This is a genomic window from Bradyrhizobium sp. JR3.5 (assembly GCF_054057015.1).
Map to the genome: position 1 here is coordinate 2,626,718 of NZ_JBSRYV010000002.1, position 57,400 is coordinate 2,684,117.

The following is a 57,400-nucleotide window of genomic DNA, read 5'->3' on the forward strand; positions in this document are numbered from 1 at the left end:
AGAAGCCCGCGCCGTAGCCGACCCAGGCATTCGGCGTGGCCGAAGCCGAATAGACCGCCCAGCCCTCCGGCAGAATGCGCTTGTCGCCGGCCATCCCGTCATTGAGGTAGAGCTGGCCGAGACGCGCCCAGTCGCGTGCGCTCGCCATCATCGCGCCCGATCCTTCCGGCGTACCCGCAGCATCGAACTGCATCACGACATTGCGCATGCCGAGCGGACCGAAGAGCTTCTCACGCGCGAAGCGGATGACGTCCGCCGCCTGCCCGCCGGCGGCGTTGCGGATCAGATGCGAGAGGATGAGGTAGTTGCCGTCATGATAATTCCAGACCTGGCCAGGCACGCTCTCCAGCGGAGCGCTCTCGGCGAAGGCGGCCATATCGGATTCCATGAACTTCATGCGGTTGACCGGCTCGAGCACGGACGCCAGCGACGCCTGCAGCGAGCTGCCGAGCGCAAGCCCTGCGGTGTGGCGCAGCAGCTCGTCGACCGTGATCGCGTGGCGCGGATCGTCTGGATTCCGCCAGGCAGCGATCGGGACCGGCTGGTCGCGCGTCAGCCTGCCTTCGCGGACGAGGACTCCGATCAGGGTCGAGACCGCCGACTTGCTCATGGAGAAGCCGAGTAGCGGCGTCTCGATGCCGATGCCGTCGGCGTAGCGTTCGGCGACGATACGACCGTCCTTCATCACGACAACAGCGCGGGTGTGGCGGAACGGCGGCTCCGCCGGCTCGGCAAAAGGCACGGTCGAGCGCGGCCCCAAGCTGCGGGCTTTGTGGCGCGACGAGCGCAGGACCTGCGATCTCGGGCAGCGATGCGGCTTGCGGTTTCGAGGGCGGAGGCGCGGTATCGGCGAGCACCACGCCGTGGTCGAGCGTGCAACCGAACCCCTCGCGATAGACCGCGTGGCTGCGGCCAAGCCCGAACAGCGTCACGGTGACGTCTTTCCGACCAAGGTCGACCTCGGTGTCCATCGCCCAGGTGATCAGGCCGGCTCCCGGCATCGCGTCGGTGGTCTCGGCCAAGTTTCGCTTCGGGTCGAGCCCGCTGACGAAGGTTTCCGAGCAAACGACGTCGGCGACAAAGCCGGTCGCGACCTTGGGCACATCGCGGGCCCGGGCGGCAGACAGCGCCAGCGCACCGAAAGCGGTGGTGGCAATGAGAATGAAGGCGAGCTTTCGACGAGTCACGGTATCCTCCGGCACGGCGCATGGGGCGCGTGGCCGGGATCAGGCCGGAGCGGACGCGCAAGCGCTCGCCGGATTTGGAATCGGGCTGGCCGAGAACTCGGTGCGGCCCCGCCGATTCTGGAATTATACAATGATTACAAAGGGTCCAACCGCGGGCTCGTGTCGCCTCTCCTGCTTGCGGGAGAGGGAGAAGAGTCACACCGCGCTCGCTTTCCGCTTCCGATACTCCGTCGGCGTCACACCGGTCGTCGCCTTGAAGGCGCGGTTGAAGGGGCCGAGCGATTGGAAGCCGGCGTCCATCGCGATGGTGATGACGGGAACTGCGGACTGCGAGGGATCGGCGAGCGCGGCCTTGGCCTCCTCGATCCGGTGATTGTTGAGGAAGACATTGAAATTGCGGTAGCCGAGCCGCTGGTTGATCAGCCGCCGGAGACGATATTCGGGGATCTTCAGCCGGGTTGCCAGCGTGCCGATCGTGACGTTGTCGTGGCGATAGATGCGCTCGTCCGCCATCAGCCGCATCAGGGCATCGACCAGTCTCTGGTCCCGGCCGCCTCCTCGACCGCAGCCGGCTTCGTCAGCACGACGGCCTCCGCCGGCACCGTGAACAGGTCGGCACCGTCGACGCGCATCATCGCCCAGGTGATTGCGGCCACGATGGCGGTGAGCACGGCCGCGTTCAGCAAATTGGCCCATTCCACGGTCACGCGGCTGCCGGCATAGGCGATCTGAAGCAGCGCGTTCATGCCGCCGTACAGCGCAGATGCGGCGACGATGAAGACGCGGACACGGCGGCGGCGCTCGACCAGATCTGCCGACCACGATCCGATGGTTTGCGCCACCGCGAGCGCAACGAAGGCGAGCGTGAGCGAATTGACCATGATGATCGCGATCCGCGCGTGACCGGCGGGTGCGATCCACATGCAATTGACGAAGCTGTAGGCCACGACCGCAGCCCAGATCAGGCCGTGCCACCAGCGCAGCTGAAACGCGTCATCGAACAGCGCGCGCGTGAACAGCCAGAACACCACGATATCGCCGGTCGAGAGCGCGATCAGTGGCGCATGCCAGTCCGAGACCGGCGGCCCGGCACCCATCGACGCGGTCACCGCATGCGCGGCCGAGCCGAGCGCGAAGGCGATCGCGAGCCGCCCGGCCAGCACCTTGCGGAAATCTGCGAACATTGAGGCCGCAAGCACCATCAGCAGCGTCACGGTGGCGGTGCGCAGACACAGTTCGGTCGCGGCAAAGGTCATCGGTCGGTTTGCTTCGGGCTCGAAACGGCAACGGCTCGAACATCGGCCGTCACGCCGGCTTTTTCAAGAACCATCGCACGGCCAGCGGCTGCGCTGCGTGACCCAGATATCGACGACATCGCCCTCGAGCTTGCCCGGGCCCTCATTGACAGCACCCAGCCGCCGCGCCACGGCCTGCGAGGCGACGTTGGCGGGATCGATGCAATGGATGATGCGGTCGACGGTGAAGTTCGCGAACACAAAGTCGATCGCGGCACGCGCCGCCTCCACCGCATAACCCTTGCCGCGATACTCCTTGGCGATGCCCCAGCCGACTTCGAGGTCCGGCCATTCAGGCGGACAATACGGCCCGACGCGGCCGATGTAGCGGGACGAGGATTTCTCCTCGACCGCGAACATGCCGAAGCCGTGCAGCGCCCAATGGCCGGAGATGACCGCCGCATTGCGCCAGCCCTTCAGCTCCGACGCGACCGGCTGATGATCCGGCGTGATGAAGCGCGCCGTCTCGGGATCGGACAGCATCCGCGTGTTGTCAGCGATGTCGGACGCGCGCCACGGCCGCAGGATGAGACGCGACGTCTCGATCACGGGCCCATCGACCTGCAACAGCTTTGCGCCCGGCTTGATCAGAGAAACCATGGTTGGCTCCGGTTTCCAAATTTATGCTGTTATCACGCGCGTGCACACGCCAGAAGTACTTCGTCGTCCCTGCGAAAGAGCAGGGAGCATAGCCACCGATATCAGTTGGTGCGGAGGGTGCGGCCACAGCCTTCGCAACGTAAGCATTCGTGGTTATGAGTCCGGCTCGCGCGGAGCCTGTCATCGGGGCGGCGCTTCGCGCCGACCCGTTGGCTTGGCCGGGACGACAGATAGAGAGTATGATCCGGCAAAACTGCAAGGAGTCCGACATGAGCTGGCAGCCTTCAACCGATCCCGAACTCGGCGATCCCAAGACCTGCGACGCGCTGGACCTGATCATCGTGCCGCGCACCCGCGATCTCGGCGACGGTTTTGCCGTGCGTCGCGCACTGCCGCATGGCAAGCGGCAGATGGTCGGGCCCTTCATCTTCTTCGATCATTTCGGTCCGGTGCAATACCTCGCCGGCAAGGGCATGGATGTGCGGCCGCATCCGCATATCGGGCTCGCCACCGTCACTTATCTATTCGACGGCAGCATCATGCACCGCGACAGCGAGGGCAACATCCAGGAGATTCAGCCCGGCGCGATGAATTTGATGACCGCGGGCCGCGGCATCGCGCATTCCGAGCGCACGCCCGACGTGCAGCGCCGCGACGGCCAGAAGATGCTCGGGCTACAGAGCTGGATCGCGCTGCCGGCCGGCAAGGAGGAGATCGCGCCTTCGTTCCAGCACTATGGCGCGGGCGACCTACCGATGATCTCGGAGCGCGATTTTACCGCGCGCGTCATCGCAGGTTCAGCGTTCGGCATCAGCTCGCCGGTCAGCATGGTCTCGCCGTGGTTCTACACTGAAGTGACCGCGCAGGCCGGCACCTCGGTGCCGCTCGACCCCGATCACGAGGAGCGCGCGATCTATCTCGTCGACGGCGAGGTCGAGATCGCGGGCGACCGCCACGAGGGCCCGCGGCTCCTGATCTTCCGGCCCGGCGACCGCATCACCGTGAAGACGCTGCGGCCGACCCGCATGATGTTTTTGGGCGGCGATGCCCTGGAAGGGCCGCGCCACATCTGGTGGAATTTCGTCTCGTCGTCGAAGGAGCGGATCGAGCAGGCCAAACAGGACTGGAAAACCGGGCGTTTCTCGCAGGTTCCGCACGAACACGAGTTCATTCCGCTGCCGGAGTGAGCTATTTCCTGTGATAATCTCTCACGCCCGCACGCCTCGTGTGCGGGCGCTCGTGTTCGCAAAGCCACCCGGAAAGACCCCGCCCATGACCGCAATGCTATCCAGCGATTTGCCGCTGCCCCGGATCGGCCGCGGCAAGGTGCGCGATATCTACGCCGTCGGCGACGATCGCGTGCTGCTGCTCACCACCGACCGCATCTCGGCATTCGACGTGGTGATGGCGGAAACCATTCCGATGAAGGGCGCAGTGCTGACCCAGATCAGCGCCTGGTGGTTCCGGCAGCTCGAAGGCACTGTGCCGCACCACATGATCAGCGCCGATGCCGACGAGATCATCCGCGCAGTGCCTGCATTGAAGGATCATCGCGCCGACATCCTCGGACGCGCGATGCTGTGCAAGCGCACCACCGTATTCCCAATCGAATGCGTGATCCGCGGCTACATCTCCGGCTCGGCCTGGAAGGAATACACGCCGCTGAAGGCACGCTCGCCGGCGAGAAGCTGGCAGCAGGCCTGGTCGAGAGCCAAAAGCTCGAGCCCGCGATCTTCAGCCCGGCGACCAAGGCCGAGGCCGGCCATGACGAGAACATCACGGTTAAGCGGGTGCGCGAGATCGTCGGCGCGGACGTTGCCGCGACGCTCGAGAAGATGGCGCGCGATGTCTACGCTTACGGCGAACAAACCAGCCGCGCCCGTGGCATCATCATCGCCGACACCAAGTTCGAATTCGGCCGCGACAAAGACGGACGCATCATCCTGATCGACGAGGTGATGACGCCGGACTCGTCGCGGTTCTGGGCGGTCGATGCCTACAAGCCCGGCCAGCCGCAGCCGAGCTTCGACAAGCAGCCGCTGCGCGACTATCTCGACGTCGAACGCCACGCCGGCCGCTGGAACGGCGAAGCCCCGCCGCCGCCGCTGCCCGCCAGCGTGGTGGATGCGACCAGCAAGCGGTATCTCGAAGCGTATCGCCGCGTGACGGGCAGCGAGCTGAAGATCTAGCTTCCGTCAGCAGCGCCGTATTCTTCCTCCGTCATTGCGAGCGAAGCGAAGCAATCCACCTCGCCGCGTGTGGAAGGATGGATTGCTTCGTCGCTTCCGCTCCTTGCAATGACGAGCAGAGCGGGCTGAAGTGAATCCAATTCACCCCGGTTGAAGACATACCTTTTGTCGTCGCGTCAGCCTCCCTGCACTCTCCGCCTAAACGGAGAGTGCACGATGCGGCAATTGACTTATATCGGCGGCAACAAGGTCGAATGGTGGGACGTTCCCCCACCCAAGCTCCAGGATGACCGCGACGCGCTGGTGCAGCCGCTCGCGGTGACGCGCTGCGATCTCGATCTTGCGATCGTGCACGGCCGATCGGGCCTCGCCGGTCCGTTTGCGCTCGGACATGAGACCGCGGGCCGCATCGTCGACATCGGCGGCGCGGTGAGGAATTTTGCGCCCGGCGATCTCGTCATCGTACCGTTCCAGATCAGTTGCGGGGCCTGCGACCGCTGCCGGCGCGGCCACACCAATGCCTGCATGGCGGTGCCGTTTCGTTCGTCCTACGGGCTGAAGCCGGTCTGCGGCGTGGAATATGGCGGCGGCCTCTCCGACCTCATCCGCGTACCGTTTGCCGATCACATGCTGGTCCGCCAGCCGAACGGTCATGCCCTGTCGCAAACCGCAGGACTGGCCGACGGCGCGACCGACGGGTTCAGCGCGGTGGCGCGCTGGCTCACGCAACGGCCCGGCGCCGATGTCCTCGTGATCGGCGGCTTCGCGCAATCGCTCGCGTTGTTCGCGGTGCAGGCGGCGGCGGCGCGCGGCGCGGGCCGCGTCGTCTATCTCGACGACCACGCGCCGCGCCTCGCCAAGGCGAAGTCGCTCGGTGCCGACATCATCGAAGCCCCTAGCGGCCTGTCGATGGAGCCGCCCGGCCTGTTCCCGATCGTGATCGATGCAGCCGCGACCGACGCCAGCATGCTGCTCGCATTCCGCGCGACGGAACCGAACGGCATCTGCCAGCGCATGTATGGCGACTTCGCCGAGACCACGCCGGTGCCGCTGCGGCATATGTATGGAGTCGGGATCACGCTGAAGGTCAGCCGCGTCAATGTTCGCGCCGAACTGCCCGACTGCGTCGCGCATGTGACGGCAGGACATTACCATCCAGAACATGTCATCACCCGCCGCGTCCGTTTCGAGGATGCGCATGAGGCGATCGGGGATCCGACCATCCGCGTCGCCTTCGTTCGTGATGGCATTGCCTGACGGGCAACGTTACGCTCGCGCCAAGCAACAAGCCCAGGGAGCGACCCATGTCCGATGCCGATACCGTGCTCGTCGAGCGCGATGGTCCTGTCACCATCATCTCCATCAACCGTCCGCACAACCGCAACGCCGTCGATGGCGCCACCGCGCGAAAACTGTATGACGCGTTTCTGGCCTTCGACGCCGACGCGAGCGCATCGGTTGCAGTGTTCACCGGGACCGGTGGCTATTTCTGCGCCGGCGCCGACCTGAAGGCGGTGGCAGCAGGCGATCCCGAGAAGAAGCGCGAGATCGGCGGCCACAACACGATCGCGCCGATGGGGCCAAGCCGGCTGCGGCTGTCGAAGCCGGTGATCGCCGCGATCGAGGGCTTTGCGGTCGCCGGCGGCATGGAGCTCGCGCTGTGGGCCGACATGCGCGTCGTCGCCGAGGACGCCACCTTCGGCGTGTTCTGCCGCCGCTTTGGCGTGCCGCTGATCGACCTCGGCACCATCCGCCTGCCGCGGCTGATCGGCCATTCCCAGGCGATCGATCTGATCCTCACAGGACGTCCGGTCGCAGGCCCCGAGGCGCTTCGCATGGGGCTCGCGAACCGCTTGGTGCCGAAGGGCGAGACGCGCGCGCACGCCATTGTGCTCGCCAGGGACATCGCGAAATTCCCGCAGAACTGCCTGCGCGCCGATCGGCTGTCGGCGTTGCGGCAATGGGACCTCGACGAGGAAGAGGCGATCCGGAACGAGATGCGCGGCGGGCTCGAGGTGATCGCTTCAGGCGAGACGCTATCCGGCGCGGCGCGCTTCGCCTCGGGTATCGGCCGCCACGGCGCGTTCGGCAATGAGGGCGGCAATGGGTAGTCCCACAGCGCCAGCCTTTGCGCTCCTGCTGCCGACGTGCTGAGCTGTCGCACCATTCCGAAAGCAAAACCATGCCCGCACAATCGATCGCAACCGAGCTGGAGAACTTCACGACATCCGATTTCCGCCTGGAGAACGGCAGCGTGCTGGGCGAAGTCACCGTCGCGTACCGCACCGTCGGTACGCTGGCGCCCAACCGCGACAATGTCGTGCTGATCACCCACGGCAACACCAGCGGGCCGCAGATGATCGATCCCGGCGGATCGACCGGCGAAGGCAGCTGGAATGAGATTGTCGGCCCCGGCAAGGCTGTCGACACCAACCGCTACTTCGCGATCTGTCCGAACATGCTGGGCATCGTCCTACGGCTCGACCAATGCGGCGAGTATCGACCCGCGGACCGGCCGGCGTTACGGGCCGCGCTTCCCGGACATCACCGTCAGCGACATCGTCGCCACCCAGCGCGCGATGCTCGATGATCTCGGGATCGACAAGCTCGTTGCGATCGTCGGTCCATCCTATGGCGGTTTCCAGGCGCTGCAATGGGCGGTGAACTATCCCGACGCCATGCGCGGCATTGCTGCTGTCGTCACCGCGCCGCTGGTGCCGCGCGAGCGCGCCGAAGGCAATGTCGCGCGCCTGATGGCGGTGCTGTCGCAGGATCCGAACTGGAACGGCGGCGACTATTACGATCACGGCGGCGTGCTCGAAAGCATGATCCAGATCCGCACCGCGACGCTGAAGAGCTACGGCATCGAGACGCGGCTACGCGACACGATGACCGACCCGGCGGAGATCGAGACCGCGATCCGCGCCGAGGCGGCGGAATGGGCCAGGGGGTTCGACGCCAATTCGCTGCTGACTCTGGCCAAGGCGCTGCGCGGCTTCGACGTCACGGCGCAGTTCGGACAGATCAAGGCCAAGGTGCTCTATGTCCTGTCGCGGACCGACAAGCTGTTCCCGCCGGAGCTTGCACCGCAGGTGATGCCGGCACTGAAGGCCGCCGGCGTCGACGCCGATTATTTTTTGCTCGACAGCGACTACGGCCATTCGGCATCGGGCCGCGACGCGCACAAATGGGCGCCGCGGTTGCGCGCGTTCATGGAGAGCCTCGGCTAGAGCGTTTTCGAGCGAAGTGGACACCGATTCGCGTGAAGAAAACGCGTCAAACAAGAGTCTAGAGCTTCGGTTCTGATTCAATCAGAACCGAAATTGCTCTAGAGCAAGCCGCTCGCGGTCGCTTCGAGCTGACCCATCAGCGCCTTGTCGTCATAGCGCGCCAGCGAAAGGCTGCGGGCGAATGCGGGTGTGGGCGCGCCGACCACGGCGCGGGCGCAGAGATCGCCGGTGGCGCAGGCACCCATCGTGCCGTAACCCGACAGCGCGGTGGCGAGGAAGACGCCCGGCGTCTTCGCCGCGCCGATCAACGGCCAGTTTTCCTTCGTCATCGGGTAGTAGCCACCGTAATGCACGTGGTCGCGCGGCAGCGCGCCGAGATACTGCGCGAGCCGCGGCTGCAGCCGGCTCGCCGCGCGCAGCACGACTTCGGGGAAATATGGATTGAGCTCCGGCTCGCGCACCGGCGCCGTGGTCTGCTCGGCATTGAAGGCCCAGCCGAGCTTGATCCATTCGCCATGGTCGCCGCCATCAGGCCGGCAATGAATGCTCCCCGGCATCGGCGCCAGCAGGCGCGCGAATTCAGGCGCCGCGGACAGCGCCTCGCGCTCATCGTCGGACCAGGCCAGCGTCTGGTCGTCGAGATCGATCGCAAACGGCATTTTACGATCGACCGCGCGGTTGCGATCGGCGAACGCGATCTTCTGCTGCAGCACATTGACGATCGGAAGCGCTTCGCCATGCATCGCCGCGACATGCGCGGCGAACGGGCCCGCGGCATTGACGATGATGTCCGCCTTGATGGTCTGCCTCGCGCCATCGGCCAGCACGTCGACGGCGAAGCGATCGGTCTTCGCGATGCCGACCACCTTGGCTTGCTGGAATTGCGCGCCCAGCGGCCGCATCGTCTCCAGCATGTACTGGCCGAGCTGCTGACCACTGATGTCGCCTGCCCTGCGGATATGCAGCGCAGTCGAAACCTCCTTGTCGAAGGTCGGGTAATGTGCCGCAATCAGATCGCGGCCGAGCAGAACGTCGACGCCGTCAGGCGCGCTCTGCCAGTCCGCCGAATGCGGCGGCACATAGCCGCGGCCCGATCCTTCATGCAGGCGGATCAACGTTGCAGCTTGCTCGCCGTAGCCAGCGTAGAGCTGCTGCAGCAATTCCTCAGGTTTCTCCTCGCGCGTGACCAGCAGATATCCGCGCCGCGTCATGTGGATGCGGTTGTCGCTGCGGCGCGCGATCTCTTCCATCAGGTCGGTAGAGTGATTGGTGAAGTCCGCCATCGTCGGATGCGGCCACCAGTTGCGGTAGTTCTCGCCTGATTGCGCCGAGGTCAGCGCCATCGGCTGGCCTTCGTCGACGATCAGCAGACGCGAACGCTTGTGCTGGACGGCGAGGTAGTAGGCTGTGGCGATGCCGACGATGCCCGCACCGATCACCAGGATTTCGACGTCATTGGTCTTCACGCGGTGTCTCCCAAAGGCCCGCAGTGGGGCCTGCGATGATTTGAATTGTCCCAGCGATCAGATCGGACGTTCCGGGCCCGCATCGCGCAACGCCTGGCGTTGCGCCGAGCGCAGCGTCTTCTGCGTCTCCTCGATGTGATCGCGCAGCAGGCGGACGGCCTTCTTGACCTCGCCGTCGCGGCAGAGTTCGAGCAGCCGATAGTGCTCGCGCTGCGGACGCTCCTTGCCGGTCGCCTGCGACACCAGCGCCCGCGTGAAGCGGCCGACGTGGCCGTAGTTCGCCTCGATCATGCTGAGCAGGCGCGGACGATTGCACGGCGCGTAGAGCGTGGCGTGGAATTTCCAGTTGAAGGCGCCCCATTGCGCCGGATCAGGTTCGGCGTCGTAGGCACAGAGGATTTTCGTTGCCGCCTCGAGATCGATCTCGCCCATCGCGGGGATCGCCAATCGCAACGCGTGGCATTCGAGTGCGATGCGGATCTCGAGCAGCTCGATCACCTCATCGATCGACAGGTCGGAGACGACAGCGCCGCGGTTGGGCAGGAAGGTCACAAAACCCTCGGCCTCGAGCTGGCGCAGCGCCTCGCGCACCGGGATGCGGCTGGTGCCGAACCGGGCAGCGAGCTCGTCCTGACGGAGCTGCAGTCCGGGCGCGAGCTCGCCGGAACTGATCGCGGCCCGCAGTGCCTCGCGCACGGCGTCCGGAGCGGAACCGTGAGGTCCGGCCCCTCGATGGCTGGCGGCGGTCGCAGGTTCCATCCGGCTTCTCTCTCTCTCGCTGGTGAGCCAAGCCAAGATATCCGACTTGGTCATGATTGTATAAAATTAGATTGCTGATTATGCAATCCAATGTATAAAATCTTGAGCTATCGTATCCAATTCTGCCGGCGTCCGCGAGAACCCTCATGAACAAAGCATTCAAGCGATTGATCTACCTAGCCTTTCTTGCGACGATGGCACCCGTCCCGGCGCAGGCCCAATCGCCCGGCGGGACACTGGCCAAGATCCGCGATACCGGCGAAATCCGGCTCGGGCACCGCGACGTCTCGGTCCCGTTCTCCTATCTCGACGACAACCAGAAGCCGGTCGGCTTCGCGATGGACCTCTGCGCGCGGATCGTCGAGGCGGTGAAGAGCGAGCTCAAGCTGCCGGCGCTGCAGACCAGGCTGCAGCCGATCCAGCTCTCCACCCAGATACCGCTGATCGAGAACGGCACCATCGACATTGTCTGTGGTCCCGCAACCAACACGCTGGAGCGGCAGAAAGTCGTCGCCTTCAGCACCACGATCTTCGTGTCGAGCATCCGCGCGGTGGTGCAGAAGGACGCCCCGATCAAGACCTTCGAGGACCTCGGCGGCAGGCCGGTCTCGCTGACTTCGGGATCAACTTCGATCGGCCTGTTGAGCGCGCGCGCCCAGGCGAAGAACTTTCAGACCAAGAACATCCTGACCCCGGATCATGCCGCGTCGTTCCTCGCGCTGACCACCGGGCGCAGCGACGCCTTCGTGATGGACGACATCCTGCTCGCGAGCCTGATCGCGGGCAGCCCCAATCCGTCCGATTGGCGCATCATCGACGACAGCCTGCGCACCGAGCCCTACGGGCTGATCATCCGCAAGGGCGATCCGGAATTCAAGGCGCTGGTCGACCGGACGCTGGCTGCCATGATGAAGAGCAACGAATTCCAGGAGCTCTACGCGAAATGGTTCACGCGGCCGATTCCGCCGAAGAATGTGAACCTGAATTTCCCGATGACGGCACCGCTGAAGGGACGCGGTCGCCAATCCGAACGACAAGGGCGTCTGACAGGCGCGGCGGTTCGGGTCGGCCCGCAGCGACGACGGCCACTCGGCATCCGGCCCGACGCGGACATGGTAGCCGCAGTCTTGGCGGCTTTCATGGGGCCAGCCTCGGCCGGAGCCCATTATGATAATTTCGAAACGTTCCGAAGTCGATTCCCTTGCGCTGGATCAACGCGAGGCCACCTCGGCTGACGCATGCTTGTTTGAGAAACATGAGGTGTTCGTGGGCGTCGTGATCGCCCCGCCCTTCGAAGTCTGGAACGCGCATGAAAGCAATGCCATTTGCGGCCCTGCTGGTCGCCATGTCGGTCGCGGCGACGATCCCGACCAGTTGGGCCGAGTCGCTCCCCGCTGCGAGCAACTCCGAGCGATATGTCCCGCAGCTCGCCAACATCATGACCGCCGCGCAACTTCAGCATCTCAAGCTGTGGTCCGCCGGAACGGCCCGAAACTGGCCGCTTGCGGCCTTATGAGCTGCAACAAATCAAGGAAAGCCTCGTCGAGGCAGCGCTGCTTTACAGGGGGATTCCAGTCTCCAACATCACAACGCTCGCCTCGACCATCTCCGTTATCTCGGAGGCCATCGACCGCAAGGACCCGGACAGGTTCGTGAAGGAGTTCGGCGAGCTGACCAAGGGCTGCAACAGCTGTCACCAATCGATGGACCGCGCCTTCATCGTGCTGCGCACACCTGCCGAGCAGCCGTTTTCGAACCAGGCGTTCCAGCCGAAGGGCAAGCCTTAGCCATCGGCCAACGCGTGATTGCGGAGAACTACATCAAATCTCACGCGACCAGCGTGAAAGACATCATGACGCGCGACGTGGTGACGACGTTTCCGGACACGCCCTTGCATGATATCGCGGGAATGTTCGAAGAGAGCCACATCAACCGCGTTCCGATCGTCAGCGAGGGCGGCGATCTGGTCGGCATCGTTACCCGCGCCAACATCATCCAGGCAATCGCAGGCGCGCGGCCAAGACTCGAGGTCAGCGTCCCGGATGCCACGATCCGCACCCGGCTGCTCGACGAGCTGAAGAAACAGCCGTGGGCGCACGCTCACAGGCTGAACGTGACCGTAAGTCACGGCGTCGTCGATCTCTGGGGCTTTGCCGAATCCGATACCGCCCGGCGAGCCATCAGGGTCGCAGCCGAAAGCATGGCCGGCGTGACCACCGTCAATGATCACATGATGGTGGAGCTCACCGTTTACTGATGGCGAGTTCGGCTGTGAGGTGAGCACCCGCCATCCGGCAACCGCCGGATGGCGGGGCGGGCCCGCTAGACGCCGGCCATCATCACGTATTTGATCTCGACATATTCATCCATGCCGTGGCGCGAACCTTCGCGGCCGAGGCCGCTTTCCTTGACGCCGCCGAACGGTGCGACCTCGGTCGTGATCAGGCCGGAGTTGACGCCGACCATGCCCGACTCCAGCGCTTCGGCGACACGCCAGACGCGGCCGATGTCACGCGAATAGAAGTAGGAGGCGAGACCGAACGGCGAGGCGTTGCACATCGCGATCACATCGGCCTCGTCCTTGAAGCGGATCACCGGCGCGAGCGGGCCGAAGGTTTCCTCCTGCGCGACGAGCGCGTCGGGTCTCACGTCCGACAGCACGGTCGGCTCGAAGAAGCTGCGGCCCAGCGCCGAGCGCTTGCCGCCGGTCACGACCTTGGCGCCGCCCTTCACCGCGTCGGCGATGTGCCGCTCGACCTTTTCGATCGCCTTCATGTTGATCAGCGGTCCCTGGGTCACGCCGGCCTCCGTGCCGTCGCCGATCTTCATCTCGGCGACCTTCTTCGACAACTTCTCGACGAACTGGTCGTAGATCTTGTCCTGCGCGTAGAGACGGTTGGCGCAGACGCAGGTCTGGCCCATGTTGCGATACTTGGAGACGATAGCGCCTTCGACCGCGGCGTCGATGTCGGCATCGTCGAACACCACGAACGGCGCATTGCCGCCGAGCTCGAGGCCGAGCTTCTTCACGCCGACCGATGCTTGCCGGTACAGGATCTTGCCGACATTGGTCGAACCCGTGAAGCCGACGAAGCGCACCGCCGGATGCTCGCACAGCACCTTGCCGATCGGCGGCGCATCACCGGTGACGATGTTGAGCACGCCCTTCGGCACGCCAGCCTTTTCGGCCAGCACAGCCAGCGCGAGCGCGGACAGCGGCGTCTCGTTGGCGGGCTTCAGCACGACGGTACAGCCGGCGGCCAGCGCCGGCGACACTTTTCGCGTGATCATCGAGTTCGGGAAATTCCACGGCGTGATGGCGCCGCAGACGCCGATAGGCTGCCGGATCGCGAGCAGGCGGGCATCCGGACGCTGGGTCGGGATCGTCTCGCCGTAGACGCGGCGCGCTTCCTCCGCGAAGAACTCGACATAGGCCGCGCCGATATCGACTTCGCCGAGCGCCTCCGCCAGCGGCTTGCCCTGCTCGGAGGTCAGGATCAGCGCGAGATCCTCGCGGTTGGCGATGATCAGGTCGAACCATTTGCGTAAGGTGTTGGAGCGCTGCTTGGCGGTCAGCTTGGCCCAGGACGGGAACGCGCGCTGGGCGGCTTCGACGGCCCTGGTCGCATCGTCGGCGCCGAGCTGCGGAATCCTGATCAGCTCGATGCCGGTTGCGGGATTGTTGACCGCGAACTCTGGCGTGCCGACCCAGGCGCCGTCGATGTAGCAGCGGTCGCGCAGCAGCGACGGGTCCTTCAGGCGGCTTTGCAGGGAGGATGCTGCGGATTGCGTAGCGCGTGCGGCAACGGGCGGGGTCATGGCGTTACTCCTGGAATTTCTTTGGGGGTATTCGCGGCCTATATAAGCGGAAAGCCGCGGCGATGCACCGGCGCTGGGCGCGACCCTGCTTCAAGCAATATTGAGGGCTGGCGCGCAGTTCCTACATACGCCGGCGCTTAGAGCGCGCCGCCCGACATATAGGTTTCGCGGCGGCCGATCATGCGCTCGGCCGCGGCCTTGGCATCCGCCTTGGTCGAGGTCGCGCAGGTCCGGTATTCGAGGTCGGCTTGCGCCCGCGCATCGCGGCGGCCGAACCAGGATTTTGTGCCCGTCTGCAGCAGCGCCAGCGCCTGCGCGACATTGTCGACCGCCTCGAACGAGTGCAGGGCACCGGTACCCGTGTAACGAACTTCGTAGAGACCCGGGCTGATCGGCGCTTCGATATTCTCGCCGCGGCCCGGCCGCGGATAGCGCTTCCATTCACTCCATGTCGAAATCATTGCTGCGTCCCCCGCAACCCCAAATATGACGATGGTTTTCGTCAAATCATCCGTTTGTGCCGCACCGATTGTGCAGCGATCTGAATGCGTTATTGCAAATAAACAGGTACGAAAATCAATCTGTCGATCACGTTACCGTGGCCCTCCCTGCCGGTCACCCGGACTTGCCCAAAGTCCAACGCAAAATCTGGGCGCGTGGTGAACGCCCGCTAAGCGAGACCGTTCCTGCTACCCCGGCTTTCACGACATCGCGACATCATCGCATCGCGCCTGCCTTGCGGGAGCGGGAAAGCGGGAGGATGATCCGCCCACTTCAAAACAATAAACCCCACCGGAGGAAGCCCCCAATGCAAAGCAAGGCTCAGATCGATCAGGTATTGCGGCAGAAGAGCGAGGCAAAGGAGATTCCCGGCGTGGTCGCCATCGCGGCCACCGGCAAGGACGTGATCTACGAGGGCGCGTTCGGCAAGCGCGACCTTTCCAAGAGCGATCCCATGACGGCGGACAGCGTGTTCTGGATCGCCTCGATGACCAAGGCGGTGACCTCCGCGGGCGCGATGCAGCTCGTCGAGCAGGGCAAGCTCTCGCTCGATGAGCCGATCGGCAAGTTGCTGCCCGATCTCGCCGCCGTACAGGTGCTCGACGGCTTCGATGCCAAGGGCGAGCCGAAGCTGCGGCCGGCGAAAAAGCCGATCACGCTGCGTCAGCTGATGACCCACACCGCCGGCTTCGCCTACGACATGTGGGACGCCAATCTCGGGAAATATCTGGAGAAGACCGGCACGCCCGGCATCATCACCTGCCTGAATGCCGCGCTGAAGACGCCGATCATGACCGACCCCGGCACACGCTGGGAATACGGCACCAATATCGATTTCGTCGGCAAGGCGGTGGAAGCCGCATCCGGCAAGAAGCTCGATGCCTATCTGCGCGAGCACATGTTCGGGCCGCTCGGCATGAGCGACACCGCCTTCAAGATCACCGACAACATGCGCAAGCGGCTGGTCGGCATGCATGCCCGCGGCGAGGACGGCACGCTGGCCGCGATCCCGTTCGAGCTCGAGCAGAACCCCGAATTCCACATGGGTGGCGGCGGCCTTTATTCGACCGCGGCCGACTACATCAAGTTCTGCCAGATGATCCTCAACAAGGGCAAAGGCAACGGCAACCAGGTGCTGAAGGCCGAGACCGTAGCTTTGATGGGACAGAACCACATCGGCGAGCTCACCGTCGACAAGATGACGACGGCGGCGCCGATGTACACCAACGACGTCGATCTCTATCCGGACCAGGTGAAAAAGTGGGGGCTGAGCTTCCTGATCAACACCGCCAAGACGCCGGAAGGCCGCAGCCCTGGCAGCCTCGCCTGGGCGGGCCTCGCCAATACCTATTACTGGATCGATCCGTCGCGCGACGTCTGCGGCGTGATCCTGACCCAGCTGTTGCCGTTCGCGGACAAGCACAGCCTGGAGGCCTTCGCAGGCTTCGAGAAGGGCATCTATGCCGGCCTCGACGCCGGCAGCGGGCAGCGGGCGGCCTGAAGTTCCGGTCTAGCAACAAGAAATCCCTCCCCTCACAGGGAGGGATTTTTCATACCCGCCATAGGTCGGGCCTGTCCTGTCGGCGCCAAACGACTAAGATCGCGCAAAAAAGCGTGACGACACAAATACAACCAGGAGGAGGACCAGCTTGGCACCCACACCCAAGGCAGACAGCTATGTCTGCGGCATTTCCGATACGCCGCTGCTCGGTGAAACCATCGGCCGCAGCCTCGACCGCGCACGCGCGCGCTGGGGCGATCGCGAGGCACTGGTCTCGCCCAGCCACAATGTGCGCTGGACCTGGAACGAATTCGCCGAGCGCGTCGAAGCGCTGGCGGCGGGCTTCCTCGCGCTCGGGCTGCAACGCGGCGAGCGGATCGGCATCTGGTCGCTGAACCGGCCGGAATGGACGCTGACGCAATTCGCCGCCGCGAAGGCCGGCCTGATCCTCGTCACCATCAATCCGGCCTACCGGCTGAGCGAGCTCGAATTCGCACTCGGCAAGGTCGGCTGCGCCGCGATCGTGACCGCGACCGCGTTCAAGACCTCGGCCTATATGGAGATGCTGAACACGCTACTGCCCGAGCTTGCAAGCTCCGAGCCCGGCCATCTGCGCTCAGCGCGGCTGCCGCAACTGCGCGCCGTAATCCAGATCGGCGGACCGGCAGCACCAGGCACGATTCCATTCGAGCAGGTGTCGCAGATGGGCGGGGAGCGTCATCGCGAGCAGCTCGCGGCGCTCGGCGACAGCCTGCAATTCGACGATCCGGTCAATATCCAGTTCACCAGCGGCACCACCGGCTCGCCGAAGGGCGTGACGCTGACCCATCACAACATCCTCAACAACGGCTACTTCACCGGCCGCGCCATGCGCTTGACCGAACAGGACCGCATCTGCATTCCGGTGCCGCTCTATCACTGCTTCGGCATGGTGATGGGCAACCTCGCATCGGTCACGCTCGGCACCACCATGGTCTATCCCGGCGAAGGCTTCGACCCGCTGGCAACGCTTGCGACGGTCGCGCAGGAGAAATGCACAACGCTGTACGGCGTGCCGACCATGTTCATCGCCGAGCTCGACCATCCCGAGTTCAAGCGCTTCGATCTGTCGTCGCTGCGCACCGGCATCATGGCCGGCGCGCCCTGCCCGATAGAGGTGATGAAGCGCGTCAACACCGAGATGAACATGCGCGAGGTGACGATCGCCTACGGCATGACCGAGACCAGCCCGGTGAGCTTCCAGAGCGCGACTGACGATCCCCTGGAGCGCCGCGTCTCGACCGTCGGCCGCATCCATCCGCATGTCGAGGTCAAGGTCGTCGATCTCGACGGCAAGGTGGTGCCGCGCGGCGAACGCGGCGAGCTCTGCACCCGCGGCTACAGCGTGATGCTCGGCTTTTGGGACGAGAAGGAAAAGACGGGCGAGGTGCTCGACGCCAATGGCTGGATGCACACCGGCGATCTCGCCGTGATCGACGACGAAGGCTATTGCAACATCGTCGGCCGCATCAAGGACCTGGTGATCCGCGGCGGCGAGAACCTCTATCCAAGGGAGATCGAGGAATTCCTCTACCGCCATCCCAAGATCCAGGACGTGCAGATCTTCGGCGTCGCCGATGCGCGCTACGGCGAGGAGCTCTGCGCCTGGGTCAGGGTCAGGGCCGGCGAGACGCTGACCGCAGACGAAGTCCGCGCCTTCTGCCAGGGCCAGATCGCCCACAACAAGATCCCGCGCTATGTCGAGTTCGTCGAGGAATTCCCGATGACGGTGACCGGCAAGATCCAGAAATTCGTGATGCGCGACGCGGTCGAGCAGCGGCTGGGATTGAAGGCGGCGAAGACGGCGTGACTCTTCTCCCGCTCCCGCTTGCGGGGAGGGTCGGGGTGGGGGCTCTCTCAGCGAGTCACATCGTGGAGAGAGCCCCCACCCGGCGCTACGCGCCGACCTCCCCCGCAAGCGGGAGAGGCGAAGAACCCGCCGCCCTTACACCAGCAACCCCTTCTGCTTCGCCAGATCCTTCAGCGAGACCAGCGGCCGGGCGCCGATGTGCTGGATCACTTCGGCGGCGGCGAGCGCGCCGAGGCGGCCGGCGTTCTCATGGCCGACATTGCGCACGAGACCAACCAGGAAGCCTGCGGCGAACAGATCGCCGGCACCGGTGGTGTCGACGAGCTTGTCGATCGGGGAGGCGGGCGCCGATACGACGCCATCACCTGAGATCACGACGCAGCCCTTCTCGCTGCGGGTGACGACGCCGAGTTTTGTATCCTTGCCGAACTGCTTCAGCGCGGTGTCGAAATCCGAGGTCTGATACAGCGAATGCAGCTCGGACTCGTTGGCGAACACCAGATCCACCGTGCCCTTGCGCATCAGACCGAGGAATTCGTCGCGGTAGCGATCGACGCAGAACGAATCCGACAGCGTCAGCGCGACCTGGCGGCCCGCGCCATGCGCGATATCGGCCGCCTTCACGAAGGCGTCCTTGGCGTTCTTCGGATCCCAGAGATAGCCCTCGAGATAGATGATGCCGGCGGCTGCGATCTGGGCCGGATCGATGTCGTCGGGCGTCAGGTCCTGCGCGGCGCCGAGATAGGTGTTCATGGTGCGCTCGCCATCCGGCGTCACCAGGATGTAGGAGCAGCCGGTGGCCGGGCCGGTCTTGGCCGGCGCGGTGTCGAAGGTGACGCCGGCGGCGCGGATGTCGTGAACGTAAAGCTTGCCGATCTGGTCGTCCTTGACCTTGCCGACATAGGCGGCGCGGGCGCCGAGATTGCCGACGCCGACGATGGTGTTGGCAGCCGAGCCGCCCGACATCTCGGTCGCCACGCCCATGTCGCTGTAGATCGCGGTGGCACGCGCTTCGTCGATCAGCTGCATCGAGCCCTTGGTCATGCCGTGACGGGCAAGGAATGCCTCGTCGGTCTGCACCAGCACGTCGAAGATCGCGTTGCCGATCCCGAGAACGTCGTATTTTGCGTCAGCCATAGACCTGCCCTGTGTTAACGCCACCCAACAAGAGCCGCGACCTATCACGTTAGGCCTCGGGGCAGCAAGGGAAGCGGCTGCTGATAGTTCCGTCATCCTCTCGCCTGTTGACCCGTCATCCTGAGGAGCGGCGTCAGCCGCGTCTCGAAGGATGCACGGCCCTACTGTGGCCGATTCATCCTTCGAGGCTCGCTCCGCTCGCGCCTCAGGATGACGGGGCTGGTAGAGTGGCGCTGGCAGCAAAGCGCGCGGCTGCTATACAGGCCCCATGTTCCGCTCCTTCCTCACGGTCTCCTCGGGAACGCTGGCTTCGCGACTGCTCGGCTTCGTGCGCGATTCCGTGATCGCGGCGCTGCTCGGCGCGGGGCCGGTGGCGGATGCCTTTCTGGCCGCATTCCAGCTTGTGAATGTGGTGCGACGGCTGCTGGCCGAGGGTGGATTGAATGCCGCCCTGGTGCCGGCATGGCTGAAGACGCGCGACGCCGACGGCGCGGCCGCGGCGACCGCGTTTGCCGGCCGCGTGCTCGGCACCGTCAGCGCCGCTGTCATCGCGGCGGCGCTGGTGATCGGCGTGCTGATGCCGCTGGTGATCGCGGCGATCGCGCCGGGGTTTGTCGGCCGCGACACGCTGCAATTCGCCGTCGACGACGCAAGGCTGATGCTGCCTTACCTCGCCTTCGCCGGCCCCGTCACCGTGATGATGGCGCTGCTCAACGCGCGGGGACGCTTCGCGGTGACCGCGTTCTCGCCGTTGCTGTTCAACATCGCGCTGATATCAGTGATGGTTGCGCTACTGGCGCGGCAGCAGGAGCCGGTGCAGGCCGCGCTGGTGATGGCCGCGACTATCGGCGTCGCCGGCTTCCTGCAACTGTCGATGCTGGCGCTGCGCGGCGCAAAGCTCGCCGCTCCGCTCCGGATCTCCTTCGATCCCGAGATGCGCGTCTTTCTCGGCCGTGCGGTCCCGGGCATGATCGCGAGCAGCGCGCCGCAATTGCTCATGGTGGCGGGCGCGGTGATCGCATCGACCTCGCCATCGGCGGTGTCCTGGCTCTATTTCGCCAACCGCCTGCTCGAGCTGCCGCTCGGCATCGTCGGCGTCGCCATGGGCACGGTGCTGATCCCGGAGATGACGCGCGCGGTAGGCAGCGGCGAGCCCACCGCGATCGCGCATGCGGAATCGCGCGGGCTCGAACTCGCGGCCGGGCTCGCTTTGCCCGCAGCGCTTGGCCTGATGGTGCTGAGCGAGCCGATCGTGCGGATGCTGTTCGAGCATGGCGCGTTCACCGGGCAAGATACCGCGGCCACCGCGCAGGCCCTGATCTGGCTGACGCTCGCTTTGCCGGCGCATGTGCTGGTGAAGGCGCTGTCGCCGGCGTTCTTTGCGCGCGAGGACACGCTGACGCCGCTATTTGCGATGCTGAAGGCCGTTGTGGTCGGGATCGCGGCGGCCTTCCTGCTCGGCCATATGTTCGGCGCGAGCGGAATCGCCGCGGGCATCGCACTCGGCGCCTGGAGCAATGCGCTGGCGCTGATCCGCAGGGGTGCCGCGACCTTCGGCTTTTCGATCGATGCCGAGGCGCGCCGCCGGCTGCCGCGCATCCTGGCCGCGGCGCTCGCGATGGGTGCAGCGCTGTGGCTCGCGGAGGGCGCCCTGCCGGCGGCGGGCACACGAGGTTTCGTCCAGGCGGCTTCCCTTCTCGTGCTAATCGCGGCCGGGATCGCCGGTTACGGGCTCCTCTTGCAGCTTTTCGGCGTCACAGGCTGGCGTGAGGCGGTTAACGCCGTCAGGCAAAGACGCCCGGCCTGACTTGCGCACGCGGGGCTTAAGTGGCAAACGACGCCGCCAAAGCCGCAATTTCCGGGAATTAGACCATGGCGTTCGTTGAACGGGTTTTCTCAGGCGTCCAGCCGACGGGCAATCTGCACCTCGGCAACTACCTCGGCGCCATCGTCAACTTCGTGAAGATGCAGCAGACCCACAACTGCATCTATTGCGTCGTCGACATGCATGCGATCACGCAAGGTGTCGAGGTCTGGGGCGGCCCGGCCGAGCTCGCGCGCAACACCCGCGAGGTGACCGCGGCCTTCATCGCCTCCGGCATCGATGCCAAGAAGCACATCGTGTTCAACCAGAGCCAGATCGCCGGCCATGCCGAGCTGACCTGGATCTTCAACTGCGTCGCGCGCATCGGCTGGCTGAACCGCATGACGCAGTTCAAGGAGAAGGCCGGCAAGGACCGCGAGAACGCCTCCGTCGGCCTCTATGACTATCCGGTGCTGATGGCTGCCGACATCCTGCTGTATCGCGCGACCCATGTGCCGGTCGGCGAGGACCAGAAGCAGCATCTGGAGCTGTCCCGCGACATCGCGCAGAAGTTCAACAACGATTTCGGCGATTCAATCCGTGGCCATGGCTTTGCCGACGGCCTGTTCTTCCCGCAGCCGGAGCCGCTGATCACGGGACCCGCGACGCGGGTGATGAGCCTGCGCGACGGCACCAAGAAGATGTCGAAGTCGGATGCATCGGACAATTCGCGCATCAACCTCACCGACGACGCCGACACCATCGCGCAGAAGGTCCGCAAGGCGAAGACCGATCCGGAGCCGCTGCCGTCGGAGGAAAAGGGTCTCGAGACCCGCCCCGAGGCCGACAATCTGGTCGGCATCTACGCGGCGCTCGCCGGCGTCTCCAAGCAGGAGGTGCTGACCCAGTTCGGCGGCGGGCAGTTCTCGAGCTTCAAGAACGCACTGGTCGAGGTTTGCGTCGCAAAACTGGCGCCGATCGCCTCCGAGATGAAGAAGCTGGTCGCCGATCCCGGCCATGTCGATTCGATCCTGGTCGACGGCGCCAACCGCGCCCGCGGCATCGCCGACGAGACCATGCGCCTCACCAAGGACATCGTCGGCTTCATCCGCCCGCGCTGACATCGCCGGCAGAACTGCGCGCGCCCTCTCCCCAACAGGGAGGGAGTGTGGCAGCATGGGTCGGTTTGGTTCAGCACCGGGACATGCATGACCGCCCAGCGACGAAGCTACGAGACAGGTCACAAGCCGAAATGCCTCGTCATCGTTGACGACACCGCGGAATGGGACCGTGCGGTCTACTACGCCAGCCGGTGGGCCATCCGGGTCGGCGGCGGCGTTCTGATGCTGCGGGTGATCGAGACGGAGGACCAGAACCAGCAATGGCTGGGGGTCGCCGAACATCATGCGCGCGGAGGCCGAGGAAGCCGCCAACGAGGCGCTCGATCGCGCCGCCGGCCGCGCCAACGGCATCGCCGCGATTACGCCGGAGCGGGTGATTCGGGAGGGTGACCCGACCGAGCAGATCCTCGACGTGATCGACAAGGACGTCGATATCGCGATGCTGGTGCTGGCCGCCAACCCGGGCGCCGAGGGGCCCGGACCGATCATCACAACCATGGCCAAGACCATGGGGGCATTCCCGATCCCGGTAACCATTGTGCCCGGCGGCCTGACCGACGCCGAGATCGACGCCTTGTCCTAGCGTTATCGGCCTCGAAGCCGCTCCAGAGCATGGATTGGGGCCTGGAACCGCGGTTTTGCAGCTTGATCGCGGGCTTATTAATTGCCATCTGACTCCTTGATTTGACGCGTTTTCTTCACGCGACCCGGTGTCGTTTCGCTCGAAAACGCTATAATGGAACCCAACGCGCCGGCCTTGAACCGGCGACGCCGGAGACAGCAAATGTTCATTCAGACCGAAGCCACGCCCAATCCCGCCACCCTGAAATTCATCCCGGGCCGTACCGTGCTCGACAGCGGCACCATGGAATTCTCCTCGCCCGAATCCGCCGCACGCTCGCCGCTCGCCGAACGGCTGTTCGCGGTGTCCGGCGTCACCGGCGTGTTCTACGGCGCCGACTTCGTCACCGTGACCAAAGCGGACGGCGACTGGCAGCACCTCAAGCCCGCGATCCTCGGCGCCATCATGGAGCATTACATGTCCGGCGCGCCGCTGCTCGCCGACGGCACCGCTGGCAGCGACGACGCTCGCGACGAGGAAGACGAGTTCTTCGACGAGGCCGACGCCGAGACGGTCGAGCAGATCAAGGACCTGATCGAGACCCGCGTGCGTCCGGCGGTTGCCAATGACGGCGGCGACATCACCTTCCGCGGCTTCAAGGACGGCATCGTCTATCTCAACATGAAGGGCTCCTGCGCCGGCTGCCCGTCATCGACCGCGACCCTGCAACACGGCATCCAGAACCTGCTGCGGCATTTCGTGCCCGACGTGCAGGAAGTCCGGCCGATGTGATGGAGCGGCGAATGGCGCATGGCGGATCGCGAATAGCGTTCTCCTCGAATTCCCTGTTCGCCGTTTCGTATTCGCCATTCGCCCTCCCATGATGATTCTCGCGATCGATACGGCGCTCGACGCCTGCTCCGCGGCGGTGCTCGACACCACTTCCGGCAATACCATCGCCATCGAGTCACAGGCGATGCAGCGTGGCCATGCCGAGGCGCTGATGCCGTTGATCGCGCGGGTGATGAAGGAGAGCGGCATCGGCTTTGCCGGGCTTGACCGCATCGCCGTCACCACCGGCCCCGGCAGTTTCACCGGCCTCCGCGTCGGCCTGTCGGCAGCGCGCGGCCTCGCACTCTCTGCGGAAAAGCCGGTCGTCGGGCTATCGACGCTCGCCGCCTACGCCGCGCCCGTGGTTGCCGAGAATGGCGCGCACGCGATCCTGTCGGCGATCGATGCGCGGCACGATCACGTCTATTTCCAACTCGTGGGCGGCGACGGCAGCTTGATGCTCAAGCCGAAGGTTGCGCCGATCGCGGAAGCGCTCGAGGCCGCACAGTTCGGCCCGCTGCATCTGGTCGGCAACGCCGCCAATATCCTCGCCGAGCGCTGGCCTGCGGACGCTGCTCCGCCGGTCAAGGTCGACAGGCAGCCCGCACCCGACATTACCTGGGTCGCGTGGGTCGGCGCCGCCGTGGATCCCGACACTGCGCCGCCGCGACCGTTCTATCTGCGCGCACCCGACGCGAAGCCGCCGAAGGATCGCCTGGTCATCAGCGCGCCGCCATCGACATGATCGGCTGGCTGTCGCGATGGTGGGGCGGCGGTCCGCCCGCGGTCGAGCCCGCATCGCTGCGTGATGCGGCGCGGCTCGCCCAATTGCACGGCGCCTCGTTTCATCGCGGCTGGGGCGAAGGCGAATTCGAGGCGATGCTGACCGAGCGCAACACGCTGGTGCACCGGCTGCGCCAGGGCCGCAGGGTGATCGGCTTCGCCGTCTCGCGGATGGCGGCGGATGAGGCGGAAATCCTGTCGATCGCGATCGATTCCAATCAGCGCGGGCGCGGCCTGTCGCGCGAGCTGCTGCTGACCCATCTCGGCCACCTTGCCGGCCGCGGCATCCGCACCATCTTCCTCGAGGTGGAAGAGAACAATCAGCCGGCGCGTCGGCTCTATGAAAGGGCCGGATTCGGCGTAATCGGCCGCCGCGAACGCTATTACAAGCAGCCCGGCGGGGAACATTTGAACGCGCTTCTGATGCGCCGCGACTTGTCGTAACATCGGCGCGATGGCAGAACACCCTCCGCTCTGCCACCCAAGGTTTGAAGAATACGGCCCGAAACCCATGACCACGGTGAAAATCCCGCCCGCGCACAAAAATACCGGCATCGAGGCGCGATGCGCCGCGACAGGCATGCGCATGACCGAACAGCGCCGCGTGATCGCGCGGGTGCTGGCGGAGGCGATGGATCATCCCGATGTCGAGGAGCTTTATCGCCGCTGCGTGGCGGTCGACGACAAGATCTCGATCTCGACGGTGTATCGCACCGTCAAGCTGTTCGAGGATGCCGGCATCATCGAGCGTCATGACTTCCGCGAGGGCCGCGCGCGCTACGAGCAAATGCCCGAGAGCCATCACGACCATCTGATCAATCTGCGCGACGGCAAGGTGATCGAGTTCACCTCCGAGGAAATCGAGAAGCTGCAGGCCGAGATCGCGCGCAAGCTCGGCTACAAGCTGGTCGATCACCGTCTCGAGCTCTATTGCGTCCCGCTCGATGACGACAGCAAGTCGTAAACCGGGTGAGCTTCGATCTCGTCATCTTCGATTGCGACGGCGTGCTTGTCGACAGCGAGGTGATCTCCTGTCGCGCGCATGCCGACACGCTGACGCGGCACGGCTTTCCGATCACGCCCGACGGCGTGCTGAAGCGTTTCCTCGGCGTATCCGACCGCGAGGCGCGGCGGATCGTCGAAAGCGAGATCGGCCGCCTGCTGCCCGACAGCTTCGAGGCCGAGGTCAAGCATGCGACGCTTAGTCTATATGCCGACGATCTCAGCGCGATCGCGCATGTCGGTGAGGCGATCACCGCGCTCGATCTGCCGAAATGCGTGGCGTCGAGCGGCACGCCGGAGAAGATCCATCACGGCCTGACCTGCGCCGGGCTCTACGACCAGCTCGCGCCGCATATCTTCTCCGCCACCCAGGTCAAGCGCGGCAAGCCGGCGCCCGATCTGTTCCTGTTGGCGGCCACCCAGATGGGCGCCAACCCTGCGCGCTGTATCGTAATCGAGGACAGCGTGGCCGGCATCACCGGCGCCCGCGCCGCCGGGATGACCGTGCTCGGCTTTTACGGCGGCAGCCATTGCACGGCGGAACATGAGGACATGCTGCGCCAGGCCGGCGCGGCCATAACCTTCGCAGATATGCGCCAAATTGCCCGATTTGATCGCCCAAGCTGGCGCCGACCTCCAGATCGCCGACTGAGCCACTCCGTCATTCCGGGGCGCTACCGAAGGGAGCGAACCCGGAATCTCGAGATTCCGGGTCTGGTCTTCGGACCATCCCGGAATGACGGTTGAGACGCTGGATTTTCCCCGGTTTAAGCCTTATTTGAGCAACGGCGCCTGATGGCGCCGTTTCCATTTTCGCATTCAGGGTTCCATGACGCCGCCGCGCAAGCTGCACATCAAGTCCTATGGCTGCCAGATGAACGTCTACGATGCGCAACGCATGGTGGACACGCTGGCCGGCGAGGGCTTTGTCGAGACCGCGAGCGCCGAAGACGCCGATCTCGTGATCCTCAACACCTGCCACATCCGCGAGAAGGCGTCGGAAAAGGTCTACTCCGAACTCGGGCGGCTCCGCGTCGCCAAGGACGAAGCCGCGCGCCAGGGCCGCGAGATGAAGATCGCAGTCGCCGGCTGCGTCGCGCAGGCGGAAGGCGCCGAGATCATCCACCGCGCGCCGACCGTCGACATCGTGGTCGGGCCGCAGAGCTATCATCATCTGCCTGCGCTGCTGAAGCGCGCCCAGGAAAACGGCCGCGCGCTCGAGACCGAATTTCCGGTCGAGGACAAGTTCGGCTTCCTGCCGCAACCGAAGCCGGACGCGATCCGCGCCCGCGGCATCTCCGCCTTCGTCACGGTGCAGGAAGGTTGCGACAAGTTCTGCACCTTCTGCGTGGTGCCCTATACGCGTGGCGCGGAAGTCTCGCGGCCGGTCGCGAAGATCATCGACGACGTCAAGCAACTCACCGACAACGGCGTGCGCGAATTCACGCTGATCGGACAGAACGTCAACGCCTATCACGGCGAAGGGCCCGATGGCCGCGCCTGGCCGCTCGGCAAATTGCTGCAGCGGCTCGCCGAAATGCCCGGCGTCACGCGGCTGCGCTATTCCACCAGCCATCCGCGCGACGTCGACGACGACCTGATTCGCGGCGCATCGCGATTTGCCCCAGTTGATGCCGTTCGTGCACCTGCCGGTGCAATCGGGGGCGGACCGGATCTTGGCCGCCATGAACCGCAAGCATACCGCCGATGACTACCGGCGCGTCATCGACCGGTTCCGGGCCGCGCGGCAAGACATTGCTTTTTCATCAGATTTTATCGTGGGCTTCCCAGGCGAGACCGCGGAAGAATTTTCCGCCACTCTCGCGCTTGTCACGCAAATCGGGTACGCTGCGGCGTATTCATTCAAGTATTCGCCTCGGCCAGGCACGCCGGCGGCGGAGATGCGGGAGACGGTGTCAGCAGCCGAGATGGACGAGCGCTTGGGGCGGCTTCAGGAATTGATCGACAGCCAGCAATCGGCCTTCAACCGGGCTGCGATTGGCACAACGGTCGATGTGCTGTTCGAGCGCGCCGCGCGCAATCCGGGCCAGATCGTTGGCCGGACCGCCTATCTGCAGCCCGCCCATGTGATGGCATCGCCTGACATCATCGGCCAGATCCTCCCGGTGAGGATCGACAGCCTCGAGCGCTACAGCCTGATCGGCGAGCTCGCGACCCGATCCGCACCCGACCTCATTTCGCAGACCATTGGAGCCTGAAATCCTTGCCCAAAAGCGCATCGGATTCATCTTCGTTAGCTCCCAGCCGCAAACCTGACCGCGACATGCAAGTGCCACCTGAGACCCAGGTCGTCATCGATTTCGACGACAATCGTGCCGCATCCGCGCTGGTCGGCCCTTACGGACAGAATCTGGCGCTGATCGAGCGGCGGCTCGGCGTCGTGGTCGATTCCCGCGGCAATCATCTCACCATCGCGGGCTCCCGCGACGGCTGCGACGCGGCGCGGCGCGTGCTTGAGACCCTGTATGCACAGGCCGTCGAGGGGCACGACCTCGATCAGGGCGAAGTCGAAGGCGCGATCCGCGCCGTGATCGCGCAGGGCTCGCTGTTCGAGTTCGACAACAAGACCGCCAAGCCGACGTTTGAAACGATCAATCTTCGCAAGCGTCCGGTGCGCGCCCGCACCGCGGCGCAGGATTCCTACATCCGCGCGCTGAAGCGGCATGAGCTGGTGTTCGGCATCGGCCCGGCCGGCACCGGCAAGACCTGGCTCGCGGTCGCCCACGCAGCGCAACTGTTCGAGCGCAAGGAAGTCGATCGCATTATCCTGACGCGGCCCGCGGTCGAGGCCGGCGAGCGGCTCGGCTTCCTGCCCGGCGACCTCAAGGAGAAGGTCGATCCGTATCTGCGCCCGATCTACGATGCGCTGTACGATCTGATGGATGCCCGCGTCGTCGAGCGCGCGCTGCAGGGCAACGAGATCGAGATCGCGCCGCTCGCCTTCATGCGCGGCCGCACCCTGACCAATGCCGCCATCATTCTCGACGAGGCGCAGAACACCACGACGATGCAGATGAAGATGTTCCTGACGCGTCTCGGCGAAAACAGCCGGATGATCGTCACCGGCGATCCGTCGCAGGTCGACCTGCCGAACGGCCAGGCTTCAGGGCTCACGGAAGCCGTGAAGCTGCTCGGCGGCGTCGAGGGCATCGCGCAGGTGCATTTCAAGGCCGAGGACGTCATCCGCCATGAATTGGTGGCGCGCATTGTGGCCGCCTATGAGGGATTGCCGCAAAAGCCGGCAAACGCCAGATCTTGAGACCAATAGCTTCGGCCGCGAGCCCGCGCGATACGGGTTCCGGCCCTAACGCAGATTTTGAAACGAACGTGTCCGCTTTTCCTGCAACCGAGGTTCTCGTCACCGCCGACTGCTGGCAGGCCGAGCCCGATGCCGACGCGGTGATTCACCGCGCCATCGAGGCCGCCGCCGCAATCGCCGACGCCGATGTCGCGGATGCCGAGCTTGCGGTGATGCTGACCGACGACGCCGGGATCCGCACCCTGAACGCCAACTGGCGCAGCATCGACAAGCCGACCAACGTGCTGTCGTTTCCGGCGCTGCAGCCGGAAGGCGCCGGCGGCCCCGACGATGCCCCGCGCATGCTCGGCGATATCGCGATCGCCTATCAGACGACGCGGCGGGAAGCCGATGAAGAACAGAAACCGTTCGACCATCATTTGAGCCATCTCGCGGTGCATGGCTTCCTGCATCTGATCGGTTACGACCACGAGAACGACGACGATGCCGAGGACATGGAGGCGCTCGAGCGCGAGATCCTCTCCTCCCTCGGCATTCCCGACCCCTATGCGGATCGGATCGCCTGACATGCCGGATTCCGACCCGACCCATGACAATCCGCGCAACGTGAGCAACCTGCCTGCCGTCGTGCACGACGGCGAGGTGCAGCGCCCGGCCGCCGAAGGCTGGCTGGTGCGCGCGATCCGCACGCTGTTCGGCTGGAAGGCCGGCTCGGTGCGCGACGATTTGCAGGTGGTGCTCGACGCCTCGACGCCCGACGATGTCGGCTTCTCGGCGATCGAGCGCACCATGCTGCGCAACATCCTGTCGCTGAACGAGCGGCGGATCGCCGACGTCATGATCCATCGCGCCGACATCGTCGCGGTCAAGCGTGACATCCCGCTCGGCGAATTGATGAGCCTGTTCGAAAGCGCCGCGCATTCGCGGCTCGTCGTCTACAACGAAACCCTCGACGACCCCGAGGGCATGGTGCACATCCGCGACCTGCTCGCCTTCATGACCGCGAAGGCACGCGTCACCGACGCGACCAAGACGAAGCGCAAGAAACCGTTCCCGGCCGGACTCGATCTGCGCAGCGTCGATCTCGCGCTGCCGCTGGCGGACGCTCATATCATCCGCAAGCTGCTCTACATCCCGCCGTCGATGCGCGCGATCGACCTGTTGGCGCAGATGCAGGCCTCGCGCATCCATCTCGCGCTGGTGGTCGACGAATATGGCGGCACCGACGGGCTGGTGTCGATCGAGGATATCGTCGAGCAGATCGTCGGCGAGATCGACGACGAGCATGATTCCGACGAGCCGCCGTCCATTGTCCGCCAGCCGGACAACTCCTTTATCGCCGACGCGCGCGCCAGCCTCGACGATGTCCGTTCGGTGATCGGCGAGGACTTCGTCACCGGCGAGGCCGGCGAGGAGGTCGAGACGCTGGGCGGCTATCTCGTGTCGTTCGTCGGCCGCCTGCCGGTGCGCGGCGAGGTGATTTCCGGTCCGGGCAATTACGAGGTCGAGGTGCTCGACGCCGATCCGCGTCGGGTCAAGCGTGTGCGAATCACGACGCGCAAGGAACGGCCGGCGCCGCGCAAGGAGCGCGAGCGGCGCCGCGAGCAGGCACCGGATTCCGGCAACCCGCAGGCGAATGACAACATGCCGCCGCCCGGCGAGGGAGCCGGTCCGCAGTGAGGCTTTCCGACAAGCTCCGATCGATCGGTCTCGCCGTCATCCTGACATGGGGATGGAAGCGCGTCGTGCTCGCGCTCGCGGCCGGGGCCTTGTCCTCGCTGGCGATGGCGCCGTTCAACGCCTGGCCGGTGCTGTTTCTGACGTTTTCGATCGCGGTCTGGCTGATCGATGGTAGCGCTGCGGGACGCTGGCGCGGCGTACCCGCCGCAGCGCTGTCCGGCTTCTGGTTCGGCCTCGGCTATTTCGTGCCGGGACTGTACTGGATCGGCTACGCCTTCTTCGTCGATGCAGACACCTTCGCCTGGCTGACGCCATTCGCGGTGCTCGGCCTGCCCGCCTATCTCGCGCTGTTCACCGCCTTCGGCTTCGCGCTCGCACGGCTGATCTGGCCGCGCGACGCTTCGCGCGTGCTGGCGCTAGCGGTCGGGCTTACGATTTCGGAATGGCTGCGCGGCCATCTCCTCAGCGGCTTTCCGTGGAATGCGTTCGGCTACGCACTGACCGAACCCCTGGCGCTGGCCCAGACCGCATCGCTGATCGGGCTGTGGGGCATGACATTCCTGGCAGTCGCGATCTTCGCAAGTCCCGCCGTGCTGATCGACGGCGCCTCGCGCGGCCGCAAGCCGTGGCGCGCGCCGGTGGCCGCGGTGCTGGTTCTCGCCGCGATGCTGGCGTTCGGTGCGGTACGCCTCTCGCGAGAGCCGACCAGCATGGTCAGCGGCGTCAAGCTGCGCATCATGCAGCCCGATCTGCAGCAGGACGCCAAGTTCAACTACTCCGCCAAGGCGGCGGTGATGCAGAAATATCTCACTCTGTCGGATCGTGCGTCCGGGCCACACTCGACCGGCGTGAGCGACTCCACCATCTTGATCTGGCCGGAATCCGCGTTTCCGTTCTTCCTGACCAAGGAAGCCGACGCGATGGCGCAGATCGCCGACTTGCTGCCGAAGGGTACCGTGCTGATCACCGGTTCGGTGCGAGCGCCCGATCTGCCGCCCGGCGTCCGCGTCACGCGCGCGTATAATTCGATCTACGTCATCGACCATGACGGCAGCGTGCTTGCGGTCTACGACAAGCTGCACCTTGTCCCATTCGGAGAGTATCTGCCGTTCCAGGACTGGATGGAGAAGCTCGGCTTCGTGCAGCTCACCAAGGTGCAGGGCGGCTTCATTCCCGGCACGATCCGCCGGACGCTCGATATTCCGAACGCGCCGCGCGCGCTGCCCTTGATCTGCTACGAGGCGATCTTCCCCGGCAATGTCGTGAACCGCGACGACCGTCCCGGTTGGATCATCAACGTCACCAATGACGGCTGGTTCGGAATCTCGACCGGCCCCTATCAGCATCTGCAGCAGGCCCGGCTGCGCTCGATCGAGGAAGGCCTCCCGATGGTGCGCGCCGCGAATACGGGCATATCGGCCATCATCGACCCGCTCGGGCGGATTGTCGCCCGACTCGGGCTCGGCATCGAAGGCGTGCTCGATGCCGGCCTCCCGGCGGCCATCGCGCCGACGATCTATGCGCGTGTCGGAAACATCCCCGCCGCTGTGATTGTGTTAGTTGCCCTCGCAATCGTATTGCGGAGGCGTTTTGTCAGGCGAAAGGCCTGACGGCGCTTATCGCCGATTGTCACACGAACCCGAAAAAGTGTCGAAATTTACCTCAGCGTGATTCCACCTGTTGACAGATCGACCGTGCACTTCGCATTGTACGGGTCCACGCGAAATCACAAGCCAAGTCAGCCCCTTTGCGCAAATTGTCCGCATTTCGTCCCGATCCTCCTTGCAGGATTTGACGGCACCGGCGCCTGAGGCATACTCCACGCCCAACTTGCCTCACCCCCGGGCGCGCAATCCCTTAGGAGAGTTGGAGATGTCCACCAAAGCGCCCAATCCTGTTGACAAATATGTCGGCAGCCGCGTCCGTATGCGACGCATCATGCTCGGCATGAGCCAGGAAAAGCTGGGCGAGGCGTTAGGCCTGACGTTCCAGCAGGTGCAGAAATACGAGAAGGGCACCAACCGTGTCGGCGCCAGCCGACTGCAGCAGATCTCCGAAATCCTGCAGGTGCCGGTCTCTTTCCTGTTCGATGGCGGCCCGAGCGGGGTCAAGACCGCTGACGGCTTCAGCGAGGGCTCCTCGCCGGCCTATGTGTCCGATTTTCTGGCAACCGCCGAAGGCCTGGCCCTGACCCGCGCATTCACGCGGATCGCGGACGCCAAGCTTCGCCGCAGCATCGTCGAACTGGTCGAGCAGATCGCGGCGCGCGAGGCGGCCGAGCAGGTCTGATCCGGCCATATCCGTTTGAGAGATCGTCAAATCTGGAATATGTCATTCCGGCGCAGTGTTAAAGCGTGACGAACTCCGATGGAATCTCGTCGCGCTCTAGCTCCTTGATCGAGCATGATCTTTCGGAAAACCGCGTCACACCTTTCCGGATCATGCTTTGGCGCGTGCGCTGAATGACAAAGCGAATTCACAGGCGACGATAACAACATGGCCAGCAACCCGTTCGAAACCGCTGATATCCTCGACGGCATTCGCCGTTGGGTCGAGATCGAATCTCCGACGGAGCGGCCGGATCAGGTCAACAAGCTGGCTGATCTCGTCGCGTCTGAATATCGCGACCTGCCGGCCACCGTCGACCGCGTTGCGGGACGCGACGGCTGCGGCGATCACCTGGTGACGCGCTCGTCCTGGGGGCAGGACTCACCGGGCATTCTGGTGTTGAGCCATCTCGACACAGTTCATCCGATGGGATTCATCGAACGGTTACCATTCAAGATCGAAGGCGACAGTGCCTTCGGCCCGGGCATCTACGACATGAAGGGCGGCGCCTATCTCGCCTATCATGCGTTCCGGCAGATCTGCGCCGCTGACGTGCGCCCGCCGCTCGGCATCACCCAGCTCTACGTCTCGGACGAGGAGATCGGCAGCCCGACCTCGCGGGCGCTGATCGAGGCCGAGGGACGCAAGGCCAAATACGTGCTGGTGACCGAGCCGGCGCGCGACGGCGGCAAGATCGTCACCGGGCGCAAGGGCGTCGCGCGCTTCGACGTGCATATCAAGGGCGCGCCGGCACATGCCGGCACGCGCCCCGAGGATGGTCGCAGCGCGATCCGGGAGCTCGGCCATGTGATCCTGGCGCTGGAGGCGATGAACGATCTCAAGCGCGGCGTCACCGTCAATGTCGGTTTGGTCCGCGGCGGTACCAAGCCGAATGTGATCGCCGAAGAGGCCTACGCCGAAGTCGACATGCGCGTGCCGACCATGGCCGACGCCGACGAGCTGGTGCCGAAGATCCTCGGGATCACCTCGCGCACCGACGGCGTCAGCGTGAAGGTGAGCGGGGAATTGAACCGTCCGCCCTATGAGAAGAGCAATGCCGGCGCCGCGCTCTACGAACACGCCAGGGAGCTTGCAGGCGAACTCGGCTTCGAGCTGATCGATGTGTTCACCGGCGGCGGCTCCGACGGCAATTTCACCGCACCGCATACTGCAACGCTCGACGGCCTCGGCGTCGACGGCAAGGGCGCGCATACCCATTACGAGCAGCTCTACATTTCGTCGATCGAGCCGCGCGCGCGCCTGCTCTACCGTCTCTACCAGACGCTGCGATGACACCGGCTCCGAACGACCGGCGGCGATCGCGAATCTTCCGACGATGGCGCGTTGGCCCATTCGCGCGGCTCGTTCTTCGGGCGGCGCAAGGGCCACAAACTGCGCGCGCACCAGGCCGACCTGATCGACAATCTGCTGCCGCATCTTTCGCTCGACATCTCGGCGCCCGCGCCCGGGGCGCTGACCGAACTGTTCGATGAGGGCATCGCGAATGTCAGGCTCGAGATCGGCTTCGGCGGCGGCGAGCATTTGATCGCGGAAGCGCAGGCATTTCCGGCGACCGGCTTCATCGGCTGCGAGCCCTATGTCAACGGGATGGCCAAGATCCTGACCCAGATCGAGGCGCACAATATCGGCAACATCCGCCTGTTCGCCGGCGACGCCGCCGAGCTGCTGGCCTGGGCGCCAGCGCGCTCGCTGGCGCGCATCGACCTGATCCATCCCGATCCCTGGCCGAAGCGGCGGCACTGGAAGCGGCGCTTCGTGCAGGATGCAACGGTCGCGGCGATGACCCGGCTTGCTGCCGCCCGGCGGCGAATTCCGCTTCGTCAGCGATATCGACGATTACTGCGCCTGGACGCTCGCGCATCTGCTGCGCTCGCCCGACTTCGCCTGGCTCGCCGAGCGCGCGATCGACTGGCAGCAGCCGTGGCCGGACTACACCATGACGCGCTACGGCGCCAAGGCCGAGCGCGAAGGGCGCAAGGCGGCGTATCTGCGATTCAGGCGCTTGCCTTGATGCGTCTTTCCGGGGCGTGCGAAGCACGAACCCGGATCGACGAGATGCTATCCCTGCCCTGCCATCCGCGCCTTCCTGACGTCGGTCGCCTCCCAGACCATGCGCTTGCCGCGTTCGCGACCGAGCAGCTCGATCGGATCGTGATTGTCGATGTGGCCGAACTGGCCCTTGTAGACGCTGTAACCGCACAACTCCTGCAGGCGGCGCGGAAAGCGGGCCGCGGTCTCGCGCGGAATGCCGAGCTGCAGATTCTCCTGCTGGCGCATCCAGCCCCAGCAATAGGCGCAGGAAAAGGCAAAGCGCCTGGCGTCGCTGGTGTTAGCGCCGCCGCCATGCCACAGCGCGCTGTCGAACAGCATCACGCTGCCCGTCGGCATGGTCGCGGTGACGGCGTCGTAGTCCTTGCCGTATTCCGGCGACGAATCGAATTTGTGGCTGCGCGGAATGATCCGCGTTGCGCCGTTGTCGTCGCGGAAATCGGACAGCGCCCAGATCGCATTGATCGTGATCGGAATGTGCGGCCGCGGCAGCGGGATCAACTGGGTGTCTTCGTGGATCGGCTGCGCCTCCTGGCCGGGGCCGAGCACCAACGAGCAGAACGACGACAGCAGGCATTCTTTGTCCAGCACGCGCTCGACCACCGGCAGCACGTTCTCATGCAGCGGCACCTCCCAGAACAGATCGTCATAGGTCAGAAGGTTGTTGATGCGCAGCGTCTTGAACCCCTCGAACGATGTCCTGGCAGGTGCGAGATTGTGCTCGCTCTCGATTCTCAGCACCGCGCGTCCTTCAATCCCTCGACCAGGTCTGGCGAGGCGGCGCGCTCGATCACGGTGTATCCGTCGTCGCGGATCCGCTCGGCGTGCAATTGGATGTCGGCGTCCGTCAGCATGGCGATCTCCCCGTTGGCGCTGTGTCGCGCCTTGCATGTGAGCATAGCGGTACGATTCCGGGTTTGGGAAGCATGCATTATGATCCGTCATGCTGAGGAGGCCGCAGAGCGGCCGTCTCGAAGCACGACGGCCCGGCTGCAACAGCGTGGCCGTGCATCCTTCGAGACGCGCCTGCGGCGCTCCTCAGGATGACGGAACCGAGAGCTTGTTGGTGTGCCTAGCGCGACTTCCAGAAATCCACGACGCGCTGCGCGGTCGACGGCATCAGGCGGACGAAGTTCACCCGCGCACCTTCGATATCGGCCGACGACGGCACGCGGTTCGGCCCGAGCCGCATCAGGATCAGGGCGCGCACGGTCGGCCATTCGAAACCGATCGTCTTGCTGGCGATCAGGATCGGATCGTAGCGATCGCCGGAGATCAGGCGATCGAGCGTGACGATCTTCACGCTGGTCATCGCCGCCAGCGCCGCCACGCATTCCTCGTATTTGAAGGCCTTGGCGAAGCCTGCCACCGCGGCCTCGTTCAATTCGCCGGCGCGATGCAATGCCAGGATCGCGCGCTGCGCGGCAGCGAAATCGCGGCCCTCGACTTGCGCGACGACGCCTTCGATCTCGTTCAGCGCCAGCTTGATCTCGGCCTGCCGTTCCGGCTTGGCGACGACGTGCAATCGGCGGCGGATCACGTCGATCGAGCCGGCCAGCAGGCCCTTCAGATGCACGGGCGGGAGATCGTCACGGCGGCCGATCCGCAGCGTCAGCACGCCATCCTGACCGGCGCGCCGCACCAGCGTCGTGAAGGACGCGTCCGAGAACGCGGCGCCCGCATTGCCGGCTGCGCATCGGATAACGTCGCGATCGCCGCGACGGACGATGACATCGGTCAGCGCGGTCGAGAGCTTGGACCGCTCGGCCATCGCCAGCAGATGGCCCTGGCCCTTGGCATTGGCGATCTCGACCAGCACCTTTTCGTCAATCACCGGCGATCGGCGCAGCACCGGCCCCGCGATCGCGACCTCGTCCTCGCGGGCGAGTTGCCCGACCAGATGCCGCGGCGCGTTGGCGAGCGGCGCAAGCCGTTCGGCGAGATCGATCCGTGCAGCAAGGTCGGCATGCGGGACCAGACTGGTCAGCACCCCGTCGAACAGGTCGATATGGTCGGGGCGAAAGCTCGCGGCGCCCTGTAGGAACAGCTCGCCGAGCCGCCGCGCGGCTTCGGCGCGGCGCTTGGGGTCGCTGCGGCGAACGATGTCGTCGAGTTCCGGGATCAGCGCGGGGGCTGTCGTCATGAGCCTTGTCCAACCGGCGACTTCTGCCGATTTTCGGCAATCTATGGCCCCGTTCGTAAACGGAGGGTTAGGTCAAACCTGCACCCCGGAGCCCGCAAAATCGCCTCCCGCCGCGCCCGGAGGCCTTGCCGGACCCCGGCAAAAGAGCTATATCCACCGCAACTTATGGTATCTCATACGATCGCGTAGGAGAGTGGGCCCCCCGGGACCCGCTCTTTTTTATTACCTGACGGGACCCAGCGAGGCCGGGTCCCGTTTAGGTAGCGTTAGCGGCCCCTTAAGGCCACCTGAACAACACAACAGACCTCAGACAACCTTAGACCTTAGACAGCCTTTGACACTGGATATGACCGATCCGACCGCCACGTCCTTGGACACCGAACTGCTCGCCGAGCCGCGGCTTGTCGTCGAGCCCGGGGTCGCGGCGCGCGTCGCCGCCGTCGCGGTCCCGGTGCTGCAGGGCATGGGCTATCGCCTGGTTCGCATCAAGGTCTCGGGCGACGCCGGCTGCACCGTGCAGATCATGGCGGAGCGTCCCGACGGCTCGATGCAGCTCGAGGATTGCGAGGCGATCTCGCGCGCGCTGTCGCCGGTGCTCGATGTCGCCGACCCGATCGAGCGCGCCTACCGGCTGGAAATCTCGTCGCCCGGAATTGACCGGCCGCTGGTGCGCCGCTCCGACTTCGAGCGCTACACCGGGCATCTGGTGAAGATCGAAATGGCGGTGGCGCATCAGGGCCGCAAGCGGTTCCGCGGCTTGCTCGCCGGCGTCGAAGGCAATGCGGTGCGCATCAAGCGCGACGATCCGCGTCCCACTGAGGACGCCGAGGTTCTCCTGGTGATGGAGGACATTTTGGACGCGCGGCTGGTGCTGACCGACGAGCTGATCGAGGAATCGATGCGCCGCGGCAAGGCCGCCGAGCGCGAGCTGCGCCGCGAGCTCGGCCTCGCGCCGCCGCAGCCGGCCCACGCCAGGAAGGGCGATCCTGCGAAGAGTCAGAAGCCGAAACCCAAGCCTGCTCACAAGCCCGGCACCAAGCCGGCCCCGACCAACACCAAAAAGCACCGCCTGGCCGCCGAACGCGCGCGCCGTGGCGAGATCGATCCATTCGAAGGAGACTAAGCCATGGCAGTCAGCGCCAACAAACTCGAACTGCTGCAGATCGCAGACGCAGTTGCGCGCGAAAAGTCGATCGACCGCTCCATCGTGATCGCGGCGATGGAAGACGCCATCGCCAAGGCCGCGCGTGCCCGCTACGGCAGCGAGACCGACGTCCATGCCGAGATCGACGCCAAGAAGGGCGAACTGCGGTTGACCCGCCACATGCTGGTGGTCGATGTCGTCGAGAACTCGTCGAACCAGATTTCGCTGCACGATGCGCAGCGCGCCAATCCGGGCGCCCAGGTCGGCGACACCATCGCCGACACGCTGCCGCCGCTGGAATATGGCCGTATCGCCGCGCAGTCCGCCAAGCAGGTGATCGTGCAGAAGGTGCGCGAGGCCGAGCGCGACCGGCAGTACCAGGAATTCAAGGACCGCATCGGCGACATCGTCAACGGCATCGTCAAGCGCGTCGAATATGGCAGCGTGATCGTCGCGTGACCTCGGCCGTGGCGAAGCGATCGTGCGCCGCGACGAGATGCTGCCGCGCGAAGTGTTCCGCAACGGCGACCGCGTCCGCGCCTATATCTTCGACGTCCGCCGCGAGACCCGCGGTCCGCAGATCTTCCTGTCGCGCACCCATCCGCAATTCATGGCGAAGCTGTTCGCGCAGGAAGTGCCCGAAATCTACGACGGCATCGTCGAGATCAAGGCGGTCGCCCGCGATCCGGGCTCGCGCGCCAAGATCGGCGTGATCTCGCGCGATTCCTCGGTCGATCCGGTCGGCGCCTGCGTCGGTATGCGCGGCTCGCGCGTGCAGGCCGTGGTGAACGAGCTGCAGGGCGAGAAGATCGACATCATTCCGTGGTCGCCCGACATCGCGACCTTCGTCGTCAACGCGCTGGCGCCGGCTGAAGTCGCCAAGGTCGTGATCGACGAAGACCGCGAGCGCATCGAGGTCGTGGTTCCCGACACCAACAACCAGCTCTCTCTGGCGATCGCGGCCGCCGCGGCCAGAACGTTCGTCTCGCCTCGCAGCTGACCGGCTGGGACATCGACATCCTGACCGAGCAGGAAGAGTCGGAGCGCCGCCAGGCCGACTTCGAGAACTCGACCCGCGTGTTCATGGAAGCGCTCAATGTCGACGAGGTGGTCGGCCAGCTGCTCGCCTCCGAAGGCTTCACCTCGGTCGAGGAACTCGCGCTGGTCGACGTCAAGGAACTCGCCGGTATCGAAGGTTTCGACGAGGAGACCGCTACCGAGCTGCAGACCCGCGCCCGTGAATATCTGGAACAGCTTGAGGCTGAACTCGAGGTCAAGCGCAAGGAACTCGGCGTCGAGGACGCCATGAAGGACGTGCCCGGCGTCACCGGCAAGATGCTGGTGAAGCTCGGCGAGAACGACGTGAAGACCGTCGAGGATTTGGCCGGCTGTGCCACCGACGACCTGGTCGGCTGGACCGAGCGCAAGGAAGGCGGCGAGCCGACCAAGCATGCCGGGTTCCTCGATGGCATCGAGGTCTCGCGCGACGAAGCCGAGGCCATGATCATGCAGGCCCGTCTGAAGGCCGGCTGGATCACCGAGGCCGACCTTGCCAAGCCTGCTGAGGAGGCCGAGGCCGCCGAAGCAGAAACGGCGTCGTAAGGAGATGCCCCACGGATGCTCGCTCAGGCTGACCCCGATCTCGACGATGGGCCGCGGATGCAGAAGTCCGCGACCACGCGGATGTGCGCGGTCAGCCGCGAGGTGCGTCCGATCGACGAACTGATCCGGTTCGTCATCGCGCCCACGGGCGAGGTGATCCCGGATCTCAAGCGCAAGCTGCCGGGCCGCGGAATGTGGGTTTCCGCATCGCGGCGCAGCGTTGCGGAAGCGGTCCGTCGTCACCAATTTAGCAAGGGATTCAAGCGCGATGTCCGCGTCGCGCCGACCCTTCCCGCCGACACCGACGCCCTCCTGGTCCGCAGCGTCACCGAGGCCCTGGCGATGGCCGCCAAGGCCGGTCAGGTCGTCGCGGGTTTCGGCAAGGTCGAGGACGCCCTCAACCGGAACGAAACTGCAGCCCTGATCCACGCTTCGGACGGCGCGGCGGACGGAATCCGCAAATTGGACGCGATCGTCAGGCAAAGGGGCGAAAAACGTGGTGAATCGCCGGTAATCGCCCTCGTCAATGTTTTGACGTCGGAAGAATTGGATTTGGCACTTGGGCGGTCAAATGTGATACATGCTGCGCTGCTCGCGGGCCCGGCGAGCAAGACGTTCCTGTCGCGCTGCCAGATGCTGGTCCGATACCGGATGGCCGACGACGACAAGACCGCCGAAGCGGCCAGAAATTCCAGAGCCTGATCCAGGAAGGCGGATGCCGTCTTTCCGACCGGATCATGCTCAGCAAACGACGACAGTTGAAGGATTTGTGCGGCATACGCACAGCGAAACGAGATTAGGACTGCTGAATGGTTGATACCAAGACCCCTGGCGACAAGACTCTGAGTGTCCCGAGCAAGACGTTGTCGCTGAAGCCGCGCGTCGAGACGGGCACCGTGCGCCAGAGCTTCAGCCACGGCCGGACCAAGCAGGTCGTGGTCGAGAAACGCGGCAAGCGTCGCGTCGGTGGCGATGGCCCCGGCGAGACGCATGCGCCGGAACCCGTGGTTGCAAAGCCGGTGGCGCCCGCCCCGAGGCCGCCGCAGGGCCGCCCCTCGGGTCCACCTCCCGGCCAGCAACAGCGCAACACCCGCTCCGGCGTGGTGCTGCCGACCCTGACCGAAGACGAGCGTTCCGCACGCGCCAGCGCGCTTGCCGACGCGCGTCAGCGCGACATCGAGGAGCGTCGTCAGGCCGAAGAGGAAGCCAAGCGCCGCGCCGTCCGCGAGGCTGCCGAGAAGGTCGAGCGCGAAGCCGCCGAGGCCCGCCGCAAGGCGGAAGAGGAACGCCACCGCCACGAGGAAGAGGCCAAGCGCAAGGCCGAAGTCGAGGCCAAGCGCCGCTTCGGCGAGGGCGAAGCCAAGCCCGGCGCAGCGCCTGCCGCTGCACCGGCCAGGCCTGCCACAGCCGCACCCGCATCTGCTCCGGCAGCCCGGGTGCCGGCAGTCCGCACCACGACCACGACGCCTGCGCGCGCGCCGGTCGTCGCGCCGAGGCCCCCGGGGGTTGCCGCAGAGGCGGCGGACGAAGACGAAGGTCCGCGCTTGGTGCGCCGTCCCGGCGGCGCCGTGCGTCCCGTCGCGGCCCCGAAGACCACCCAGAAGCCCGGCCCGCAGAAGCAGCGCGGACGCCTCACGGTCGTCACGGCGCTCAACGCCGACGACGTCCGCGAGCGCTCGATCGCCTCGTTCCGCCGCCGTACCCAGCGCCTGAAGGGTCACGCCGCGAACGAGCAGAAGGAAAAGCTGATCCGCGAAGTCGTCATTCCGGAAGCGATCACGATACAGGAACTCGCGAACCGCATGTCGGAGCGCGCGGTCGATGTCATCCGCATGCTGATGAAGCAGGGCGCGATGCACAAGATCACCGACGTGATCGATGCCGACACCGCGCAACTGATCGCCGAAGAACTCGGCCACAGCGTCAAGCGCGTCGCCGCGTCCGACGTCGAGGAAGGCCTGTTCGACGTTGTCGACGATTCCACCGACACCGAGCCGCGTTCGCCCGTGGTCACCGTCATGGGCCACGTCGACCACGGCAAGACCTCGCTGCTCGACGCGCTGCGCCACGCCAACGTGGTGTCGGGCGAAGCCGGCGGTATCACCCAGCACATCGGTGCCTATCAGGTGACTTCGCCGGAAAGCGGCAAGAAGATCACCTTCATCGACACGCCCGGCCACGCCGCGTTCACTGCGATGCGCGCCCGCGGCGCCAAGGTCACCGACATCGTCGTGCTGGTGGTTGCGGCCGATGACGGCGTGATGCCGCAGACGATCGAAGCGATCAACCACGCCAAGGCGGCCAAGGTGCCGATGATCGTGGCGATCAACAAGATCGACAAGCCCGATGCACGGCCCGAGCGCGTGCGCACCGAATTGCTGCAGTACGAGGTGCAGGTCGAATCGCTCGGCGGCGACGTCGTCGACGTCGAGGTCTCGGCCAAGAACAAGACCAATCTCGACCGACTGCTCGAGATGATCGCGCTGCAGGCCGAAATCCTCGACCTGAAGACCAATTCGCAGCGTCCGGCGGAAGGCACCGTGATCGAAGCCAAGCTCGATCGCGGCCGCGGTCCGGTCGCGACCGTGCTGGTGCAGCGCGGCACGCTACGGATCGGCGACATCATCGTGGCCGGCGCCGAGATGGGCCGCGTCCGCGCCTTGATCTCCGACCAGGGCGAGAATCTCGACGAGGCCGGCCCGTCCGTGCCGGTCGAGGTGCTCGGCTTCAACGGTCCGCCGGAAGCCGGTGACCGTCTCGCTGTCGTCGAGAATGAAGCCCGCGCCCGCCAGGTCACGAGCTACCGCGCGCACCAGAAGCGCGAGAACGCGGCTGCCTCTATCTCCGGCATGCGCGGCTCGCTCGAGCAGATGATGTCGCAGCTCAAGACCGCAGGCCGCAAGGAGTTCCCGCTGATCGTCAAGGCCGACGTGCAGGGCTCGCTGGAAGCGATCCTGGGCTCGCTCGAGAAGCTCGGCACCGACGAAGTCGCCGCCCGCATCCTGCATGCCGGCGTCGGCGGCATCTCGGAGTCCGACGTCACGCTGGCGGAAGGCTTCAACGCCGCGATCATCGGCTTCTCGGTCCGAGCCAACAAGGAAGCCGCGGCCGCAGCCAAGCGCAACGGCATCGAGATCCGCTACTACAACATCATCTACGACCTCGTGGATGACATCAAAAAGGCGATGTCCGGCCTGCTCGCGCCTACGCTGCGCGAAACCATGCTGGGCAACGCGCAGATCCTGGAAGTGTTCAACATTTCCAAGGTCGGCAAGGTCGCGGGTTGCCGCGTCACCGACGGCACCGTGGAACGCGGCGCCAATGTTCGCCTGATCCGCGACAACGTCGTGGTGCACGAAGGCAAGCTGTCGACGCTGAAGCGCTTCAAGGACGAAGTGAAGGAAGTGGTCGCCGGCCAGGAGTGTGGCATGGCATTCGAGAACTATGGCGACATGCGTGTCGGCGACGTGATCGAATGTTACCGCATCGAGACGATCCAGCGCTCTCTGTAAGTCCAAATCTTACGAAGCGCAGATCTTACTAAGCGTTGGGTCCATTTAACTGAGAATGCGACGACGTGGCCGGACTTTTAGTCCGGCCACCGGCGCATCGTCCGATTGAAAGCAAAGCTAGACATTGATGCCCGCGGCCAAGGCCGGCGGGCGCGACGGTTTTGGAAGAAGGTCATGCCCCGTCAAAAGAAGAGTTCCAACCCCGGCGGATCGCAACGTCAGCTACGCGTCGGCGAAACGGTTCGCCATGCAGTTGCCGAGATTCTGTCGCAGGGTGAGGTCCACGATCCCGATCTGGAAGGCCACATCATCACCGTTCCCGAGGTGCGTATGTCGCCGGACCTGAAGCTCGCCACGGTTTACGTGATGCCGCTCGGCGGACGCGACACCGACGCGGTGATCGCCGCGCTCGAGCGCAACAAGAAGTTCCTTCGCGGCGAGGTCGCGCATCGCGTCAACCTGAAATTTGCACCCGACATTCGCTTCCGCGTCGATGAGCGATTCGACGAGGCGGAGCGCATCGAGAAACTACTGCGGACACCTGCGGTGCAGCGAGACCTTGCACCCGATTCGGACGACGAGTGATGACTGTGATGACGACCAACAGCGTGATCGACGCGAAGGATGCCGACGCGCGCGACGCTGAGCGGGATGCTTTTGCCGGGCCGCGCACCGACGATGCGCGCCGCACCAACAACGACCCGCGCCAGAAGCAGGGCAAGCAGAACCAGCAGCCGCGCCGCGACAAGCGCGACGTCCATGGCTGGGTGGTGCTCGACAAGCCGATCGGAATGACCTCGACGCAGGCCGTGGCCGTGCTCAAGCGCCTGTTCCAGGCCAAGCGCGCCGGCCATGCCGGCACGCTCGATCCGCTCGCCTCCGGCGGCCTGCCGATCGCGCTGGGCGAGGCCACCAAGACGGTGCCGTTCGTGATGGACGGCCGCAAGCGCTATCGCTTCACGGTCAGCTGGGGCGAGGAGCGCGACACCGACGACACCGAGGGACGGCCGGTCCGGACCAGCGAGAGCCGGCCGACCGCCGATTCGATCCGCCAATTGCTGCCGCGCTTCACCGGGGTGATCGAGCAGGTCCCGCCGCAATATTCGGCGATCAAGGTGCAGGGCGAGCGAGCCTATGATCTGGCACGCGACGGCGAGACCGTGGAGCTGAAGCCCCGCCCGGTCGAGATTCACGAATTAACCCTTGTGGAACATGGAGATAACGGACAATCCGTGTTCGAAGCCGAGTGCGGCAAGGGAACCTATGTCCGGGCCTTGGCCCGCGATATGGGCCGGATTCTGGGCTGTTTCGGCCATATCTGCGCCCTGCGGCGGACCCTGGTCGGTCCGTTTACCGAGCGGGACATGATTCCGCTGGAACAGTTGGAGGCTTTATGCAATAGAGCCGCGTCTGGCGAGGGCAGCCTCGCCGACGCGCTTTTGCCCGTTGAGACCGCGCTGGACGACATCCCGGCACTGGCCGTCACACGGGCTGATGCGGCAAGGCTCCACAGGGGCCAGGCCGTTTTGTTGCGCGGACGGGATGCGCCCAATACCAGCGGCACAGTCTATGTCACGGTGGCAGGCCGACTTCTCGCGCTTGCCGAAATTGGCAATGGCGAACTCATCCCCAAGCGCGTGTTCAACCTGAACGGACTGACTGCCGGTCCGGCTCGCAACAATGAAAGTAACTGACGATGTCGATTACCGCCGAACGCAAAGCGGAAGTCATCAAGACGAATGCCAACAAAGCCGGCGACACCGGCTCGCCCGAGGTTCAGGTCGCGATCCTGTCGGAACGCATCAATAACCTCACCGAGCACTTCAAGAGCCATGTGAAGGACAACCATTCACGCCGCGGCCTCCTGAAGCTCGTGTCGACGCGTCGCTCCCTGCTTGACTACATCAAGCGCAAGGACGAGGCGCGGTACAAGGCGCTGCTCGAGAAGCACAACATCCGTCGTTGATTTGAGAAGCACGCGCGCGAGGTTCGCGCGCGTTTTCGTATGGTCGTCCGTGAACTCGGGCTTTCGAATTGTCGAAAGATGATCATGCGCAACAGCATGGCCATCGCGCCATGCACACTAGCGTCCAGCAGCAATCCGGCCGCTGGACCGGGCAAGATGCCCAGATGACCGAAAGGATGGACGCCATCCGAAATCCAGGGACCATGGCAGGATCGCCGGATGCTGACCGCAGCAGCGCATCAGCGTCTCGCCGTCTTGGCATGGTCTTTGTGTTTCGGGGCGCCGTGCTTTCGTGAAACCATGAAAGAAAACCGAAATGTTCAATTCGCATTCCGTCGAGATCGACTGGGGTGGACGTCCCCTCAAACTTGAAACCGGCAAGATCGCCCGCCAGGCCGATGGTGCCGTGGTGGCCACCTACGGCGAGACCGTGGTGCTCGCCACCGTCGTCGCGGCGAAGACGCCGCGCGAAGGCGTCGACTTCCTGCCGCTCACCGTCGACTACCAGGAGAAGACCTACGCCGCGGGCCGCATTCCCGGCGGCTATTTCAAGCGCGAAGGCCGTCCGACCGAGAAGGAGACGCTGGTCTCCCGTCTGATCGACCGCCCGATCCGTCCGCTGTTCGTCGACGGCTGGCGCAACGAGACCCAGGTGATCGTCACCGTCCTGTCGCACGACATGGAGAACGATCCGGACATCGTGTCGCTGGTCGCCGCCTCCGCCGCCCTGACGCTGTCGGGCGCGCCGTTCAAGGGCCCGATCGGCGCCGCGCGCGTCGGCTTCGCCAATGACGAATACGTGCTCAACCCGACGCTCGACGAGATGACCGAGACCCAGCTCGATCTCGTCGTCGCCGGCACCGCCGACGCCGTGCTGATGGTCGAATCGGAAGCCAAGGAGCTCAACGAAGACGTGATGCTCGGCGCGGTCATGTTCGGCCACCGCCACTTCCAGCCGGTCATCAACGCGATCATCGAGCTCGCCGAGAAGGCCGCCAAGGAGCCGCGCGAAGTCACCACGATCGACAATTCCGAGATCGAGAAGGAGATGCTTGGCATTGCCGAGCAGGATCTCCGCAAGGCCTACGCGATCCCGGTCAAGCAGGAACGCTATGCCGCGGTCAGCGCCGTCAAGGAGAAGGTGCTGGCGCACTTCTTCCCGGAAGGCCAGGAGCCGAAATACGACAAGCTCCGCGTCGCCGGCGTGTTCAAGGAACTGGAAGCCAAGATCGTCCGCTGGAACATCCTCGACACCGGCAAGCGCATCGACGGCCGTGACGCCAAGACCGTGCGCAACATCGTCGCCGAGGCCGGCGTGCTGCCGCGCGCCCACGGCTCGGCGCTGTTCACCCGTGGTGAGACCCAGGCGATGGTGGTGACCACGCTCGGCACCGGCGAGGACGAGCAGTACATCGACGCGCTGTCGGGGACGTACAAGGAAACGTTCCTGCTGCACTACAACTTCCCGCCCTACTCGGTCGGTGAAACCGGTCGCCTCGGCGGCACCAAACGCCGCGAGATCGGCCACGGCAAGCTCGCCTGGCGCGCGATCCACCCGGTGCTGCCGCCGCATCACGAGTTCCCGTACACGATCCGCGTGGTCTCCGAGATCACCGAGTCGAACGGCTCGTCCTCGATGGCCTCGGTCTGCGGCGCCTCGCTGTCGCTGATGGATGCCGGCGTGCCGCTGAAGCGGCCGACCGCCGGTATCGCCATGGGCCTGATCCTCGAAGGTCAGCGCTTCGCGGTGCTGTCGGACATCCTCGGCGACGAGGATCATCTCGGTGACATGGACTTCAAGGTCGCCGGCACCGACCAGGGCATCACCTCGCTCCAGATGGACATCAAGATCGAGGGCATCACCGAGGAGATCATGAAGGTGGCGCTCGGCCAGGCCAAGGAAGGACGCATCCACATCCTGAGTGAAATGTCCAAGGCCCTGACCGCGGCGCGCGCCGAGCTCGGCGAATACGCGCCGCGCATCGAGACCTTCAAGATCGCCACCGACAAGATCCGCGAAGTGATCGGCACCGGCGGCAAGGTGATCCGCGAGATCGTCGAGAAGACCGGCGCCAAGGTCAACATCGAGGACGACGGCACCGTGAAGGTCGCCTCCAACGATGGCGAGGCGATGAAGGCTGCGATCAAGTGGATCAAGTCGATCGCCTCCGACCCGGAGGTCGGCCAGATCTACGAGGGCACCGTCGTCAAGGTGATGGAGTTCGGCGCGTTCGTGAACTTCTTCGGCGCCAAGGACGGCCTCGTCCACATCAGCCAGCTCGCGGCCAGCCGCGTGCAGAAGACCTCCGACGTCGTCAAGGAAGGCGACAAGGTCAAGGTCAAGCTGCTCGGCTTCGACGATCGCGGCAAGACCCGCCTGTCGATGAAGGCGGTCGACCAGGAGACCGGCGAGGACCTCGAGGCCAAGCAGAAGACCGACGCCCCGGCCCCGCGCGAAGCTGCCGGCGAGTGAGCCTGTCTGGAATGAAACAACGAAGGGCGGCCGAAAGGCCGCCCTTTTTGTTTGGTGCGAGGCTTGAACGCGCCCGGCGCAATGCAGAGCAAGGATCGCTGGCGGCGAACGGCTGCGCTAGTGTCCCGAGTCACAAGTTCGCAATCGTAGATTCGCAGTAGGTTCGCGTCGCTGTGCCAAGGCTGGGAGGCAGCAGCAGTGACGGAGGATCTGATGGCGGTCCGGCAACTTGCCTCCCTGACATTGAGTGATGAAGAGCGCGCCGAACTGAAGGCGCTGACGACGCGGCGGAAGACGGCGCAGGCGCTGGCTCTGAGAGCCCGGATCGTGCTGACCTGCGCGGAAGGCGGTCAAAACAAGGAAGTGGCGGCCAAGCTGGGCTTGGGCCGGTCAACGGTAGGCAAGTGGCGGCGGCGTTTTGTGGAGCGGCGCGTGGACGGGCTGCGTGACGAGCCCCGCTCCGGAGCGCCACGTACGGTTGACGATGCCCGCATCGAAGCCCTGATCGTAAGGACGTTGGAGAGTTGCCCCGAGAACGCCACCCATTGGAGTTCCCGCGGCATGGCGAAGGCCAGCGGCCTGTCGGTGTCGACGGTGCAACGCATCTGGCGGGCCTTCGGGCTCCAGCCGCACCGGCTAGAGACGTTCAAGCTCTCGACCGATCCAAACTTCGTGGCCAAAGTGCGCGACGTCGTGGGCCTTTACGTCTCGCCGCCGGAGCACGCCATCGTTCTCTGTGTGGATGAGAAATCCCAAATCCAGGCACTGGACCGCAGTCAGCCGATGCTGCCGATGCGTCCCGGCCAACCGGCCCGAAGAAGCCATGACTACACAAGGCACGGCACCACATCGCTGTTCGCCGCCCTCGACATTGCCAGTGGACGGGTGATCGGCAAGTGCTACGGACGCCACCGTGCTGTCGAGTTCCGCAAGTTCCTCGACGAGATCGAGGCTGCCGTGCCGCGCGACCTCGACGTCCATTTGGTCATGGACAATTACGCCACGCACAAGACGCCATTGATCCGAAGATGGCTCGCCAAGCGGCCCCGGTGGCACGTGCACCTGACCCCGACCAGTTCGTCATGGCTCAACCAGGTCGAGCGCTTCTTCGCACTCCTGACCGACAAGAAGATCAGACGCGGCATCTATCGAAGCGTTGCCGCCCTCCGGGCAGACATCGCTTCCTTCATCGACCGGCACAACGCCGATCCCAAGCCGTTCCGCTGGACTAAGTCCGCCGATGACATCCTGGCATCCATCGAACGCTTCTGCCGGTACAACGCTCCGCCAAATCCAGATTCGATATCGCGAACTTCTGGTCCACCACACTAGATTTGAGAGCTCCGCGAAATGCTCGCGGGCTTTCTTGTCCCGACATCCGCGACCGAAGGAATCGACGATGATGCTGCCGACCATCCGCCCTGGCCGCCCCGACGAGTATGACGAGATCGCGCGCATCTGGATGGAGAGCTGGGTCTCGACCGGGCTCTCGCAATCGAGCGAGCGTCTGCTGAGCGATTTGCGCGCTCGTCTGCCACGGGAGGTCGCTGGCGGCTGGAGCCTGTTTGTCGCCGACGATCACGGCGCCATCGCTGCCATGCTGGCGCTGCATCGGCCAACCTTGCTGCTCGACCAGCTGATGGTCGGACCAAGCCATCAGGGCCAAAGCCTGGGACGCGAGCTGCTCGCCTTCACGCGCCAGCAAATGCCCGACGAGATCTGGCTGAAATGCGTCCGCGAGAACGAGAAGGCCTGGCGCTGGTACGAGCGCGAAGGATTTGTGTTCGAGAAAGAGGCGATCAATCCGGCCACCGGCCTCATGATGAAGCACTACCGATGGAAGAGAGCGAAAGTCGCCTAATTGACCGACATCTCGACCTGAGGTCACGCGATTTGCCCATCCGTCGCGCGTTGCCAATTCGTGGCGGACGCGCGATGTAACGGACGCCGTTCGTCCATGCCAAAGAAGGGACCGCACCATGATCAAGCTGTACTGGTCGCCGCGCTCGCGCTCGTTCTCCGCCATCTGGCTGCTGGAGGAATCCGGCCTGGCTTACGAACGGGTGCTGACCGATATCAGCACCGGCGCGCAGAAGTCGCCGGAGTTCCTCAAGATCAACCCGATGGGCAAGGTGCCGGCATTGACCGACGGCGATGCCCAGCTCGCCGAGGCTGCCGCGATCTGCGCCTATATCGCTGACCGCTATCCGGAGACGAAGCTCGCGCCGGCCACCAACGATCCGAAGCGCGCACGCTATCTGCAATGGCTGTTCTTCTCGCCGAGCTGCATCGAGCCGGCGCTGATCCAGCTCTTCACCAAGCTCGAGGTGCCGACCAGCACCGCGGCATGGGGCAGCCCGGCGCAGGTGTTCGACGTGCTCGATGCCGAGTTGCAGAAGGGGCCATGGATCCTCGGCGATCAGTTCTCCGCCGCCGACATCGCGATCGGCGCGGGACTGAACTTTGCGGTGCGCGTGTTCAAGATGGTGCCGCCGCGACCGTCATTTGAGGCCTATATCGACCGCTGCGTGGCGCGGCCCGCGTTCCAGCGCGCAGAGAAGATCGCGGCGGGGTAACGCAGCGACGTAGCCCGGATGGAGCGGTGGTTCCGGCCCTAGCCCGGGACGACGCGCGGATCGACGTCCTGCGTGTAGTCGACGCCGTCGATGCCGAAGCCGAACAGGCGGAGGAACTGGCTCTTGTATTCGCCGAGATCCGCCAATTCGCCGAGCGTCTCGGTGGTGAGCAGCGGCCAGCGCCGCGACACCTCCGTCTGCACTTCGGGCGAAAGCTCCCAATCGTCGACCCGGATGCGCTGCGCATCGTCAAGCTCGACGCCCTTGCCGAGGCGAGTGCGGAACAGGCGATCGATCTGCTCGATGCAGCCCTCATGGAGCCCGAGCTGCTTCATCACCTTGAACAGCACCGTGCCATAGAGCGGCACCACCGGAATGGCCGAGCTCGCCTGTGTAACTACGGCCTTCAGCGCGACGACGCGTGCGGCGTCCGCACCAAGCCGGGCCCGGATCGCTTCCGCCTTGCTGTCGAGATCGACCTTGGCGCGGCCGAGCGTGCCGTTCCAGTAGATCGGCCAGGTCAGCTCGCTGCCGATATAGGTGTAGTTGAGCGTCCGGAAGCCCGGCGCCAGCACGCCGGCATCGGCGAGCTGGTCGATCCAGCGCTTCCAGTCATCGCCGCCCATCACCGCAACCGTGGCCGCGGTTTGATCCTCGTTCGCAGGCTCGAGGGTAGTCTGGAACACCTCGCCGGTCTCGGTGTCGAGCGTCTTGATCTCGACCGGCGCGCCCAGCGGCTTGATGACCGAGCGATAGGTCTTGCCGGTGTCGGGGTCGGTCCGGACCGGCGCCGCCATGCTGTAGACCAGCAAGTCGAGCTGTCCGAAATTTTTCGCGCACACGCTCGATGAAGTCTTTCTTCATCTCGTCGGAGAAGGCATCGCCCTCCAGCGTGAGCGGCGAGCGTCCGATCTTCTCGGCCTCGATCTCGAAGGCGCGGTTGTTGTACCAGCCGGCGCTGGCGCTCCTCTTTTCCGACGGTTCGCGCTCCAGCGATACGCCGATCGTATCAGCGCCGCCGGCGAAGGTCGCCACGATGCGGCTCGCGAGGCCGTAGCCCGTCGAGCAGCCCAGCACGGCGACCCGCTTCGGACAGTCAGCGACCGGACCCTGCTTGAGAACGTAGGCGATCTGTTCGCGGACATTCGTGGCGCAGCCGACGGGATGTGCCGTCGTGCAGATGAAGCCTCGCACGCGCGGTTCAATAATCATTCCCACCCCATTCCGGATCGTTGCAATATCCCCATTCGCTGCCTGCGGACCTCCCTCAGCAAGCGAGGAGAGGCGAAATCAGGCATCAAGCCGCCTGAATACCAGCGTGGCGTTGGTGCCGCCGAAGCCGAACGAGTTTGACAACACGGTATTGAGCCTGGCGTTGTCGATGCGCTTGCGCACGATCGGCATGTCGGCGAACACGGGATCGAGCTCGGTGATATGCGCGCTTTCGCAGATGAAGCCGTTGTTCAGCATCAGCAGCGAGTAGATCGCTTCCTGGACGCCGGTGGCGCCGAGCGAGTGGCCGGTCAGCGCCTTGGTCGCCGAGATCGGCGGGCACTTGTCGCCGGTACCGAACACCTTGCGGATCGCCTCGATCTCCGGCGGATCACCGGCCGGCGTCGAGGTGGCGTGCGGATTGATGTAGTCGACCGGCGTGTCCACCGTCGACATCGCCATGCGCATGCAGCGCTCGGCGCCCTCACCCGACGGCGCCACCATGTCGTATCCGTCGGAGGTTGCGCCGTAGCCGACGACCTCACCGTAGATCCGCGCGCCGCGCGCCTTGGCGTGCTCGAGCTCTTCGAGCACCACGACACCCGCGCCGCCGGCGATCACGAAACCGTCGCGGCTGATGTCGTAGGGACGCGAGGCGGTCGCCGGCGTGTCGTTGTACTTCGACGACATGGCGCCCATGGCGTCGAACAGCACCGACAGCGTCCAGTCGAGTTCCTCGCAGCCGCCGGCGAAGATGATGTCCTGCTTGCCGATCTGGATCGTCTCGTAGGCATTGCCGATGCAATGGTTCGACGTCGCGCAAGCCGAGGAGATCGAGTAGTTCACACCCTTGATCTTGAACCAGGTCGCGAGCGTCGCCGATGCGGTCGAGGACATCCCCTTCGGCACAGCGAACGGGCCAACGCGCTTCGGGCCCTTGGCGCGCGCGATGTCGGCGGCCTCCACCAGCGTGCGCGTCGACGGTCCGCCGGATCCCATGATGATGCCGGTGCGGATGTTGGAGACCTCGTTCTCCTCGAGGCCGGAGTCGCGGATCGCCTGCTCCATTGCGACGTGATTCCACGCGGCACCTTCGGCGAGGAACCGCATCGCGCGGCGATCGATCACCTCGGCGGGATTGAGTGTCGGCGCACCGTGCACCTGCGAACGGAAGCCGAGCTCGGCAGCCTTCTCCGCACGCGAAATGCCCGACTTTGCCTCATAGAGGCTCGCAAGCACTTCCTGGGTGTTGTTACCGATGGACGAGACAATCCCCATCCCCGTGATGACAACCCGCCTCATGTTCGCCTCGCCCTGCCTTTATGTTGCCGCATGATGATCCTGCTCAAGATGGCGCCGTGCCCTGCTTGAACAATCCGACCTTCAAGTCCTTGGCGCGATAAATAATCTCGTCGTCCATGGAAAGCCACCCGTCGGCAATTCCAAGCACGAGCTTTGACCGCATCACGCGCTTGATATCGATGTTGTACACAACCTTGCGCGCGTGCGGCAGCACCTGTCCGGAGAACTTCAGCTCGCCGAGGCCGAGCGCGCGGCCACGACCTTCGCCACCGATCCAGCCGAGGTAAAAGCCGACCATTTGCCACATGGCATCGAGGCCGAGACAGCCCGGCATCACCGGATCGTTCTTGAAATGGCAGCCGAAGAACCAGAGATCCGGCTTCACTTCGAGTTCGGCGCGCACCAGCCCCTTGCCGTACTCGCCGCCGGTTTGCGAGATCTCACTGATCCGATCGAACATCAGCATCGGTGGCAGCGGCAACTGGGCGTTGCCGGGACCAAAGAGCTCGCCCCGCCCGCAAGCCAGCAAATCCTCGTATTCGTAACCGCCGCGCCGATCCAGCATCCTCATTCCACCTCTGATGTCCCGATGAAGCGCTTTGCTTGGTCGGACCTTAATCTACCCACGGGAACCGGAATAACCCGTCCCGCATCTCGGCGCTACCTGGGTACGCTGCCGACCTGTTATCTCTGCCGAAAGCGCATATGTGGTCCGCGCGCTCTCTAACATAGGGCCAATCGGGCGGCAAAGCGGCATTCCGATGATAAATTACCGTTTCTCCTTAGGTTTCTACCGCAGCTTGGATTTGTTCTAGTTGCGAAAAACTTGCATCTGATGGGCATCCTTTTTATATTTAGGAGGAATATTGCATGAGTTGGGTGCATAGAGTGGATATGAACGACGAAGTACCGGCTGTGAACGATGACGCCGTGCACCCGGCTGCCCGGGGCGCTGGGCACCACCCTGCCCTGACCGGCTGTCCGTGGCATGACGTCAACGAGATGCTGCAGTCTGCCGGTCTCCGGCCGACCCGTCAGCGCATGGCGCTGGGTTGGCTGCTGTTCGGCAAGGGCGCCCGCCACCTGACCGCTGAAATGCTGTACGAGGAAGCCACGCTGGCCAAGGTTCCGGTGTCGCTGGCGACCGTCTACAACACGCTCAACCAGCTGACCGATGCCGGCCTGCTGCGCCAGGTCAGCGTCGACGGCACCAAGACCTATTTCGACACCAACGTGTCGACGCATCACCACTTCTATCTTGAGCACAATCACGAGCTGGTCGACATTCCCGACCCGAACCTCGTGCTGTCGAGGATGCCCAACGTGCCTGATGGCTACGAGATTTCCCGCGTCGACATGGTCGTGCGGCTGCGCAAGAAGCGCTGATCCGGCCTTGACGGCGATTTGACTTGTGATGGCCGGGCTCGTCCCGGCCATTGTCGTTTGCGACGAAGAAACTCAGTCCACCTTCTCGTCGGCGTAGACGCCCCACAGGCGCTGCTGCTCGATCCAGCCGTCGAAGCCGTTGCCGGTGACCCGGCACCAGTTGTTAGCGCATTTCTTGACCTGTGCGACGACGCCGGCCTGCAGGCGCGCGGCGATGGCGCTGGTGGCGTCGGGACGATCGTACAGCGAGGCCAGATCGTCCTTGTTCTTCATCGTGACGACCGCGGTGCGGCGGCCGGACAGCAGGGAGTGATAGACCCAGCCTTCGGCGCCTTCGGAATCGCGCACCCGGCGCCAGTTCTCGAACTCGGCGGTGATTTCGACCGGGAGCCCCGACCGCGTGTAGACCCAGGCGACGTCATTGTCCTTGGTCGGGCCGGCCCGGACGTTCACATGATCGGATTTCAGGCTGACATAGCGCGGAATCGGCAGGCCGCTGGTGGTGGGGCTCAAATCCTTGGCGGAATGTCCGGGGATGACCGACGCGCTCAGCATGCTCCCGACCAGAGCCACCAATGAACCGAAACGCCAGACCATCAACTCGTCTCCTGCCGAGATGCCCAACCCGCATTCGGCGAGCTGCAACCCAAACCCAAATTCAAACCCGTGCCCGAGGGCCCCTGCGCCGGCGCTATTCGTTCCCTGACCGCACGGATCCGAGGGGTTCTTGTCTTGGCCCGGCCTTCTGCTAGAGAGGACGGAACGCCTGAGAGCCAGAACACCCGAATTTCCCGTTGCCTCCCCTTGGCGACAGCCGGGGCAAGTATCGGGGAACCCTAGGAAACGCGAAGGAAACGCCGGGACAGCGCGGCTATCAGCAGTGTCGAACAACCGGGTTAATGAGGCCTCAACGGCTCGGTTTTTGACGGGCCGCGCGCCTCATGAAAGCAGGACATGTCGGTGAAGAAAAAGCCTCTCGTCGTCGTCACCCGCAAGCTGCCGGACTCGATCGAGACCCGGATGCGCGAGCTGTTCGATGCCAGACTGAATCTCGACGACGCGCCGATGACGCCGGAGCAGATCGCCGAGGCGGCGAGGACCGCCGACGTGCTGGTGCCGACCGTGACCGACATGATCCGCGAGGACGTGATCAATCAGCCCGACTGCAAGCTGAAGATGATCGCCAATTTCGGCAATGGCGTCGACAATATCGACGTCACCGCCGCGCATGCCCGCGGCATCACGGTGACCAATACGCCGAAGGTGCTGACCGAGGACACCGCCGACATGACCATGGCGCTGATCCTTGCCGTGCCGCGCCGCATGATCGAAGGCGCCGCGATCCTGACCGAAGGCAAGCAACACTGGGCCGGCTGGTCACCGACCTGGATGCTGGGCCACCGCATCGGGGGCAAGCGGCTCGGCATCATCGGCATGGGCCGCATCGGCCAGGCCGTGGCGCGCCGTGCCCGCGCCTTCGGCCTGCAGATCCACTATCACAACCGCCGTCCGGTGGCGCCCATGATCGCCGATGAATTGGGGGCGACCTATTGGGAAAGCCTCGACCAGATGCTGGCGCGGATGGACATCATCTCGGTGAACTGCCCGCACACGCCGGCCACCTATCACCTGCTCTCGGCGCGGCGGCTCAAGCTGATCCGGAAAGAAGCCTATATCGTCAATACCGCGCGCGGCGAGGTGATCGACGAGGACACGCTGATCAAGCTGATCGAAGCCGGCGATGTCGGCGGCGCGGGTCTCGACGTCTACGAGCACGAGCCCGCGGTGAACCCAAAACTGGTGCGGCTTGCCAGGGCCGGCAAGGTGACGCTGCTGCCGCATATGGGCTCGGCCACCATCGAAGGCCGCGTCGAGATGGGCGAGAAGGTGATCATCAACATCCGAACCTTCCTCGACGCCCACAAGCCGCCGGATCGCGTGCTGCCGAGCATGCTGTAGGAATTCCGTAGCCCGGATGGAGCCAACGGGTCGCGCGAACGCGCGCCCGATGACAGGCTCAGCGAAATCCGGGACAACTTCACCGCGTCAAGACCGCCCCGGATTACGCTGTGCTCCATCCGGGCTACGGGACGTGGATAGCCATATGCGATAGCCCTGCCGTCGCAGGCGCGATCTGCCAAAATATCGAAAACAACCCCATGCAAAGTAGCCGGTGCGGCCGGCGCTCGACCAGGCAACTTGATACGTCGGGCTACGGGGCTTACTTGTTTCGCCGCGCCTGCTTGCGCCAGTCGGCGACGAACGACACGAACGCGGCGAGCGCCGGCGGCGGCTGGCGGCGGCTTGGGTAATACAGGAACGGCCCGTCAAACGGCGGACACCAGTCGTCGAGCACGCTGACCAGCGCGCCGGATTTGACGCCATAACGCACATAACCCTCGAACGTCGCCCAATAGCCGACGCCGTCATGGACCGCACGCAACGCGAGGCCGAGATAGGTCGCGATCAGCCTGGCCGGTGGCGAAACCTTCACCACGCGACCGTTCTTCTCGAACTCCCAATCGAAGATCGCACCGCTGCCGAAGCGGGTGCGGATGCAGGCGTGCTTCAGCAGGTCCTTCGGGTGCATCGGCCGGCCGTGCTTCGCGACATGATCGCTCGACGCCACCACCGCGTAACGCTGCGGCGCGCCGAGCGGGACCGCCACCATGTCCTGCGCCAGATGCTCGCCATAGCGCACGCCGGCGTCGAAGCCTTGCGCGACGATGTCCACGAACGCACTTTCGGCGACGATATCGAGATCGACCTGCGGATATCTGGCGAGGAATGGTGCGACCATCGGCGCCAGCACGAGATCGACCGCGGGCGGCGGCGCGTTGATGCGCAGGCGCCCCGACGGCTCGGCGCGCAGGCCGCGCACCTCGGTGATCGCGTCGGCGACGTTGACCATTGCCGGTGCGACGCGGGCGAGCAGCAGTTCGCCCGCTTCGGTCAGCGCTACGCTGCGGGTGGTGCGGTTCATCAGGCGGACGCCGAGCCGCTCCTCCATGTCGCGCAGGCGCTGGCTGAGGCTCGAGACCGAGACGCGGCTCTCCAGCGCGGCACGCCGGAAGTTGCGGGTGCGCGCCA

General features: G+C 64.9%; 48 protein-coding genes and 9 pseudogenes (2 of these 57 cut by a window edge). 41 read left to right on the forward strand and 16 right to left on the reverse strand.

Annotated elements, in window-relative coordinates; genetic code table 11:
- From ACVWW1_RS29445 to ACVWW1_RS29455, 3 genes and pseudogenes are all read right to left on the reverse strand, one after another.
- A pseudogene (locus ACVWW1_RS29445) lies at positions 1-1,187 on the reverse strand (serine hydrolase domain-containing protein) (it extends 242 nt beyond the left edge of the window).
- Between the two features lie 195 nt (positions 1,188-1,382).
- Positions 1,383-2,443, reverse strand: a pseudogene (locus tag ACVWW1_RS29450) (helix-turn-helix domain-containing protein).
- A gap of 63 nt (positions 2,444-2,506) precedes the next feature.
- On the reverse strand, positions 2,507-3,082 hold the full coding sequence (locus tag ACVWW1_RS29455; protein WP_456658319.1) for a GNAT family N-acetyltransferase: 576 nt from the start codon (positions 3,080-3,082) through the stop codon (positions 2,507-2,509).
- 269 nt (positions 3,083-3,351) lie between these two features.
- Here ACVWW1_RS29455 and ACVWW1_RS29460 point away from each other — a divergent pair, with 269 nt between their 5' ends.
- The 6 genes and pseudogenes from ACVWW1_RS29460 (at position 3,352) to ACVWW1_RS29485 (ending at position 8,501) form a co-directional block, all read left to right on the forward strand.
- A complete protein-coding gene (locus tag ACVWW1_RS29460; RefSeq protein WP_207834344.1) occupies positions 3,352-4,269 on the forward strand; it encodes a pirin family protein in 918 nt (305 codons plus the stop codon).
- Between the two features lie 85 nt (positions 4,270-4,354).
- Positions 4,355-5,271 (forward strand): annotated as a pseudogene (locus ACVWW1_RS29465) (phosphoribosylaminoimidazolesuccinocarboxamide synthase).
- A gap of 216 nt (positions 5,272-5,487) precedes the next feature.
- Positions 5,488-6,528 (forward strand): zinc-dependent alcohol dehydrogenase, encoded by a 1,041-nt coding sequence (locus tag ACVWW1_RS29470; protein ID WP_456658320.1) that lies wholly within the window; start codon positions 5,488-5,490, stop codon positions 6,526-6,528.
- 47 nt (positions 6,529-6,575) lie between these two features.
- Positions 6,576-7,382 carry a crotonase/enoyl-CoA hydratase family protein gene (locus ACVWW1_RS29475; RefSeq protein ID WP_456658321.1) on the forward strand — a complete coding sequence of 269 codons (807 nt, stop codon included), beginning with the start codon at positions 6,576-6,578 and terminating at the stop codon, positions 7,380-7,382.
- A 71-nt stretch (positions 7,383-7,453) separates the two neighbouring features.
- Positions 7,454-7,861: a hypothetical protein gene (locus ACVWW1_RS29480; RefSeq protein ID WP_456658322.1), complete on the forward strand. Its 408-nt coding sequence runs from the start codon at positions 7,454-7,456 to the stop codon at positions 7,859-7,861.
- Positions 7,851-8,501, forward strand: coding sequence for an alpha/beta fold hydrolase (locus ACVWW1_RS29485; protein ID WP_456658323.1), 651 nt, complete (start codon positions 7,851-7,853; stop codon positions 8,499-8,501). Before ACVWW1_RS29480 ends, ACVWW1_RS29485 begins: the two co-directional genes overlap by 11 nt.
- 98 nt (positions 8,502-8,599) lie before the next feature.
- On the opposite strand, the gene ACVWW1_RS29490 is transcribed toward ACVWW1_RS29485, so the two are convergent.
- Complete coding sequence (locus ACVWW1_RS29490; protein ID WP_456658324.1) at positions 8,600-9,967, reverse strand: NAD(P)/FAD-dependent oxidoreductase; 1,368 nt, start codon at positions 9,965-9,967, stop codon at positions 8,600-8,602.
- 57 nt (positions 9,968-10,024) lie between these two features.
- The gene (locus tag ACVWW1_RS29495; RefSeq protein WP_456658325.1) at positions 10,025-10,726 is read right to left on the reverse strand and encodes a GntR family transcriptional regulator; all 702 of its coding nucleotides are present in this window, start codon (positions 10,724-10,726) and stop codon (positions 10,025-10,027) included.
- Positions 10,727-10,872: 146 nt separating this feature from the next.
- Here ACVWW1_RS29495 and ACVWW1_RS29500 point away from each other — a divergent pair.
- The 4 genes and pseudogenes from ACVWW1_RS29500 (at position 10,873) to ACVWW1_RS29515 (ending at position 12,983) form a co-directional block, all read left to right on the forward strand.
- A pseudogene (locus ACVWW1_RS29500) lies at positions 10,873-11,773 on the forward strand (amino acid ABC transporter substrate-binding protein).
- A 262-nt stretch (positions 11,774-12,035) separates the two neighbouring features.
- Entirely contained in the window at positions 12,036-12,242 is a 207-nt protein-coding gene (locus tag ACVWW1_RS29505) for a hypothetical protein (protein ID WP_456658326.1), read from the forward strand.
- Positions 12,229-12,513 (forward strand): hypothetical protein, encoded by a 285-nt coding sequence (locus ACVWW1_RS29510; RefSeq protein WP_456658327.1) that lies wholly within the window; start codon positions 12,229-12,231, stop codon positions 12,511-12,513. Before ACVWW1_RS29505 ends, ACVWW1_RS29510 begins: the two co-directional genes overlap by 14 nt.
- Before the next feature lie 53 nt (positions 12,514-12,566).
- Complete coding sequence (locus tag ACVWW1_RS29515) at positions 12,567-12,983, forward strand: BON domain-containing protein (protein ID WP_456658328.1); 417 nt, start codon at positions 12,567-12,569, stop codon at positions 12,981-12,983.
- Between the two features lie 65 nt (positions 12,984-13,048).
- Here the strand turns inward: ACVWW1_RS29515 and ACVWW1_RS29520 are convergent, their stop codons facing one another.
- Together ACVWW1_RS29520 and ACVWW1_RS29525 are read right to left on the reverse strand one after the other, a co-directional pair.
- Positions 13,049-14,545, reverse strand: coding sequence for an NAD-dependent succinate-semialdehyde dehydrogenase (locus ACVWW1_RS29520; protein WP_456658329.1), 1,497 nt, complete (start codon positions 14,543-14,545; stop codon positions 13,049-13,051).
- A 137-nt stretch (positions 14,546-14,682) separates the two neighbouring features.
- The gene (locus tag ACVWW1_RS29525; protein WP_176534695.1) at positions 14,683-15,006 is read right to left on the reverse strand and encodes a hypothetical protein; all 324 of its coding nucleotides are present in this window, start codon (positions 15,004-15,006) and stop codon (positions 14,683-14,685) included.
- Positions 15,007-15,353: 347 nt separating this feature from the next.
- On the opposite strand from ACVWW1_RS29525, the gene ACVWW1_RS29530 reads away from it, so the two are divergent.
- Both ACVWW1_RS29530 and ACVWW1_RS29535 read left to right on the forward strand, forming a co-directional pair.
- Entirely contained in the window at positions 15,354-16,547 is a 1,194-nt protein-coding gene (locus ACVWW1_RS29530; protein ID WP_207834331.1) for a serine hydrolase domain-containing protein, read from the forward strand.
- 148 nt (positions 16,548-16,695) lie between these two features.
- Positions 16,696-18,396, forward strand: a complete 1,701-nt coding sequence (locus ACVWW1_RS29535; RefSeq protein ID WP_456658330.1) for an AMP-binding protein — start codon at positions 16,696-16,698, stop codon at positions 18,394-18,396.
- Between the two features lie 135 nt (positions 18,397-18,531).
- Here the strand turns inward: ACVWW1_RS29535 and ACVWW1_RS29540 are convergent, their stop codons facing one another.
- A complete protein-coding gene (locus ACVWW1_RS29540; RefSeq protein ID WP_456658331.1) occupies positions 18,532-19,533 on the reverse strand; it encodes an adenosine kinase in 1,002 nt (333 codons plus the stop codon).
- A 268-nt stretch (positions 19,534-19,801) separates the two neighbouring features.
- On the opposite strand from ACVWW1_RS29540, the gene murJ reads away from it, so the two are divergent.
- From murJ to trmB, 16 genes and pseudogenes are all read left to right on the forward strand, one after another.
- Positions 19,802-21,340, forward strand: a complete 1,539-nt coding sequence (murJ, locus tag ACVWW1_RS29545) for a murein biosynthesis integral membrane protein MurJ (protein WP_456658332.1) — start codon at positions 19,802-19,804, stop codon at positions 21,338-21,340.
- 65 nt (positions 21,341-21,405) lie between these two features.
- Positions 21,406-22,458, forward strand: a complete 1,053-nt coding sequence (gene trpS / locus ACVWW1_RS29550; RefSeq protein WP_456658333.1) for a tryptophan--tRNA ligase — start codon at positions 21,406-21,408, stop codon at positions 22,456-22,458.
- An 87-nt stretch (positions 22,459-22,545) separates the two neighbouring features.
- Positions 22,546-23,041, forward strand: a pseudogene (locus ACVWW1_RS29555) (universal stress protein).
- A gap of 201 nt (positions 23,042-23,242) precedes the next feature.
- The gene (locus ACVWW1_RS29560; RefSeq protein WP_092120642.1) at positions 23,243-23,812 is read left to right on the forward strand and encodes a NifU family protein; all 570 of its coding nucleotides are present in this window, start codon (positions 23,243-23,245) and stop codon (positions 23,810-23,812) included.
- A gap of 88 nt (positions 23,813-23,900) precedes the next feature.
- Positions 23,901-24,596, forward strand: a complete 696-nt coding sequence (tsaB, locus tag ACVWW1_RS29565; protein WP_176534689.1) for a tRNA (adenosine(37)-N6)-threonylcarbamoyltransferase complex dimerization subunit type 1 TsaB — start codon at positions 23,901-23,903, stop codon at positions 24,594-24,596.
- Complete coding sequence (rimI, locus tag ACVWW1_RS29570; RefSeq protein ID WP_456658334.1) at positions 24,593-25,078, forward strand: ribosomal protein S18-alanine N-acetyltransferase; 486 nt, start codon at positions 24,593-24,595, stop codon at positions 25,076-25,078. Before tsaB ends, rimI begins: the two co-directional genes overlap by 4 nt.
- Before the next feature lie 67 nt (positions 25,079-25,145).
- Complete coding sequence (locus ACVWW1_RS29575; RefSeq protein ID WP_092120651.1) at positions 25,146-25,598, forward strand: Fur family transcriptional regulator; 453 nt, start codon at positions 25,146-25,148, stop codon at positions 25,596-25,598.
- Between the two features lie 5 nt (positions 25,599-25,603).
- A complete protein-coding gene (locus ACVWW1_RS29580; RefSeq protein ID WP_456658335.1) occupies positions 25,604-26,383 on the forward strand; it encodes an HAD family hydrolase in 780 nt (259 codons plus the stop codon).
- A gap of 82 nt (positions 26,384-26,465) precedes the next feature.
- Positions 26,466-27,855: pseudogene (gene miaB, locus ACVWW1_RS29585) on the forward strand (tRNA (N6-isopentenyl adenosine(37)-C2)-methylthiotransferase MiaB).
- 65 nt (positions 27,856-27,920) lie between these two features.
- Positions 27,921-28,916 carry a PhoH family protein gene (locus tag ACVWW1_RS29590; RefSeq protein WP_176534685.1) on the forward strand — a complete coding sequence of 332 codons (996 nt, stop codon included), beginning with the start codon at positions 27,921-27,923 and terminating at the stop codon, positions 28,914-28,916.
- A 68-nt stretch (positions 28,917-28,984) separates the two neighbouring features.
- Complete coding sequence (gene ybeY, locus ACVWW1_RS29595; RefSeq protein ID WP_456658336.1) at positions 28,985-29,482, forward strand: rRNA maturation RNase YbeY; 498 nt, start codon at positions 28,985-28,987, stop codon at positions 29,480-29,482.
- A 1-nt stretch (position 29,483) separates the two neighbouring features.
- Positions 29,484-30,596: a hemolysin family protein gene (locus ACVWW1_RS29600; protein WP_176534683.1), complete on the forward strand. Its 1,113-nt coding sequence runs from the start codon at positions 29,484-29,486 to the stop codon at positions 30,594-30,596.
- Positions 30,593-32,206, forward strand: a complete 1,614-nt coding sequence (gene lnt / locus ACVWW1_RS29605) for an apolipoprotein N-acyltransferase (protein ID WP_456658337.1) — start codon at positions 30,593-30,595, stop codon at positions 32,204-32,206. The genes ACVWW1_RS29600 and lnt overlap by 4 nt, the downstream gene beginning before the upstream one ends.
- Positions 32,207-32,468: 262 nt before the next feature.
- Complete coding sequence (locus ACVWW1_RS29610; RefSeq protein WP_021082652.1) at positions 32,469-32,885, forward strand: helix-turn-helix domain-containing protein; 417 nt, start codon at positions 32,469-32,471, stop codon at positions 32,883-32,885.
- 207 nt (positions 32,886-33,092) lie between these two features.
- Positions 33,093-34,217, forward strand: a complete 1,125-nt coding sequence (locus tag ACVWW1_RS29615) for a M20 family metallopeptidase (RefSeq protein WP_456658338.1) — start codon at positions 33,093-33,095, stop codon at positions 34,215-34,217.
- Positions 34,218-34,268: 51 nt separating this feature from the next.
- Positions 34,269-34,956: pseudogene (gene trmB / locus ACVWW1_RS29620) on the forward strand (tRNA (guanosine(46)-N7)-methyltransferase TrmB).
- Between the two features lie 47 nt (positions 34,957-35,003).
- Here trmB and ACVWW1_RS29625 read toward each other — a convergent pair.
- Positions 35,004-35,735, reverse strand: coding sequence for a phytanoyl-CoA dioxygenase family protein (locus tag ACVWW1_RS29625; protein ID WP_456658339.1), 732 nt, complete (start codon positions 35,733-35,735; stop codon positions 35,004-35,006).
- 331 nt (positions 35,736-36,066) lie between these two features.
- Complete coding sequence (locus ACVWW1_RS29630; protein ID WP_456658340.1) at positions 36,067-37,137, reverse strand: DUF2336 domain-containing protein; 1,071 nt, start codon at positions 37,135-37,137, stop codon at positions 36,067-36,069.
- A gap of 346 nt (positions 37,138-37,483) precedes the next feature.
- On the opposite strand from ACVWW1_RS29630, the gene rimP reads away from it, so the two are divergent.
- The 11 genes and pseudogenes from rimP (at position 37,484) to ACVWW1_RS29685 (ending at position 50,410) form a co-directional block, all read left to right on the forward strand.
- Complete coding sequence (gene rimP, locus ACVWW1_RS29635; protein WP_456658341.1) at positions 37,484-38,260, forward strand: ribosome maturation factor RimP; 777 nt, start codon at positions 37,484-37,486, stop codon at positions 38,258-38,260.
- Positions 38,261-38,263: 3 nt separating this feature from the next.
- Positions 38,264-39,883: pseudogene (gene nusA, locus ACVWW1_RS29640) on the forward strand (transcription termination factor NusA).
- Between the two features lie 15 nt (positions 39,884-39,898).
- Positions 39,899-40,585: an RNA-binding protein gene (locus ACVWW1_RS29645; RefSeq protein ID WP_456658342.1), complete on the forward strand. Its 687-nt coding sequence runs from the start codon at positions 39,899-39,901 to the stop codon at positions 40,583-40,585.
- Positions 40,586-40,692: 107 nt separating this feature from the next.
- Positions 40,693-43,395 carry a translation initiation factor IF-2 gene (gene infB, locus ACVWW1_RS29650; RefSeq protein WP_456658343.1) on the forward strand — a complete coding sequence of 901 codons (2,703 nt, stop codon included), beginning with the start codon at positions 40,693-40,695 and terminating at the stop codon, positions 43,393-43,395.
- 174 nt (positions 43,396-43,569) lie between these two features.
- Complete coding sequence (gene rbfA, locus ACVWW1_RS29655) at positions 43,570-43,980, forward strand: 30S ribosome-binding factor RbfA (protein ID WP_456658344.1); 411 nt, start codon at positions 43,570-43,572, stop codon at positions 43,978-43,980.
- Positions 43,980-45,089, forward strand: coding sequence for a tRNA pseudouridine(55) synthase TruB (gene truB, locus ACVWW1_RS29660; RefSeq protein ID WP_456658345.1), 1,110 nt, complete (start codon positions 43,980-43,982; stop codon positions 45,087-45,089). The genes rbfA and truB overlap by 1 nt, the downstream gene beginning before the upstream one ends.
- A gap of 2 nt (positions 45,090-45,091) precedes the next feature.
- The gene (gene rpsO, locus ACVWW1_RS29665) at positions 45,092-45,361 is read left to right on the forward strand and encodes a 30S ribosomal protein S15 (protein WP_016844725.1); all 270 of its coding nucleotides are present in this window, start codon (positions 45,092-45,094) and stop codon (positions 45,359-45,361) included.
- Positions 45,362-45,677: 316 nt separating this feature from the next.
- Positions 45,678-47,834: a polyribonucleotide nucleotidyltransferase gene (pnp, locus tag ACVWW1_RS29670; RefSeq protein WP_456658346.1), complete on the forward strand. Its 2,157-nt coding sequence runs from the start codon at positions 45,678-45,680 to the stop codon at positions 47,832-47,834.
- Positions 47,835-48,047: 213 nt separating this feature from the next.
- Complete coding sequence (locus ACVWW1_RS29675) at positions 48,048-49,166, forward strand: IS630 family transposase (protein WP_456660702.1); 1,119 nt, start codon at positions 48,048-48,050, stop codon at positions 49,164-49,166.
- Between the two features lie 67 nt (positions 49,167-49,233).
- A complete protein-coding gene (locus ACVWW1_RS29680; protein ID WP_456658347.1) occupies positions 49,234-49,695 on the forward strand; it encodes a GNAT family N-acetyltransferase in 462 nt (153 codons plus the stop codon).
- A 118-nt stretch (positions 49,696-49,813) separates the two neighbouring features.
- Positions 49,814-50,410, forward strand: coding sequence for a glutathione S-transferase family protein (locus tag ACVWW1_RS29685; RefSeq protein ID WP_456658348.1), 597 nt, complete (start codon positions 49,814-49,816; stop codon positions 50,408-50,410).
- A gap of 38 nt (positions 50,411-50,448) precedes the next feature.
- Here the strand turns inward: ACVWW1_RS29685 and ACVWW1_RS29690 are convergent, their stop codons facing one another.
- The 4 genes and pseudogenes from ACVWW1_RS29690 to fabA form a co-directional block, all read right to left on the reverse strand.
- A complete protein-coding gene (locus tag ACVWW1_RS29690; protein ID WP_456658349.1) occupies positions 50,449-51,222 on the reverse strand; it encodes a hypothetical protein in 774 nt (257 codons plus the stop codon).
- A 73-nt stretch (positions 51,223-51,295) separates the two neighbouring features.
- Positions 51,296-51,622 (reverse strand): annotated as a pseudogene (locus ACVWW1_RS29695) (bifunctional NADH-specific enoyl-ACP reductase/trans-2-enoyl-CoA reductase); the annotation flags it as partial.
- 78 nt (positions 51,623-51,700) lie between these two features.
- Positions 51,701-52,924, reverse strand: a complete 1,224-nt coding sequence (gene fabB, locus ACVWW1_RS29700; protein ID WP_456658350.1) for a beta-ketoacyl-ACP synthase I — start codon at positions 52,922-52,924, stop codon at positions 51,701-51,703.
- 43 nt (positions 52,925-52,967) lie between these two features.
- A complete protein-coding gene (gene fabA / locus ACVWW1_RS29705; protein WP_028343922.1) occupies positions 52,968-53,489 on the reverse strand; it encodes a 3-hydroxyacyl-[acyl-carrier-protein] dehydratase FabA in 522 nt (173 codons plus the stop codon).
- Positions 53,490-53,818: 329 nt separating this feature from the next.
- Between fabA and irrA the strand changes: the two genes are divergently transcribed.
- The gene (gene irrA / locus ACVWW1_RS29710; RefSeq protein WP_176534666.1) at positions 53,819-54,310 is read left to right on the forward strand and encodes an iron response transcriptional regulator IrrA; all 492 of its coding nucleotides are present in this window, start codon (positions 53,819-53,821) and stop codon (positions 54,308-54,310) included.
- A 72-nt stretch (positions 54,311-54,382) separates the two neighbouring features.
- Here irrA and ACVWW1_RS29715 read toward each other — a convergent pair whose 3' ends face one another.
- Positions 54,383-54,907, reverse strand: a complete 525-nt coding sequence (locus ACVWW1_RS29715) for an SH3 domain-containing protein (RefSeq protein WP_420831860.1) — start codon at positions 54,905-54,907, stop codon at positions 54,383-54,385.
- A gap of 357 nt (positions 54,908-55,264) precedes the next feature.
- Here ACVWW1_RS29715 and ACVWW1_RS29720 point away from each other — a divergent pair, with 357 nt between their 5' ends.
- The gene (locus ACVWW1_RS29720; RefSeq protein WP_176534665.1) at positions 55,265-56,269 is read left to right on the forward strand and encodes a 2-hydroxyacid dehydrogenase; all 1,005 of its coding nucleotides are present in this window, start codon (positions 55,265-55,267) and stop codon (positions 56,267-56,269) included.
- A 262-nt stretch (positions 56,270-56,531) separates the two neighbouring features.
- Here the strand turns inward: ACVWW1_RS29720 and ACVWW1_RS29725 are convergent, their stop codons facing one another.
- Positions 56,532-57,400, reverse strand: the 3' portion of a protein-coding gene (locus ACVWW1_RS29725; RefSeq protein ID WP_456658351.1) for a LysR substrate-binding domain-containing protein. Its footprint extends 43 nt past the window's final position; 869 of the gene's 912 nt are visible here — the last part of the coding sequence; its start codon lies off the right edge, out of view; it ends in the stop codon at positions 56,532-56,534.

Bases quoted from the DNA above. Each gene is read 5' to 3' on its own strand.
- ACVWW1_RS29630 (WP_456658340.1), bottom strand. From the start codon at position 37,137: ATGACGACAGCCCCCGCGCTGATCCCGGAACTCGACGACATCGTTCGC.
- ACVWW1_RS29520 (WP_456658329.1), bottom strand. From the start codon at position 14,545: ATGACCCCGCCCGTTGCCGCACGCGCTACGCAATCCGCAGCATCCTCC.
- rimP (WP_456658341.1), top strand. From the start codon at position 37,484: ATGACCGATCCGACCGCCACGTCCTTGGACACCGAACTGCTCGCCGAG.
- ACVWW1_RS29525 (WP_176534695.1), bottom strand. From the start codon at position 15,006: ATGATTTCGACATGGAGTGAATGGAAGCGCTATCCGCGGCCGGGCCGC.
- ACVWW1_RS29460 (WP_207834344.1), top strand. From the start codon at position 3,352: ATGAGCTGGCAGCCTTCAACCGATCCCGAACTCGGCGATCCCAAGACC.
- ACVWW1_RS29610 (WP_021082652.1), top strand. From the start codon at position 32,469: ATGTCCACCAAAGCGCCCAATCCTGTTGACAAATATGTCGGCAGCCGC.
- fabB (WP_456658350.1), bottom strand. From the start codon at position 52,924: ATGAGGCGGGTTGTCATCACGGGGATGGGGATTGTCTCGTCCATCGGT.
- ACVWW1_RS29645 (WP_456658342.1), top strand. From the start codon at position 39,899: ATGCTCGCTCAGGCTGACCCCGATCTCGACGATGGGCCGCGGATGCAG.
- ACVWW1_RS29485 (WP_456658323.1), top strand. From the start codon at position 7,851: ATGCTCGATGATCTCGGGATCGACAAGCTCGTTGCGATCGTCGGTCCA.
- tsaB (WP_176534689.1), top strand. From the start codon at position 23,901: ATGATGATTCTCGCGATCGATACGGCGCTCGACGCCTGCTCCGCGGCG.
- ACVWW1_RS29615 (WP_456658338.1), top strand. From the start codon at position 33,093: ATGGCCAGCAACCCGTTCGAAACCGCTGATATCCTCGACGGCATTCGC.
- ACVWW1_RS29540 (WP_456658331.1), bottom strand. From the start codon at position 19,533: ATGGCTGACGCAAAATACGACGTTCTCGGGATCGGCAACGCGATCTTC.
- ACVWW1_RS29470 (WP_456658320.1), top strand. From the start codon at position 5,488: ATGCGGCAATTGACTTATATCGGCGGCAACAAGGTCGAATGGTGGGAC.
- ACVWW1_RS29455 (WP_456658319.1), bottom strand. From the start codon at position 3,082: ATGGTTTCTCTGATCAAGCCGGGCGCAAAGCTGTTGCAGGTCGATGGG.
- ACVWW1_RS29600 (WP_176534683.1), top strand. From the start codon at position 29,484: ATGCCGGATTCCGACCCGACCCATGACAATCCGCGCAACGTGAGCAAC.
- pnp (WP_456658346.1), top strand. From the start codon at position 45,678: ATGTTCAATTCGCATTCCGTCGAGATCGACTGGGGTGGACGTCCCCTC.
- murJ (WP_456658332.1), top strand. From the start codon at position 19,802: ATGTTCCGCTCCTTCCTCACGGTCTCCTCGGGAACGCTGGCTTCGCGA.
- fabA (WP_028343922.1), bottom strand. From the start codon at position 53,489: ATGCTGGATCGGCGCGGCGGTTACGAATACGAGGATTTGCTGGCTTGC.
- ACVWW1_RS29530 (WP_207834331.1), top strand. From the start codon at position 15,354: ATGCAAAGCAAGGCTCAGATCGATCAGGTATTGCGGCAGAAGAGCGAG.
- infB (WP_456658343.1), top strand. From the start codon at position 40,693: ATGGTTGATACCAAGACCCCTGGCGACAAGACTCTGAGTGTCCCGAGC.
- ACVWW1_RS29495 (WP_456658325.1), bottom strand. From the start codon at position 10,726: ATGGAACCTGCGACCGCCGCCAGCCATCGAGGGGCCGGACCTCACGGT.
- ACVWW1_RS29715 (WP_420831860.1), bottom strand. From the start codon at position 54,907: ATGGTCTGGCGTTTCGGTTCATTGGTGGCTCTGGTCGGGAGCATGCTG.
- trpS (WP_456658333.1), top strand. From the start codon at position 21,406: ATGGCGTTCGTTGAACGGGTTTTCTCAGGCGTCCAGCCGACGGGCAAT.
- ACVWW1_RS29505 (WP_456658326.1), top strand. From the start codon at position 12,036: ATGAAAGCAATGCCATTTGCGGCCCTGCTGGTCGCCATGTCGGTCGCG.
- ACVWW1_RS29560 (WP_092120642.1), top strand. From the start codon at position 23,243: ATGTTCATTCAGACCGAAGCCACGCCCAATCCCGCCACCCTGAAATTC.
- ACVWW1_RS29575 (WP_092120651.1), top strand. From the start codon at position 25,146: ATGACCACGGTGAAAATCCCGCCCGCGCACAAAAATACCGGCATCGAG.
- rbfA (WP_456658344.1), top strand. From the start codon at position 43,570: ATGCCCCGTCAAAAGAAGAGTTCCAACCCCGGCGGATCGCAACGTCAG.
- rpsO (WP_016844725.1), top strand. From the start codon at position 45,092: ATGTCGATTACCGCCGAACGCAAAGCGGAAGTCATCAAGACGAATGCC.
- ACVWW1_RS29475 (WP_456658321.1), top strand. From the start codon at position 6,576: ATGTCCGATGCCGATACCGTGCTCGTCGAGCGCGATGGTCCTGTCACC.
- ACVWW1_RS29720 (WP_176534665.1), top strand. From the start codon at position 55,265: ATGTCGGTGAAGAAAAAGCCTCTCGTCGTCGTCACCCGCAAGCTGCCG.
- rimI (WP_456658334.1), top strand. From the start codon at position 24,593: ATGATCGGCTGGCTGTCGCGATGGTGGGGCGGCGGTCCGCCCGCGGTC.
- irrA (WP_176534666.1), top strand. From the start codon at position 53,819: ATGAACGACGAAGTACCGGCTGTGAACGATGACGCCGTGCACCCGGCT.
- ACVWW1_RS29680 (WP_456658347.1), top strand. From the start codon at position 49,234: ATGATGCTGCCGACCATCCGCCCTGGCCGCCCCGACGAGTATGACGAG.
- ACVWW1_RS29675 (WP_456660702.1), top strand. From the start codon at position 48,048: ATGGCGGTCCGGCAACTTGCCTCCCTGACATTGAGTGATGAAGAGCGC.
- ACVWW1_RS29685 (WP_456658348.1), top strand. From the start codon at position 49,814: ATGATCAAGCTGTACTGGTCGCCGCGCTCGCGCTCGTTCTCCGCCATC.
- truB (WP_456658345.1), top strand. From the start codon at position 43,980: ATGACTGTGATGACGACCAACAGCGTGATCGACGCGAAGGATGCCGAC.
- ACVWW1_RS29590 (WP_176534685.1), top strand. From the start codon at position 27,921: ATGCAAGTGCCACCTGAGACCCAGGTCGTCATCGATTTCGACGACAAT.
- ACVWW1_RS29480 (WP_456658322.1), top strand. From the start codon at position 7,454: ATGCCCGCACAATCGATCGCAACCGAGCTGGAGAACTTCACGACATCC.